We start from the raw sequence: 57,671 nt of genomic DNA, 5'->3' as shown, positions 1-57,671 counted from the left end.
TGGACAAGGAATTGAAGTTGCTGCTCAGTTGGGCCACTCATTTTTAGCAAATGAGTAGGTGACAATAAAAATAACACCACACACGGTTAACTTTTTCGCAGATTAAGTGTTTTAGTATTTTTAATTTCATTAAAAACGCCGTGTATGAGACTTTCAGTTAAGGAAATACCATGGCGCAAGCGCAATCTGGAATTTGTGCTGAAGCAAATTTGCACGGTTTACATTTGTTTTTTAATGTGTTTGATGGCCACGATGAGTCATTACGTAAAAAGTTAAAATTCGTTAGCGCTATTCAAGATGAATTTTCAGATCAGTTTTCTGAATCGATGCTCTCCAGTCTAGTTGCGATGGGAGCGCAGTACTGGCCGCACATCCTGCCTGAATTTCTGCCTAGTGAATTACAGAGCTTTCCTAATATTACTCATAATGATCATATTATGGGGGCTCAGCCTTTTGATTTATTTGTCCAAATTCGTTCCGATAGGGAAGATGTAAACCATTTATTTGCTTTGCAAATTCTCAAATTATTTGCCCCTGATGTAGAATTGGTTGAGCAAGTGCGAAACTTCCGATTTTTAGATGGTCGCGATTTTAATGGTTTTATACTCGGTGGTGACACTCCTCATGGCCGTCAAAAGCGCATCACAGCGTTAATTAATAAACCTAACCATTTTGAAGATCAAGGCAGTTACGTGCATATACAGCGTTATAAGCACGATTTAAGTGTGTGGCAAAATTTACCCTTGAGTGAGCAAGAACAAATAATGGGGCGTACGCGTTTAGATAATACCTTGATTATACCCGCGCCTGAAAATAGTCATGCAGTTCGCACTGAGTTAAAAGATGAACAAGGGCAGCCACTGCAATTAAATCAAAACATGCCTTATGGTGACGTTTACGAACAGGGAATATTAGCGGTAAGTTATGCGGCACAGGGAAATGCATTTGAGCGAGTATTACGAAGTCGATTAGGTGATGTTGATTGCTACGATCACTGGCTTGATTTTACTCAAGCTGATATGGGGTCTGCATTTTTTGCCCCATCAATTAACTTCTTAAAGCAATTGTAAAGGTTTGAACTGGTAGATTTATACTGTATCAAATAAAATACGCACGCGTTCAAGAGTTACATCAATTTCAGATACTTTAGCTGGAGCGATAAAAATAGTATCGTCGCCGGCAATGGTGCCTAGTACGCCATCTGCTTTACCTAATGAGTCCAATAGTCGAGCAATTAATTGTGCAGCCCCAGGACTGGTTCGAATAATGATCATCATTTCGTTATGCATAATATCTATCACTAACTGACGTAATGGGCTTTTCGCTGTAGGTACGCCCATTTCAGCAGGCAAACAATAGACCATTTCTTGTTTAGCATTACGAGTACGTACCGCGCCAAACTTACTTAACATCCGTGACACTTTACTTTGACTAATATTATCAAAGCCTTGCTCTTTTAGGGCGTCAACAATCTCACCTTGTGAACCAAAGTTTTCTTCTTTTAAAAGTGCTTTAAAGGCCTTTACTAATGCTTCTTGTTTATCTTGAGGTTGCATATTATAGGTTCTTATTCATAAGTGATGCGTTAATTGTACACAATATTGCATACTTATGCAGTAGTTGTTTGCTTTAGTGATAAGTTTTAGCGCTGTAAACCAGCAAGTTTACAACTATGGTCTAAATTATACGTGAAATAAGCAGGATAAATTTGTTTTTAGTCGTTAATTTCATTATCTTTAGAGCCACAAATATTTCCTACCTCAAATTACGGAGAATTCCAATGAAAGTTGCTGTATTAGGTGCTGCTGGCGGTATCGGCCAAGCGTTGTCTTTATTATTAAAAACAGGCTTACCAGCTGGTTCTGAATTATCACTTTATGATGTTGCTCCAGTTGTTCCTGGTGTTGCTGTTGATCTTTCTCATATCCCAACAGATGTTAAAGTAGCAGGTTTTGGTGCTGATGCACTAGATAAAGCGTTAACTGGTTGTGATATCGTTCTTATCCCAGCCGGTATGCCGCGTAAGCCTGGTATGGACCGCGCGGATTTATTTAATGTTAATGCTGGTATTATCAAAACATTAGCAGAAGGTATTGTTGCTAACTGTCCAAAAGCATTAGTGGGTATAATCACTAACCCAGTAAATGGCACTGTACCAATTGTTGCGGAAGTATTCAAAAAAGCAGGTACTTACGATGCGAAACGTGTTTTCGGTATCACCACTCTTGATGTGATCCGTTCAGAAGCATTTGTAGCTGAGCTTAAAGGTGTTGACGTTGCAACTGTGAAAGTACCTGTAATAGGTGGTCACTCAGGAACAACAATTCTTCCACTTCTTTCTCAAGTTGAAGGTGTTACTTTCACTGAAGAAGAAGTTGCTGCGCTTACTCCACGTATCCAAAATGCGGGTACTGAAGTAGTAAATGCAAAAGCGGGCGGTGGTTCTGCAACATTATCAATGGGTGCAGCAGCAGCACGTTTTTGTATGTCTTTAGTTAAAGGCTTACAAGGTGAAGATGTTGTAGATTATGCTTATGTGGCTGTTGAAAATGGCGATGCTGCATACTTTGCACACCCAGTACGTTTAGGTAAAAACGGCGTAGAAGAAATTCTCTCTTACGGTGAACTCAGCGCTTTTGAAGAGCAAGCTAAAAACGATATGCTTGATACGCTGAAAAAAGACATCCAAGAAGGTGTTGATTTCATCAACGCTTAATTGCTAAGTCGATTGATACAAAAAAGCCTGCATTTGCAGGCTTTTTTATGCTCGAAGGATTTTTATACATTAGGTATTTATTAGTGATTACGATCAACGGCAATACGAGCCAAGCTAACGAGTGCTTCTTTATACGGTGATTCATCTAATACAGATAAACACGCAATCGCTTTATCAGCTTCTTCGTTGGCTTTATTCATCGTAAACTCAAGTGCTTTGGTTTCATTGAGGGCACTTAGAATAGCTTCTAAGTGGTCCATACCATTGCTGTGCTCAATGGCATCACGGATCAACTGCACTTGTTCAGCATTACCGTGACGCATAGCATACAGAAGTGGCAGGGTAGGTTTGCCTTCGGCTAGATCATCACCGATATTTTTACCTAACTGCTCAGCATCAGCATTGTAATCAAGGACGTCATCTACCAATTGAAAAGCGGTTCCTAAGTGCATACCGTAAAGATTAAGCGCTTGCAGTGTCGAGTCGTCCTTTTCGGTGATAATCGCAGCAAGCCCTGTTGCAGCTTCAAATAATTTAGCTGTTTTAGAGTAAATTACCTGCATGTAGCTATCTTCGGTGGTATCAGGGTCGTTACAGTTCATTAATTGCAGCACTTCACCTTCGGCAATCACGTTGGTTGCATCAGCGAGTATTTGCATAACCTGCATTTTGCCAATACCGACCATCAACTGAAATGAGCGGGTGTAGATAAAGTCACCAACAAGTACGCTTGCTGCATTACCAAACTCAGCATTTGCCGTCGGTGTCCCTCTACGTAAATTTGATTCATCAACGACATCATCATGCAATAATGTAGCTGTGTGAATAAATTCAACGATAGTCGCTAAAGTAACATGATCTTTGCCTTCATAGCCAAGTGCTTTCGCTGCTAAAATAGCCAACATTGGGCGAACACGCTTGCCGCCGCTGTTTACTATATATAAGCCTAGTTGATTGACTAGTGCTACATCTGAGCGCATTTGCGCGTAAATTAGTTGATTGACGTCATTCATATCATTTTCGATTAACGTCTGGATAGCTTTTATATCCATTGATCTCCGAGCCAATTTTAATGGGTATACGCAGCTGATTGTACAACAAAAAACAGTTTTGCTCGACAGTTTGTGACGATTCGCTGAAAAAACACGGTTAAGTAGCTTAATTTAGCCTTAATTAGCAAAGATAACTGTTTTATTTTAGAAAATTTACGGTAATTCAACATGGTTGTTTTTTATTCTTAGTGTGTGTTTATACGCAGTGTAATTTATTTGCCATCAAGCGCTAAAAAGGCTTGGCATAACGCCAATTTAATATAAAATAGGTGAAAATATTGAATCGCTCTCAATGCAGCTATTTTTTATTCATTTAATTAATAAACAGGCTTGCTAGTTTTTGCACATTAGCGTAAACTTCGCGCCCTATTGAATAATATTTTAGTTGCGTCGATTTGAGGGCGCACAGACGGAGTTAATTATGTACGCGGTTTTCCAAAGTGGTGGTAAACAGCACCGTGTGACTGAAGGTCAAACAATTCGTCTTGAGAAATTAGACGTTGAGACTGGTGCAGCAGTTGAATTTGATTCAGTACTTTTAGTTGCTGATGGTGAGAAAATCGAGATCGGTGTACCGTTCGTAAACGGTGGTAAAATAACAGCTGAGGTTGTTTCACATGGTCGCGGTGAGAAGATTAAGGTTGTTAAATTTAGACGCCGTAAGCATTCTCGTAAGCAAATGGGCCATCGTCAATGGTTCACAGAAGTTAAAATCACTGGCATTAGCGCTTAATTAGAGGTACTTAGAAATGGCACATAAAAAAGCAGCTGGTAGTACTCGTAACGGTCGCGATTCAGAAAGCAAACGCCTTGGTGTTAAGCGTTTTGGTGGCGAATCAGTTCTAGCGGGTAGCATCATTGTTCGTCAACGTGGAACTAAATTCCATGCTGGCACAAACGTAGGTATCGGTAAAGACCACACTATCTTCGCAAAAGCAGATGGTAAAGTTCAATTTGAACAAAAAGGTCCTTTAAACCGTAAATACGTAAGCATCGTATCTGAGTAATCAGAATCGGTTCTTAAAAAACCCCGCCTTTGCGGGGTTTTTTGTTTTGAAAATAAATATATACCTAAGCCAAGCCTGCAATCAGCTTGGCTTAGGTATATAATAGTGAAATTAACAAGCCAATCCCTAAAGTGAGTAATCATGAAGTTTGTAGATGAAGTAGAAATTCGCGCAGAAGCTGGAGACGGTGGCAGCGGCATCGTATCTTTCCGTCGTGAAAAATATGTCCCAGATGGTGGACCAGACGGCGGTGACGGTGGAGATGGTGGTAGTGTTTATCTACAAGCTGATGAAAACTTAAATACCCTTATCGATTATCAGTTTGAGCGTTTTCATAGAGCTGAACGTGGTACTAATGGCCGCAGTCGTAACTGTACAGGTAAAAAGGCTGATGACTTATATGTGATGGTGCCTGTAGGTACTCGGATCATGGATGTTGATACCCAAGAAGGTCTTGGTGATTTAACTCAACATGGTCAAAGAATTTTGGTTGCAAAAGGCGGTTTCCACGGCTTGGGGAATGCGCGTTTTAAATCAAGTACTAACCGAGCGCCTCGTCAAAAAACATTGGGCACACCAGGTGAAGTACGTAACCTTAAACTAGAGCTATTATTATTAGCTGATGTTGGTTTATTAGGTTTGCCAAATGCAGGTAAGTCTACTTTTATTCGTAGTGTATCGGCAGCGAAACCAAAAGTAGCTGATTACCCATTTACTACGTTGATTCCAAATTTAGGTGTGGTACGTCCAGAAGCAAATAAATCATTTGTTATTGCAGATATCCCAGGGTTAATCGAAGGTGCCTCTGATGGTGCTGGTTTGGGTATTCGCTTCTTGAAACATTTAGAGCGTTGCCGTGTATTATTGCATATTATCGATGTAATGCCTGTCGATGGTTCAAACCCAGTAGATAATGCATTTGCAATCATCAATGAGTTGCACCAGTACAGCCCTAAGCTGGCAGAAAAGCCACGTTGGTTAGTCTTTAATAAAATAGACTTATTACCTGAAGATGAAGCTCAGGCACTATGTGAGCAAATTGCTGAAGAGTTAGGCGAGACTGAAAATATTTATCATATTTCTGCAATTAATAAGCTAAATACTCAACCATTAATTCATAACATCATGACGCTACTTGATAGCATGCCAAAAGAAAAGTTTGTGCCAATTGAAGATGAAGAAGTTGAATTCAAATGGGATACTTATCATAAAGATGCCACTAAGAAGAATGATGACGACGACTGGGATAGTTGGGATGATGACGATTATGACGTTGAAGTTGTTTATGAGCGCTAGACTAAGGTAAATTATTTTAAAAGGAGCTGATGCTCCTTTTTATTTTGCAATGAAAAAGTATTAGGTTTCGATATGAGAATTTCAATGGTTGCAGCGATGGCTAAAAATCGTGTGATTGGTCAAGATAATAATATGCCATGGCATTTACCTGCTGATTTACAGCACTTTAAAGCGGTTACTATGAATAAGCCTGTGATAATGGGGCGCAAAACATTTGAGTCAATTGGTCGCCCCTTACCAGGACGGCGCAACATAGTTATTAGCCGAAACACTGACTATACCGCTGCTGGAATTGATGTAGTAACATCCCCAAAGGATGCTATTTCATTGGTGTGTGAGTCTGATGAAGTGATGGTAATTGGTGGCGGAAATGTCTATCAGCAGTTTTTAAAAAGTGCTGATAGACTTTATTTAACGTTTATTGATCTTGATGTCGCAGGGGATACTCAGTTTCCTGATTACGAACAATCAGCAAACTGGCAAGTTGTAGAAGAGCTGTATAATCAACCTGATGATAAAAATATTTATAGTTATAAATTCGTTACATTGGATAAAGTTAAGTAACATTATTGCGGTTAGGCCTATTGGTTGATACAATATTAAACAACTAAGGTAGTTATAAAGTATTACACAAGGGTCTACAATGATAAAATTATCAACACTCGTTATTGCTGCAGCTGTTATTTCTGGTTCTGTTGCTTTTAGCGCGCCAGTTAAAGCGGATGATCAGTTAGCTGTTTCAATCTGTGAATACATAGCTGCGGACGATAAAAACCGTTTACGTGATAAGTTAAAAAGCTCACGTGTAAAAATTCGTAATATTTATGATGCAGTACAATGTAATGGTCTTAACTTGCTACGTCATGCAGTTGCCAGTAATGCAGTAGATACCGGTGAATATATTGTGAAAAACTTATCTAAAAGTTCTTTAAAAGATGGAGCTGATATAGCATGGGCCGAAGCAAATGGCCATGGTGGATCAGCATTAATACCAGCAATCAAAGAACGTGCAGGTTTATAAATTATCATAAATTACTAAAAAAGCCGCGATAGTGCGGTTTTTTTGTATTTTAAACAAAAGTTTAACAGATTCGACCTCTATTGTAATTTTATCTGGTAGAATAGATAAGTTATAAGCAGTTTAAGCAGTGAACAACTATGTTAAGTCCTTTTTATCAGCAATATGCTGATTATGTCTCTATTTCACGTGAGCAAGGGTGTCGTTTCGCAAAATGCGTTGCCGACGATTACAATACACTACATGATAAAGATGCAAAACGTTTTTGTGTGCCTGGAGATTTATTATTTTCATTGGTATTAAGTCGTTACGGAATCAGTGAAAAAATGGAATTTACCTTTGCCGGCATGGTTGATGAGCATAGTAAACTCAACTTTCCTGAGGGCGCAGAAGAGTTTGATATTACCAGTGGTGATAAAGTCATGCTGAAGGTTAAGCGTGAAGGCAAAACTAGCCAATGCCAAACACTCACCGATAGCCTAATAAAAAATTACGTTGAGTTTTCTGGTACAACTTTCCCGCATGTAATTATTCCCCTTATGGGCAAACAAAATGTGATGATTAATCCTGCTCGCCCTATGGTTATCTATGAGTCAATGTTAATTAACCTTAATACCTTAGATATTCATGCACCTACATTAGAGTTTGCTGAGCCGAGTTTTGAATATACAGGCAAACGTGGCAAAATTACCTTACGCTTCAATTTACTAGAAGATGGTAAAAAAGTAGGGAGTGGTGAAAAACACATGCTAGTGTCTGGTATCCGTGAATATAGTCAAGATACCGTTGATGATCTTATTACGTTTTATAATCAACGCAAAGAAACGCTTAAGCCTGTAGCCTAATTAATAAGGGCTACAGGCCCTCCATTAACGGCTTGTATTTTTATAAATACAAACGACATCACATAATTTTAAAAATTGAATACTTTGAGTCACAGATTGGACTATTGCTCCATCAGCATTTTTGTTTTGGTTGCTATGAGATCTTAAAAACCAATATCCGGCTTTTTCCTTTTTAAACAGTTTGTAGTTTATCACATTAATTCTTTCAGAATTATTGATACAATTACTTATCGCTTGATTTGGAGAGCAAGGTAGTACAAAGCTCATGCTATTATCTTGTTCAAACTGCCAACGACCATTAGGGCCAAAAATACCACCGCTATAAACAATGGCTGTACCGTTATCGTGAGGCTCTATAACGGCATGTTTGTTGTTATTTAACAAGTTTAAATCGTTAACATAGAAGGTTTTCATATAATCTTCTTGAGTCGCATTATAGGTAGTATCTGCTTGGGCTAGATTAGCGTAAGAGTAGCTTGATTGTTTTTTGCTGGAGTAAAAATCGTCTACAGTAGCAATGCGATTATCGTAGAGTTTTACATAGCGTACATTTCTAGTTTCAATACCTATGGTGAATTCTAAAGTATCGCCCAAGTTGCTGAACGTAATATCATAAGTAGACTCTTCACCACTTAGAGGGTTCTTTATTGAGAAATGTCCTGAAGTTTCTGAATCAACCGTGATAGGTGCATTGATTATTTTAAAGGAACTGCCATCAGCTAATTGCACACTTGAATACAATGGAGATAAGCCGAATAACACATCACCCGCTGAAAATTCAGGAACTGGCGCCTCTGCAACACCTCTAAATACTTTATAGGTTTTGCGATCAACAAGCTCTTTTTCAAGCTCAGGCCAATTAGCCGTATCTTGAGATGTTTGAGGGATAAAATGATAGGTGACTTCAAAAACAGCAAAATCATCTAAGCTTGCAATGAGTTCGGCTTGTTTTAATTGAACAGAAAAACTGATTTGTTGATATGAGCCATCAGTATTTTGAAACGTTTTTGTATAGTCTTGCCCAAATATACTATTACCTTTCTCTTCAGGCTCAATAAATTGATATATACCGTCAGTTAGAGTTGCATTCTCGTGAAATCCAGCCAACTGAGTGTAACCTTCTGCTTTAATCGCTACATTGGCAAAGAAAGTATATTTGACGCCTTCTTCATTACCTAGTTGGCTTAGCTGTAATGTTTGCTCCTGACGCTGATCGCTATATGTATCGAAATTAAGCGATTTCTGCTCCCCCTTATTTAGAGTAAGCCAAGTGAACTCAGTTTCACTTGTGTACTTTTTAGCTCGGATAGAATTTTCTTTTTTAGCTAAAACTTCAAGAGGGATAAACTCTGAGCGCATACAATTTGCAATACATTCAAACTCTTGAGTATGCAGTTCAACATCATCAGGGTTATTCCAGTTAAACAGAAAATTGTCATTCTCAATTTTTGCAAAACCTGTTTGGTCAGCTGAAAAATGAAATAGTGAGCTAGAGTCATCTGTAGTCCACGTGCCGATTAATTCTTCATCTGCAAGTGTAATTGCTTCGCCTGGGAAATTTGTGGCATCGTATTGAACATCAATATTAAGAGTAAACTGTTCTGACTCTTTACCATCACTAATCGAGAGGTCAATTTGATGTTCAGCGATGTCAAAAAGAGTAGGCGAAGCACTGAGCGTTAGTGTATTTTTACTTAGTTCATAGCTTAGCCAATCAGGCTTATTTATTACAGAGACAGTTACAGTGTCATTATCTTTATCGCTTACAGTAAGTGCATGTTCTAAACTAGATCCCGCAGCGAGTTCAAAATTGAACTCACCCGCTATAGTAGGTTTTTTATTTGGTGCTTTTTGTTGCTCTTCAGAACTACTTCCCCCCCACAGGCAGAAAGTAGTAAGGTTAAAAGACAGATAGCTGTTGTTTTTAGTTTCATCACTAATTTTCCTAATATTTTATGCTATTATATCAGATTGTTAACTTGAATAGACGAAACGTAGGGAAAAGTTAAGAGGGAAATGCTTTAAGTCATTAAGCGCTTTGTTGCAGATTTTTCTATTGAAGTTTTGCTACTAAACCTCGCAAAGCAAATCGACACTGTTTTTCAACGTTTTTATAAACGTGAAGCGGACCAAATTGGTCGGGGTTTTTTATGCCTGAAATAAAGTTCTAAGGCATAAGCTCTGGCGAGAGCTTGAAGAAGGGTAGTAATGACGCTGCTTGGTGAATTATTAAATGACATTCAACTGGATTGAATGCCATTTAATCGAAAAACTATTTTTAATCAGCTTAGTCGATTAGACTCACTTTACATTGGTAAGTATTCTCACCCACAGAAAAGCTGCCTTTGCCATTCCATTGATTATCAACGCCAAAGCTTGCCGTAAATGGTGACTGGTAACTACCTATTGCAGGTGGTGGAAAAGACACCACGGCTTGACCTGTTAGCGCGCCAACTTTAGTTACATCATTATAGCCAGTTGCATGCATATGGCCCGATGCGCTAGCGGTGAAATGAGGTGAATGCTGCGTTCCTTCTTGGATGCTGCCATTCGCTCTACCATTTAATGAACCTGTTTTTGGATCGACAGCAAACTGAATTTCCATAGAGCCACCACCAACAACACCAGATTGAAATTGTAATTTAACGAGATATAAGCTTTCATCAGACATTTTCTTGTTCCTTTTGTAGATTGCATTGACACTGTTATATGGTTACTCAGTAACCGAGTGAAAGTGTAGAATGACCACCACAAAAGACATATTACAGCGTATTACAGCTAGGTCATGTAAATTAGTTTACGGCATAGTCGCTCTATTCTTGCAGTTCAAATATCTGCTGTAATGTGTTGGATTAGTCGTTTTTGCGATAGATTAGGAATGCAGGTGAATTGTGAGCTATTTAAAAGCAGAGTAGCTTGCTCTATTTACAAGTGATGCAAATAAACAGCATTTATCAATATATTCCAAATAAATCAACCGTACCACTAATAGGTACGTTTAATTCTCTTTGTTTATCTTGTAAAGTTAATAATATAAAAAACTCAACAACACTTTTTATGGTTGTAAAAACATGGCTGTGTGTTGAGTTTAGAAAATAGACAATTAACCACTTGTATCTACATTGCAAAGCTAGCAATGTGTATAAAAAACCTAATATTAAGCCTTAATAGTAAAAATGGAGAAAGTTAATGGAATTTAATTCAATGATGTTATTTGTTATTGCTTGTCTGACTATCAATTTAATACCGGGGCCTGATGTTATCTACATCGTATCAAATACCATGAAAGGTAAGATGGTCAGTGGCATGAAAGCTGCGCTTGGCTTGGGGGTTGGTTACTTTTTTCATACATTAGCGGCCTGTGTGGGATTATCAGCCATTATTTTAAGTTCAGCTTTAGCTTTTAGTATCGTTAAATGGCTTGGTGCCCTTTATTTAGTTTATTTAGGTGTTCAAGCACTTATTTCCATGTACAAAGGGAATAGTCGGGTAGTCGTTAGTGAAAGTAAGGATACGAAAGGAAATATTTTTATGCAGGGGGTTGTGGTCAGTGTTTTGAACCCTAAAGTTGCTTTGTTCTTTCTCTCATTTCTTCCGCAATTTATAAATACATCCACTGGCTCAGCAGCCTCGCAATTACTGATTTTAGGATTAGTTTTTAGTGTGTTAGCAACACTCTGCAACGTGCTGTATGCAACTGTTGGAAGTTGGTTGTTTAATCGACCTAACGCAGGTAGATACACGCGAATATTGGAAGGAGTGTCAGGAGTATTACTAATTGGTTTAGCTGGTAAAATTGCATTGAGCGAACGTTAGGGAGAAGTTGATTCTACAAAGAGCGTATTACATGAAGTTGAGTTTGAGGGCGTTTAGGTTTTTTTATCGTTGTTTTTTAGAATAGGGGCTGCTTTTACAAAGTATTCGCTGATTAAACTAAATGTTCTTTTTAGTATTTCTTTTCGAAGCTAGCTACACTGGCAATAGTATTGTTGCGACAGCACCTTGGTGTTTATCTTTATTCGCTAAGCTCAAACTACCATGATGCTGCTCTATCACGTTGCGACAAAAGCTTAGACCAATCCCTTGACCTTGTTGTTTAGTGGTGTAAAACGGCACGAATATGTTATCGGGGTTGGCAAGGCCTTGGCCGTTATCATCAATGGTGATGCAGCTTACTTTTCCTTGCTTATGCACACCTAATGTTATTTTAACGGGCGGGGTGCTTGCTTCGATGGCATTTTTTATTAGATTGATCATGACTTGATGAATAAACGTGCGGTCGGCCTTAAAAGTTGCGGCGTCTGTTACGCAGCTAAATGCAACGTCAGGGTATATTGCGCACACTTGTTTTAAAAATGTGTCGGTGTCTATTGCTACTATATTAAGTGCCAGTGGTTTATTTATATCGCCATAGCGCGTGACAAATTCATTAAGATAATTACAGCGCTCACTTATAACATTAAGTGCTTGAATTTGTCGTGGCTCGGTGAGCTTCACGGCGAGATTTTCAGCCATTGCAGTAACTGGTGTGAGTGAGTTGCGAATTTCGTGACCGAGTACGCGAATAATTTGCTGCCATGCTTGCAGTTGGCTTTCGCGAAGGGCTGAGGTGATGTCGATCATAACAATAAGTTGATGACAGCTGCCTTGCTCTATAAATTCACTGTGGCGTATTTGCCATTGCTGGGCTGTAATAACATCGCTAAATTGCCAATGTGCGTCTTGCTTTGTAAGCCCTAATTGTTCAGCGCTTGCATAGCGTAAGGTTTGCCATTGAGTCTGTTTAAATTCGCTAAACGCATTATTGGCATAACTGAGCTTATTATGTTGATCGAGCACCATGATCGGCACATTAAAATGCTCAATTAATTGGTACACCAAAAAAACATGCTGATCGTATCGCGACTTCTTTTTAAATAACTCTTCACTTAACTCAATCAAGCTTTGTTGTAATTGGTGAATACTCCCCGCCTGATAGCTGGGCTTAACGAGCTGGTTATAATCTTCGTTTAAAATGGCATCTAGGTGGGCGTAATTGCGGTTAAAGCTGTTGAACACTTTTTTATAGGTACGAATAAACAGCTTAAGATAAATAGCTAAAAATAGGATTGAGATAACGGCAGAAGTAACAACAGAGAAAGCAAAATATTGGCCAATAAAATAGCACCCCAACGCCGCTAAAGTGCTACTAAAAAATGCAAAGCCAATTAAACTGCGTTCCAGCGATGAGTGATAAAGGCAACTAAGTTTCATACTGCTTTTCATACGGTAATACCGTATTTTTCAAGGCGACGATACATAGAAGATTTACCTAAACCTAATAATTTAGCGGCGTTAGGAATATGGCCTTGGGTCTGCTTGAGGGCTAAATCAATTAATTGGCGCTCTGCGTGCTCTAGTGTCATTAGTGGTAATGTGTTATTGATTTGACTGCTGTGCAGGTTTAAGTCATCGGCGGTCAATGTGTCGGTTGTTGCTAACAATATTGCCCGTTCAATCACATGGCTTAGCTCGCGTACATTGCCCGGCCAAGTATAGTGGTTTAATTCCTGTTTAGCGCATTCACTCAATGTAAGTAGGGTGCTTGAGTATTTTTTAGCATGTAAATTTATAAAGTGCTCGCACAAAGGCACTATATCTTCAATGCGTTCGCGTAGTGGCGGTATTACAAACTCCAAAGTGTTTACCCGATAGTATAAATCTTCTCTAAACTGGCCTTGTTTTATCAGTGTGGCAATATCGCCATTGGTGGCACTGATCAAGCGTACATTGGTTTTTTTAGTGTGACTCGCGCCAACCATCTCAAACTCTTGGCTTTCGAGTACCCGTAATAATTTTGCTTGTTGTGGTAGTGGTATATTGGCTATTTCGTCTAAAAATAAACTGCCGTTATCGGCCAGTTCAAAGCGGCCAATGCGCTCATTTTTAGCATCAGTAAACGCGCCTTTTTTATGACCAAACATTTCGCTTTCAAATAACGATTCAACAATAGCCCCCATATTCACTGCAATAAACGGTTGTGTATGGCGCGTAGACTGCTGATGAAGCCATTGTGCTAATTGGCTCTTACCCGTACCATTTTCACCGGTTAGTAAAATGTTGGCATCGGTTTTAGCCACCTTAGCTAACTGACTTATCAGTTGTTGCATAGCGTGTGACTGATACACAAATGCAGGCGAGGCATGATCGTTAAGCTGTTGTAGCAACTTTTGATTTTGTTTGTTTAACTTTTTAAGTGTGAGTTGCTGATTGAGCAATTTTAATAAGCGCTGGTTTTGCCATGGCTTTTCAATAAAGTCACACGCACCGTGTTGCATAGCGCGAACCGCTAGATCTACGCTCGACCACGCAGTCATTGCGATGACAGGGATATCTAACTGTTGTTTATGTAAGTGCTGTAAAAACGCCAAACCTTCGTCACCTGATGTGGTGTCGCGGGTAAAATTCATATCGAGCAAAATAAGGTCAATCACTTGGCTTTCTTTAACTACTGCTTGCGCGTTAAAAGGTGAGTCGCATTCGAGCACTTGGTAGCCGTTATCTTCTAAAATAAAGCGCGCGCTTAGGCGGATTTCGGGGCTATCTTCAATGATCAAAATAGTGGCAGGCATAAACTTCCAAATAGGTGAATAAGCACAGGTTGATTGTAGCGTATAGCGATTTCTATGCCAGTGATTTTATTTTTGTATTTCAGCTTGTTAGCTATTTAAAGGTGATTTCAGTAGGTGTTCCAGTCCGATTACGGACTGCTTGCGTCCGATTTTGGTTAGCGTGTCTGTCGAAGTGAAAGCCTTTATCTAGGGCCAGTCTCAAACTGATACTGAGGAGTCCGGTATCGCCGCTCAATAAGAATTCTTGAATAGTACATACTTGTAATTACTTGTATCTATTGATTTTTAATGTTGGCACGTGTTTCGCTATAGCTTAGATATACAAAGCATAATGCGGTGCAATATGGACATAGTAAAAACAAATGTAGTCAAGCAGTTATCGCTTTGGCATAAGCTAATTTTATTACTGGCTGTTATTTTAATTGTGGCAGTGATTTATCAGCGCAGCAGTCAAGTAGGTGTGTCAGTATCGCGCAGTAATATTATTATTAGTGATGTACGCCAAGGCGCGCTTGCGATTACGGTTACAGGTTATGGTGAACTTAAATCTGCGCAGCAGCAATTGCTTACGGCAAAAACGTTGGCCACTGTGCAGGCTATTTTATTAAAACCAGGCGCAATAGTGACCAGTGACTCAGTGATTGTGCAGTTAGCCAATCCTGCGCTTGAGCAACAGCTCGACAATGCGCAGCAAGAACTTAATAAACTCAATGCTAACTTACGCCAGTTAAGATTAAACAATACTCGCGAGTTATTAAACGAGCGCTCTCATGTGGCGCAAAGCCATGCCGCTTACGAAAATGCAAAACTAAAATTAAAAGCTGAAACCAGTTTGGTTGAACAGGGCATAGTCTCAACGCTTAATTATCAGCGTAGCGTGTTAGACGAGCAACAACTTCGCCAGCAATTAGCAATAGCTAAGCAACGTTCAGAGCAACTAAAAGCCGTACACATAGAATCTGAAAACATTCAGCTTGAGCAAATTAAACAGCAACAAGGGTTAGTAGTTATGGCACAAACACAATTGGCCAACCTATCTGTAGTAGCGGGAATGGATGGGGTATTACAGCGTTTACCGATTGAGCTTGGGCAAAGCGTAAATGCAGGGCAAGAAATTGCGCTTATCGGCTCGGTTGATTCGTTAATTGCAATTATTCAAGTACCACAAAATCAAGTAGATGATATTCGGTTAGGGCAGCTCGCAGAAGTAGATACACGCCGCGGTGTTGTTATGGCAAAGGTGTCACGCATCAGCCCTGTTGTGAGTAATAATACAGTAGAGGTAGAGTTATCGTTGCCTAAAGAGCTCCCTGAAAATGTTCGGCCGCAATTAACCGTCGATGCCAATATTAAGGTCGCACAGCTAAAAGATGTTACTTATATCGAGCGCCCAGCAAACGTAAAACCGCACAGTGTAAGAGATCTGTATCAGGTAAACTCACAGCAGCAAAGCGCACGCTTGGTTGATATCAAATTTGGTCGCGAGGCTGGGCGCTTTATCGAAATACTAAGCGGCGCACAGTTAGATCAGCAATTGATTATTTCAGATTTAACCAACCTTACTCGCAGCAATAGCGAAATTCTAATTAACTAATGAACAGGACAAAAATAATGACAGAGCAAAAAATAACGAACACCCAAGCCGATGTCGTATTAGCAATGAAAGGAATTAGTAAGGTATTTGAAACCCAAGAGTTACAAACCTATGCACTGCGTAGTATTGATTTGTGTATTTATCGCGGTGAATACTTGTCGATATCGGGGCCATCTGGCTGTGGTAAATCAACATTACTTTCATTATTGGGTTTACTTGATATGCCAACCAGCGGTGAATATTTAATTGACGGTAAAGACGTCTCTGCACTTTCGCTGAATCAGGCTGCTGAATTTCGCAATGCAAAAATAGGATTTATTTTTCAATCATTTAATTTAATTGATGAGTTAAGTGTGTTCGACAACGTGGCATTGCCACTGCGTTACCATCACACTAAACCGAGCAAGCAAGTCATTGCTGAAAAAGTAAAGGTGTGCCTAGAAAGAGTAGGGCTTGAGCATCGTATGAGTCATAAACCTAACCAATTATCAGGTGGACAGCAACAACGCGTGGCGATAGCCCGAGCGCTGGTGACTGAACCGGCAATATTATTAGTTGATGAGCCAACGGGTAATTTAGACTCAAAATCGGGAGATCAAGTTATGCACGTATTAAGTGAGCTACATGCAGCCGGCACCACTATTTGCATGGTGACACATGATCCGCGTTACTGTGATATGGCTACAAGGCAACTAAAGTTATTGGATGGTGAGATGCTAGGGGCTGTGGGTATAAAAGATCAGCTAAGTGCTTAAATAACCTGTTTAGTGAGAGTAAAATGGAATATCCAAAAATAATAAAACGTCAATGGCTATTAAGGGATAACTTAACGGAGTGCCATAATGACTTATAATTTAAAAAATGCATTACTTAATATAACTAATCATAAAGTTTACAGTTTAAGTGTTTTAGCGACGTTAAGTATTGTTTTAGCTGCATTAATTACTGTATTAACACTTGCCTATATTATGCTGTTAAAACCATTGCCATACCCTGAGCAAATGCGGTTAGTAAAAGCTGAATATGCTCAAATAGACCAAACCGGGGCGCTTAATACCCGCGCTTTTAATTACCCTGCACTGATTGATTTATATAAAAATCATAACTTATTTGAGCAAGCTGCGTTGGTGTATTACGCTGAACAACGCCTTGATGATGTAGCGGGCTTACCCATAGTAAACACCTCATTTGTTACCCCTCAGTGGTTTGAAATGTTTGCAATTAAGCTACATTTAGGACGAGGTTTTACGCAAACCGAAGCTCTTGATAGTTTTAACCCCGTTGCCGTTATAAGTTATCAAACATGGCAAAATGACTTTGCCAGTAAAGAAAACATAATAGGTCAAACACTTAGTGTGGGCGCTCAGCAATTCAAAATTATAGGTGTGGCTGCGGCTAACTTTAAATCGCCTGCACTTATCAAAACAGGCCAAATCACTGATGTGTGGTTGCCGTGGGATTATAATTTAACCTCTGCAGAGGCTAAACCATTTTGGTGGAACCGTTACTCGCGCAGCCATTTTGTGGCTAAATTACCAAGCGATGTAAGCATTGAGCAGGCGAGTAAAAGGTTATCGCAGTATGTGGATGATGTATGGCAACAGCATATTACGACCGAAGCATTCTTTGCAGGTTGGCATATCGAACTTGAGCTAAACACCTTGCAAACAGTAATATTAAAAGAGACACCGCAGAATATTTATTGGCTCATTTTAGCTGTAACGGGTTTGGTTATTATTGCCTGTGTAAACATTAGTAACGTGTTTATTGTAAGAACTGCAGCGCGTAAACACACATTAGCACTGAGTGCGGCGCTGGGCGCAACACGGTTTACTTTGTTTAAACAGTTTTGGCTGGAGATTGCCTTGATAATAGGCTTAGCAAGTATAATTGGCCTTGCGTTAGCGGCGATTTTTTTAGCAACCTTAAGCGATTTTGCCATGGCAATATTACCGCGCGCCAATGAGCTTTCTATTAATGCAGTATCATTTCTTATCACACTGGTTAGCGGCTTAATATTAACGACGCTGTTCGCTTTTTTATGTACGCGAATAGTAAATTACCAACAACTGATAAGTAGTTTAAAGTCAGCAGGAAAAGGGACGACAGTGCAGGTGGACAAGCGCGTATGGCAAGGCTTGGTCGCTTTTCAAGTAGCTGTAGCGTGTACATTATTGTTTATTAACTTTTTAGTTTTTAGCGTTAATAAAAGTAATATTGACGAGGCTTTCACACTGCCACTTGAGCAATTAACGAGTTTAAAGGTTAATGTAGCAAGTCATGTAGCGGCTGATAGAGACAAAGCAAATCAGCTATTAGAGCAAGTAGCTAACGAGCTTGCTTTACTCCCAGAGGTTAGGCAAGTAAGTCGTTCATCATCACCTATAAACGATAATTTAATTACTTGGTCATTGGTTGAGGTAGCAAGCAATCAAAACGTATTACCTTATGGTAAGTCAGTTGATGAGCTGTATTTTTCAATACTTAAACAACCCGTATTACAAGGACGTGGTTTTACAAACGAGGATACTAAAAGTAATGCGAATGTTATTATTATTAATGATGTACTAGCAGAAAAATTATCAAATGATGGTAATGCATTGGGCATGCATTTGAGTTTTGATATAACTTCAGGGCGCGAAAATGATTTAGTAATAATAGGCATAGTTAAAGCGATGCCGATACCGGGGAAAACGTCGCTTGAGCCTAAAGCTTATTTGACTCGTGCTGGTTATAATTCATTTATTATCGAATTTAAAAATGCTCAGCACTTAACAAAAAATACGCTTAACACCTTATTACAATCTATTGATTCAGGCTTATCAGTTCATCAATTAGCGCCATTAAATGCACAGCGCGATACAGCACTGTTTCGTCAATATGTGGTATCGGTGACAACGCTGATGATCATTGCTGCCACTATTGCCTTAACCAGTATTGGTTTGATAGGTATTATGCGCTACTCAGTGTTATTAAGGCGTGCTGAAATTGGTATTCATTTGTGTGTTGGCGCAAAGCCACTGGCATTGTTTTTGTTAGTATTTAAGCAAAATGGCAGCGCAATCGTAACAGGTATAATGCTCAGTCTTGCGTTATTGCTGGCTTTACAACAACCACTACAACTGATTGCGGATGCAGTACCGCAAATTATGCAGCTTGGTATGTTATTCATGACTTTATTGTTTGTAATTAGCCTTGGTGCACTGGCGTGTTATTTACCTTTAAGTGCCCAGCTAAAACGCCCAGCAATTTACGGTGTACAAGGATCAAAACAGTAAAGTGTGTAGTTTAGGAGGGACTGATTGAGTAAAAGGCTTAAATCAGCTCCTTCAACTAGCTCTTTTATGGGTTTTTGTAAGTCCAATTGCTGTTGTCTACATTAGGCTGTTTTGAACTGTTTATTGAAACGAATAACCCTAGTTAATATAAATATACATATTTTATTTTTTATTCATCTTGATGGAGCAAGCTTATTTTAGATATCTAGTTTTACTAATGCATTAAACACAGATAGACCAACTTTTTCAGCTAACTTTGCAGGTACTGCGTTACCTAACTGTCTCATTATCTCTCCCCAAGAACCTTCAAAATAAAAGTTATCTGGAAAGGTTTGTATTCTTGCACTTTCACGAATAGTAAAATATCTAACGCTACCGTCTTCAAAACGGATCATATTTTCTCCTCCAGGAACTCCGTGTGCACCAGCTTTAAGAGCCTTAGATGGTTCGTCAATATAGCTACCTGTATGACCGGAATAAATTTTAGCTCCTTCTTTAAATATATGCTGATTGTACTTTTTGGCTGTTTCATGATTGGGATCTGGTAAGTCTGATAGGGCATCGCGAACTGTTACCCAAGGCAAGTTATCAGGTTTAAATAAGCCATACTTTTTACGAATTTTTTCTACTTTTTTTAACATTTTTTCTTCGGCAACTGGCATAGGTAAATTATGCTTCCTCCAATATTCACCTGAAACCCATTTATCCCAAATTAATGATTCTTCTGAGTGAGTTGGTTCAGGAAAAGTCCAGTTTGCATCAATATCTGAACGAAAACCAATAAAAAAAATGCGTTCTCGTTTCTGCGGAACACCATAGTCAGCTGCATTTACAAGTTGATAAATTACTTTATATTCTAACTCGGTATGTCCATTCTGGGTGTGATATTGCTCAAGCCTTTCTCTATGTTGCTCCCATGATTCATCTGTACTTGTCTCAACAGATGGGTATTGAAGTTGTAAAATAATATACTCAAAGTAATCCACAAATGATTTTCTCATTAAACCTTTTACATTTTCAAATACAAAAGCTTTAGGTCGTTTTTCGCGAATTGCTCGAACTGCTTGAGGAAACATGTCTCTAGAGTCTTCATGTCCTTTTGCTTTGCCACCCAAAGAAAAAGGTTGACATGGGGGCCCCCCTGATACTAGATCTATCTTGTCATAAATACTCATATAGTCAAAATTAACTACACTGCCTTCATATAGACTTTTGCCAAAATCAAATACATTATTGGCTCTAATAGTTTTACAAGCATCTTTGTTCAACTCAATAACCGCTTTGTGATGAAAACCACAATTCGCTAAACCAAGTGCTAGCCCTCCACCACCAGCAAAAAGCTCGATTGAATTCATATAACATCCTAAACTGTATGGTTCATATCATTGTGAGTAGTTTACTATTTCTTTTGGAATAAAGCTCTTTTCTCTGTGTAATTGAGTAAGCCTTTTTAGTTTATCTGCCTAACTTTTTTATTTTCGTAATCTATCAGACCCATGGTCTTCCTGGATGTATTTTGTCCCATTCAGACCTGGCCTGTTCATAACGACCTTTGCCTGGATCATGGTTTCCAAAACCATCAATTTTGGTATTCCAAATTGGTTTGTATTTATTAATAAGCATTGATTCGACCACTGAAATAATTGCACTCATTTCTAAAGGTATTATTATGAACTGGCATTTGAAGTCAGCAATGTTAAGATTGGTTGTATGTTGTATACTTCTTACATGCTCATTCAGTCTATTTTTTAGTTTAGGCTCCTCACGTGTGATATATGTGCCAGTTCTAGAACCTGTTGGAACTGCTTTACCAACATAAATAGGTTTACCTCCAAGCGCTAAATAGTTAGGGTTTTTACCGTTGTAATAGAGAGCATAAACACCAGAACCATTAAATTGACTATTTATGGGTAATGGATGCTTGGGAGTTAATTCTAAAAATCGTGTAGCTTCGTTCGCAAGTTGCATAAGTTGGTGAGATTGAAATGTTTGAGACAAGACGTTGATAGTCATCATATTATCCTTAATTTGATTGAAATTTATATGGACTCTATAGTAACCGAGGTATTTTCACAAGTGTTTGAAGATACATAAGGTGCAGGGGGAAGGCTAAATTCAAACAAAATTTTGAGAAATTTAAATCATCTAAGCAGTGTGAGTTCTTGGCGCTCTGTTGTCATAATAATTTTTACAGGTTAAAAGACTACGGTTTATATTTGCTTTAATATTGCTAGTTTACTCCCACTATAACCTAAGCGATTAAATATCGAATACAGAGGCGTTAAAAGATGATTGCAAAGTTAGATAATGCAAATGAGGCAGTGGCAAAGCAAATTTACACCACCTTTCAACGTTCTTATAAAATTGAGGCTGAGTTAATAGGTACGCAGAATTTTCCGCCTTTATCGCGCACTGTTAATGATATACACAATTCGCAAACGCTTTTTTATGGATTTTATGACGATACTCAGCTTGCGGGGGTTATTGAACTGGCAATCATCAATGAGCGATTAGAAATTAATAGCTTAACGGTTGGCCCTGAGCATTTTAGAAAAGGCATCGCCGATAAGTTAATCCGCTATGCGTTAATTAACTTTATTGAAACAGCATCAACAGCGATAGTTGAAACCGCAGTAGTTAACGAGCCCGCTATAAAATTATATAAAAAGCATGACTTTGTTGAGTTTAAAAGATGGACGCCCGATCACGGTATTGAAAAACTGGCCATGATTCGAACTGGGATGGTTTAACTTAATAATTACACTGAAAGAATCTCGTATATTCACTGCCTTTCAAATTATAAGCTTAACTTGAAAATACGTTTCAAAAGGTGAACAGCGGTGGCTAATTGCTTAGGGTAATCAGTTAAGTTTATTTTAAGTTTTACTGTTTACGTTTAACCAACCATATTTAAACATGATTTTTTGAAATACAAATTTTATGTTTTAGATCACTAAATACTTAGTAACGATAGGTTACTGTATGTGGAGTATTTAATACGTACAAGGGTAGAGGTTACCTCTTCAAGCTCTCAAAACATAAGAGCTAGGTTGAGACGTTTCATTTTTCGAGGGGCACTATGAATTTAAAAAATACAACAACTCATTACAATACACTCTCCATTGCTTTGCATTGGCTTATGTTCATATTGATTGTAGCTGTTTACGCAAGCATTGAACTGCGCGAATTATTCGACAAAGGGACTACAACCCGAGATGCCTTTAAAATGTGGCATTTTATGCTTGGTTTATCGGTTTTAGCTTTAGTAAGCGTTAGGCTAATTGCTCGCGTTGTGGGTGGTTCGGCTCCTGATATAAAACCAGAACCAGCTAAATGGCAAAATAACCTGGCCAAACTCGTGCATGTTATTTTGTATGGGTTCATGTTTGCTATGCCTATTGCTGGATGGTTAATTTTGAGCATGGCGGGCAAACCAATTCCGTTTTTTGGTCTAGAGCTGCCGCCACTGGCCAGTAAAGATTTAGACTTGGCTAAAACCATCAAAGAGCTGCATGAAACCGCAGGGGAAGTTGGTTATTACTTGATTGGATTACATGCAGCCGCCGCCTTATTCCACCATTATGTTTTATCTGATAATACGGTTGCACGAATGCGTTTGCCGAAAAAATAACAGCTAATTAAGTGGTCAAACTGTTGTTTGCTCACATATTCAAGGATATGAGCGACGCGCGTATATTGTTCCATTTAGATCTACTTAAAAATAATAGAAAACTTAGTGATAGTAATACCTTAGGTTATTTGTTAAAACTATATAAAGTAGATAAATGAGCGTTAAGTCGGCAGAAATATGCGCGATGAGCGCACTATTAAATTGTTAAGCGTACACATCGGAAACGATGTCTAAAGGAAACTATGAAAATAACAACATTAGTGGATAACACTCGGCTGGACGATAGGCAAGATTTGGCTGTTGAGCGTGGGTTATCATTACATATTGAAACTGAATCATTGAATATACTGTTTGATATGGGTGGAGGAGATACGTTTTGTCAAAATGCGCCTCTACTAGGTGTTGATATCGAACGCGTTGATATTGCGGTTATATCGCATCGGCACCATGATCACTGTAATGGTGCTGTAGATTTTGTCTCTCGCAATTCTAAAGCCAATGTGTTTTTGAAAGATTGCGAAGAAAAAAACTACTATTTTCGTGCTTATGGTTTCAAAAATGATGTTGGTATCAATACAGATTTACTAAAAGACAGCTATGAGCGGCTTGTATTCGTTAACCAAACGACTGAAATTGCGCCGAATGTATATGCTATTACTGATATAAGTATCAAACACGAAAAGCCAAAAGGAAACCGATATCTATATACGCAATCTAAAAATGGATGGGAATCCGATAGATTTGACCATGAATTACTACTAGTGATAAAAGAGCACGATGGTTTAGTTATATTTACTGGTTGTGCTCATAGTGGAGTTCTCAATATGGTTGACACTGCTGTTAGCTATTTTCCGAGTGAGAGAATTAAAGCAGTCGTTGGGGGCTTTCACCTTGTTGGGCTGCCACTATTCGATAGTATCGGTGGGACTAAGCAAGACATCAAAGACCTTGGTCTTGCGTTGTTACAATACCCCATTGATAAACTGTATACAGGACATTGCACAGGTAAGAAGGCTTATGGTCTGCTAAAAGAAGTGCTCGGCGAACGTTTAGAGGCAATCCCCACAGGAAGGTGTATTAGTGTATAGCGAAAAGTACGCTTAACAAAGCATTTAAGAGGGATTCACAACGCTTGGCAGTTTTGGTTTGAGTTAACTTTAGTGTTTACGGCACAATGGATTAGGTTGGGTGGTAGCGTTGTTCACCCCTTAATGCGGCGTTCTTTCAAGGATGGGTGCATGTTTCCAAGAATTTTATTATCTATTAGCCTTTCTATTTTTTGTACTCTCGTTTCTGCAAAATCAATCTTGGTCAATCAAGCTGAGTTAGAATATGAAATTAAAGGTGTTGGGGAAAACATAGTACTTTTTGAAGCGGGTGCTATATCTGGAATGTCAGGCTGGGATGCCATTTGGGATAAACTGCCAGAAAATACCACTGCAATAAGATACTCAAGAAGAGGTGAAGGGAAATCTTCTTCTTGCATTGGTGATTTAACATCAAAGGATTATGTTAGGGATGCTGAAGAATTAATTCACTTGCTTAAAATAAATAAGCCCATCATTTATGTTTCTCACTCATACGGTGGGAAAATAGCGAGAGAGTTCGGAGTTAGAAATCAAGATAGAGTTACAGCTATGTTGTTTGTAGATCCTATCAATCCAAGAGATGTTGAAATTATTGAGAAGCTAGATCCTTCAGGTGGGAAAAAGGCTAATGATAAGATGAAACAAGATGATATTAAAATGGGAAAAGAGAATAACTGGTGCCTAATAAATGATATCTGGGATAAAAAGCCTTCCTTAGGTTATGGTGATATAAAAAATATTCCGATAACATTAATTGCTGGTGTGAAAAAGTTTGAGAATCCAGAACGCCTTTTTGATACAGATAAAGCTCGTGAATTATGGGGGGAGTTTCAATCAGAGTGGGTTCTTAAATTTCCAAAGGGAAAAGCTGTTATGGCCAATAAAAGTGGCCACTTCGTTCAAGACGATGAACCGGAATTAGTTATTAGTGAATTAAAAGAACTAATAAAGAGAGCAAGCGAAAGCTAACAAGGCAATTAGGATCGGCAACGTCCGTTCATGGCACTCTGTCGCCATAGTAATTCTTACAGGTCAAAAGACTGCTATTTTAATTTAAGTCGATTTAGCTACGGCTAACTTAACCAATTGTAGTTATATTAAAAAAACATGCTTGACTTAAATTAACGGCACTTTTATTTTTTCGTTGCTCGTTGCTCGTTGCTCGTTGCTCGTTGCTCGTTGCTCGTTGCTCGTTGCTCGTTGCTCGTTGCTCGTTGCTCGTTGCTCGTTGCTCGTTGCTCGTTGCTCTCGCTATGGTAGCTTTTTATTTATTCGGGTATGATCTGCGCAACTTTGATTTTCAGTTGCTATTTATGAACACGTTAAGTGCCAAAGAAAATATTCAAGCCATTGTTAAGGCTATTAAAGCTGAAGAAGCTAAACTTCGTCAAAAGCATCCGTTATTAGCCCATCAAAATACACTCGGAATGGCGATATTACTGCTGTCGCTTGGGGCGTTTATTGGTGTAGGTACGCTTTATTATTTTGCTATTATCCCCGCTTGGTTGTGTATTATTTTAGCGGCCATTGCAGCGTCAATTTCCCACGAGCTTGAACACGACCTGATCCATAAACAGTACTTTAGTAACCAGCCTTTTCTACATAACTTTATGATGCTAACAGTGTGGCTAATGCGCCCAAATACTATTAGCCCTTGGTATCGCCGTAAAATGCATTTACATCACCATAAAACCTCGGGCACCGAGCAAGACCTTGAAGAGCGCTTAGTCGGTAACGGCATTAAAAACCCATTTTTACGTGTGTTAGTCATTGTTGATGGCTTGCTTGGTTTATTAATTAACGCAAAGCGTTTTAGCAAAGAAATTAAAGGCTTTAGCTTTTTTAAGGTATTTAATGCAGGATTCCCAGTAACTACCGCTTACTTTGCAATTTTATACAGCGTTATTGTATTTCATTTAGTGAACTTATTTATGCCACTTGAAGTTAACTCACCGGTTTTATTGTTAGATGTTATGGCGGTGTTTGAGTTTTTAATGGTGGTGTTAATTGTGCCTAATATTGTGCGTTCAAGTTCATTAAATTTTGTGACTTCATCAATGCATTACTATGGCGGCGTTAATAACATGCTTGAGCAAACCCATGTTTTAACCAGCCGCTTATTCGCACCGTTTAACTTATTTTGTTTTAACTTTGGCCATACCCATACAATTCACCATTTTGTGCCAAATCAGCCGTTTTATTTGCGCCAGATGATCAGTAAGAAAGTGCTTGAGGTAATGAAAAAACACGGTGTTCGCTTTAACGACTTTGCTAGCATCAAACAAGCAAATCGCTATCAAGCTTCTTAATATCAAGATACAAATCACTAATTGACCTCAAGTTAGGTTAAGGTTCTAAAGTCGTTATCTAACTCAATATTTAGGTAACGACTATGAACCTTAATCAAATCACTTTACCTGTCTCTGACATCGAAAAAGCAAATCAATTTTACCTGGCCATGGGCTTTACACAAATTGTAAAAACGGATCATTACTCACGCTTTGAGTGCTCTAATAAAGCTACATTTTCTTTATTATTAACCGATGATGTGTTTAGTAATGGCGCGGTTATATATTTTGAAAGCGCAGAACTAGAAAAGTGGGTCGCCTCCTTAAAAGCTAAGGGCTTTGAGTTTGAATCAGCGATCACCGAGCAGCGTTATTTATGGCGAGAAGCGGTGTTAAAAGACCCATCAGGCAATAAAATTAAACTTTATTGGGCGGGGGGAAATCGGCTGAATCCACCTTGGCGAGTTGAAATTACAGATTGATCGCCCAGTATAAAAACCGTTAATGAGCTAAATGTTTGTTGAAAATACAAGGGAAGTTGGCGTAAAGTGATACCACTTTAGTTAGTTAAAATTCTATGTAGGGATCTTAAATGCAAATTACCGGACGTTGTCATTGTGGTGAGGTTACTTACCATGCTGAAGTTGATGAAAATAAAGTAATAAATTGTCATTGTACTGATTGCCAAATTATCGCAAGTTCCCCATTTCGCACTGTGGTTATATCACATCCTAACGCGGTTACGTTTACTGCAGCTGCGCCGAAAGAATATATAAAAACAGCCGAAAGTGGTAATAAGCGTGCACAGGGATTTTGTGGCAATTGCGGCACCTCTTTGTATGCAACGTCAGTCGGTGATGGCGATAAAATTTATGGCCTACGTATTGGAGCTATTGAGCAGCGTGAGCAACTTATTCCTAAAGCACAAATTTGGTGTCGTTCAAGCCCATTTTGGTTAAAAGAGCTAAACACTATAACTGGCTTTGATACTGTGCCTTAAGCGTCTAGTTTCGTAATGTATATTACTACTATGCGCGCTCTAACAATTTTGCAAAAGATAAATTAGCGCGCATTGCTACGTTTATATCTGCTTTAATAGCCAGTGAATTGATCACGGCATTTATGTGTGCTGCTTCAAATTGCGAATCAAGACATGTAACTAAATGGGCTTGAAGCAGAGCTTGAAAATTATCTTCCACCGCCAATGCCCCCAGCTTTATTGCCAAGTAACAGTGATGAGAAAGCCTGCTTTGGGCGCTGTTTATTTTAGTCATGGATAGGTGTTCAATTTCTTGCTCAACCAATGCTGTACGATTTGGCTGTCTTTGCAAACATATTTGTTTTAGCACGTTTAGGCTATTTAATGCCCGAGGGGCACCAATGTAGGTAACCATATAAGAAAATGCACTATTAAGCTCATCAATGGTATGTCCTTTATCTAAGGCTTCGTTCAACAAGTTTTTTAGACGATATAACTCCCCCATTGCTGCAAGTGCGGCAATAGCTGCAACAAACGGGTATTTTGTGTGATTATTTACTTTAAGCATAATGTCTCTTTAAAAGTTAAATTGTTAAAAAGCAAAAATATCGCAGTAGCTAAGCTTTACCTTAGGCTGCTTAATTTGCTGTTTAAAGTAGTGCGTAGAGAAGTGAATTATTTGGGTTTTTATAGTGATAACCTGTCAGCGCATTGATATGCCTGAGCGAATATTTATTATTACTGATAATGGCTAAATGTGTTTGTTAAAACCAATGTGTTTTTTGCCTAAAACAACAGATCGTGATTGTTTTTAATATTTATGAGTGTGCTTAGTGCTAAGCTTTGATTAAAGTATGATGAGATCAAATTAAAACACGATGACTAGTAAACAAATCTTAACCGAATCCGTGTTAGCAATTGCTACACACGATGGTATTTTTAACACTCAGATAGATGCGCTTAAATTAGTACGTCGCAGCAATGTGTCTGAACCTATGCCATGTGTTTATGGGCTTGGCTTAGGCGTTACTGTGCAAGGTGGCAAGCGTGTTACCTTGGGCGAAGATATTTATGATTATGCAGAAGGACAAACATTAGTTGCCTCTGTTGATGTGCCAGTTGTAAGCCATATTACTTCAGCGTCTATACAACGACCTTTTTTAGGATTGCACTTATGTATCGACAGTAAAGTTTTAGGTCAAGCAGTTGCTAATATGGATTTTTCATCTCAAAGTCTGGCTGCTCGTCAATGTGCTATGTCGGTAGTCGATGCTGATGAGGGTCTTTTAGATGCTATAAATAGGCTGATTAAATTATTAAACGAGCCTAAGCTGCTTTTACAACTCGCCCCTTTAATCCAGGAGGAGATTGTTTTTCGGTTATTACAAAGCCCACATAGTTATCAATTAAGGCAAATAGTAACCGCAGGATCCGCTAGTCAAAAAATAGCTAAAATTTTATATTGGTTAAAACAAAATTATAAAGATGATTTTTCGATAGTTGACTTAGCTGTTGAAGCGCATATGAGTGAATCAACGTTTCGCCAGCACTTTCGAGAAGTGACTAAACTCAGTCCTTTGCAATATATTAAAAACTTACGTTTACAAGAGGCGAGGCAATTAATGCTGAATCAGCGCCTTGATGCGAATACGGCTGCTTTGCAAGTGGGCTATGAAAGCGCCTCACAATTTAGCCGCGAGTACACCCGGTTTTTTGGCCGCCCACCGCTCAAAGATATAAATGCACTGCGTTTAAGCAATGCATTTATTTAGGCGTGTAGTTAGGTATTGCTGTTATTTCTCATGGTGATATTACGGCCCCCTAAATAACCAAATACGGCGCACAATGCACTGGCAAAAGCACATAACCATAAGGTGGTTGTCCAATTGCCAAAGTAGCTATGTAATGAGCCTGCGATAATCGGCCCAGAGGCGGCAAGTAAATAGCCCAAGCACTGTGCCATGCCTGAAAGTGATGTAGCCTGACGGGTGTCATGAGTACGTAAGCTAATAAACGATAAACCTAAAATAAAGCAGGCGCCTGAGCAAAATCCTAAGGTGACCGCCCACAAAGAGGCAAACTCAGGTAAATAGAGCAGCCCAAGTGAGCATGTTGCGGCTATTAGTGCTAACAAGCTGGTTAAAATACGTTGATCTTTAAGTTTTGCCAGCAGTGGTATTAAGATAATGCCAGGCAGGGCAGACGCTACCTGAAAGGCACCTTGTAGCGCACCCGCATGCTGAGCTGTATGGCCACCTTCAAGCAAAATGCTCGGCAACCAACTAATCATAATATAGGTAAAAAATGAATTTAATCCCAGCAGTAAGGTAATCTGCCACGCAAGCGGCTCGTGCCATACTTTGTTGGTGTTGACACTCGCCAGTAGATCTTTTGTTGGCTTAGTATGAAGTTTTAACTGTGGTAGCCAAATAACAATACTCACTAGGGTAAGTAAGCCATAACACGCAAGGGCTAATTGCCAACCCATACTTTTATATTCAGCCAGTGGGATAATAAGCGCGGCATAACTGCCACCAAAAATGCCCATCGCTAGTACGTAAGTAGAGGTCATCACGGCCACTTTATGCGGAAAGTCGCGTTTAATTAAGCTCGGTAATAGTACGTTACCAATTGCGATACCTATACCAATGACTGCAGTGCCTAAGTAAAGCATTGGCATAGAGTCAATTAGCCGCGAAGCCAAGCCTAAACCAATCAGAATAAGCGCAATAAACAGTGATATTTCTAAGCCTTGTTTTTTAGCAAGATTTGCCGCCATCGGACTGGCTAAAGCAAAGGCAATTAATGGCAAAGTAGTGAGCATACCGGCTTGAGATGGAGTTAAAGCAAAGCTTAAGATTATTTGCTCAAGCACAGGCGCAAGCCCTGTAACCGGTGCGCGTAAGTTAGCGGCAATAAAGATAATGCCTAAAATTAAAATAGCAGAAGAAAAAGCAGTTCTTTTAATGGCAGTCGAGTTCAAAACAAAAATCATCAATAACAAAGAGGGAGCGCAATTATAACTCAGTCCTGGTGACGTAGATATTAAATGGGATGAATATAATACCCAAGCCACCTCAAGATGCAGAATTCAGCGTTTCACAGGGGCTTAATATCAAGGCGTTACTTTGCAAGAATGGCAGTCCCTTTTAAGAAGTAACAACGATGAGAGTAAGTGTCTGTGAAACGCCCAAGGGGTTGGTTTAAAAGTGATTTATACTGTGTTATTGATTTTAACAATAGAACCACTATTACTTACAATCAATGCCTTGCCTAAATCGCTTTTAATTCCAACGACGCTCGCATCTTGAGGTGGTTTGGGTATAGGCAAAAATAATTAACCCCACTTTTTATAGTCATCCGTTAATAACCTTACTAATTACGAATTTAATAGATAACAAGGTGACTTTATGAATAACAAGATTACTAATGCCCAGCAGGTTAATTTACGTTTAACTATGTTGAGCCTTGCGGTGATAGTTAGCTTAACTGGCTGTGAGCAAAGTGCGCCACATGAGGTTGATAAACAACAAAGCCAAGTAAACAACGCGGCGCCAATTAATCAAACCGATGAGCAGCAATTGGAGCTGCAAGCTCAAAAAATACAGATGCAACATGCCGTAAGATATACGGCAATGCCACAAGGAATGATGCATGAAAGCGTTGCTATGCCGCGCTCTGAATTACAGCTACAGCCGATGCCACGGACTCCAATTGATGATGTAGTCGTAGTGTCAGAGCAAGATCGTGAAAACTATTTGAAATCTCAGCAAAATCCAGTGAAACAAGTTGGTACTGAACCGATTTCAACCTTTTCAATTGATGTGGATAGCGGCAGTTACAGTAATACGCGGCGCATATTAAATATGGGGAAGTTGCCGCCAAATGATGCGGTGCGCGAAGAAGCCTTTATTAACTATTTTGATTATGACTACAGTGCGCCTAACACTATTAGCACACCGTTTAAGGTGCATACAGAGGTTGCAACGGCGCCTTGGAATGAGCATCGGCAATTACTAAAAATTGGCATCAAAGGTTTTGAGGTAGAAAAAGCTGATTTAAAAGCGGCCAATTTAGTGTTTTTATTGGATGTATCAGGTTCTATGAATGCGCCCAATAAATTACCTTTATTAAAAACCAGCTTAACCATGTTAACTAAACAATTAGATGAAAATGACTCAGTCGCTATTGTTGTGTATGCCGGTGCCGCAGGCGTGGTTTTGCCTGCAACGAAAGGCAATGAGCAACAAACTATCAGCGCCGCGTTAGATAAACTGGCAGCAGGCGGCTCAACTAATGGCGAGCAAGGTATTGAACTGGCTTATCAAATTGCGGCCGAAAATTTTAAAAAAGGAGGTATTAATCGGGTGATTTTAGCCACTGATGGCGACTTTAATGTGGGCACCCAATCAATCGATAAACTCAAAGAGCTGGTGGCATCTAAGCGCAAAACGGGGATTGCCTTAACTACTTTGGGGTTTGGCCAAGGTAATTATAATGATGGCCTAATGGAGCAACTGGCAAATATAGGTAACGGCCAACATGCTTACATAGATAACATAAACGAAGCACGCAAAGTACTGGTCGATGAACTCAGCAGTACCATGCAAATTATTGCCAAAGACGTAAAAATTCAAGTGGAATTCAATCCACAGCAGGTGGCTGAATATCGTTTAATTGGTTATCAAAATCGCGTACTCGCTAATGAAGATTTTAATAACGATAAGGTCGATGCCGCAGAGTTAGGGGCCGGGCATAGCGTGACTGCGCTGTATGAAATAACCTTAGCCAACTCCGATCATAAACAAATTGATGAGCTGCGTTACCAATCTAAAGAAGACAAAGAACTGGCTACCAGCAATGAACTCGCCTTTGTAAAAGTGCGTTATAAACAGCCTGACGCTGAGCAAAGTAAGCTGCTCACTCAAGCTGTTGCAACACCTAAAGGTGAGCTGCCTTTATCGCAAGCCAGCCAAGACTTTAAATTTGCCGCCGCAGTGGCTGGTTTTGCACAGTTATTAAAAGGTGCAAAATATACCGGAGACTGGCAGTATGAAGATTGTGCTAAATTGGCAATCGCTAACAAAGGCATAGACACATTTGGCTATCGTAGTGAGTTTGTGCAACTCGTTAATAATGCTGCAGCACTTAATTAATATTGCTGTGGCACTGTGCTTTAAACAAAGGACGTTATGATAGAACTAGCTGATGAGCAATTAATGTTGAGTTATGGACAAGGTGATGTACAGGCTTTTACCCAGCTGTACCTGCGCCATAAAAATAGCTTATATCGTTATTTTTTACGCCAGTGCGCAAGCCCGCAAGTAGCTGAAGAGCTCTATCAAGAAGTCTGGAATAAGCTGATAAAAGCGCGCTCACAGTATCAAGTGAGCGCTAAATTTACCACTTGGTTGTATCGTATTGCGCACAATGAATTGATTGATCATTACCGCCGTACTGGTACGCAAAACAAATGGTTAGACTACGATAATCAAGACATTGAAATTGCCGAATTTGCTGATCATAACAGTCGAGCAGATGCTGAAAAGCTCGAGCAGACTCAGCAAGCAGCGCAGTTAAAAGTGTGCCTAGCGCAATTGCCACGTGAGCAAAAAGAGGCGTTTTTACTTAAACACGAAGCTGATTTTACCCTCAAAGAAATTGCCGAATTAGTGGCAGAAACTACTGAAAATATCAAAAGCCGCATCCGTTACGCGCAAGCCAAGCTAAAGCAATGTATCAAGTATAAAATGGAGACTAACAATGAGCGATAAGTTAACCAGCCATGATATTGCTTCACTTTATAAACGTGGTGCAAGGGAGCAACCAAGCTTACAACTTGATGAGCAAATATTAAAACGCGCAGCTGATGAGGTTGCAGATAATAACGTAACCCCGATTCACAAACCTAAGCGCTTTTACCAAACTTGGTATGGGCAATTATCGACTGCGGCATCACTGGTGTTAGTCGCCGTATTATATGTGCAAAATACCGAGCAGTATCTTAGTCCTCCAGAGACAATGAAAGAGCTACAAATTTTAAGTGATGAGCAAAACGCTACTGCACCAGAAGCTGCGTTTGAAATAATGCCAAGAGAAGCGCAAGAGCAAACTCAAACTCAAACAATGCAATTAACACAACCCCAGCAGCGTCAACGTAGTGAAAAAATGGCAGGAAGGCAATTTGAAGCACAAAGCATGACCGCTAAAAGCGAAGTATTATTAGAGCTTGAAATTATCACCGCAGAGGTAGCAAATAAATTTAAGCGTATAGATACACTTATTGCTGATGGTGAAACAACCGCCGCTAAAGCTCAGCTTGCTGAGTTATTAGTAGCGCACCCTGAACTCAAGGTGCACTTAACGCAGCAGTATAAACAGCTATTACAGTAAAAGGTAATCTAGTTATGTTCGCTATAATGGCGAACTCAAGCTAGGTAGCTACCAAGCGTAACTTGCTGAGAACATGATATTACGTGGTCGCCCAGGAAAATAACGGTCGCCAGTAAAGCTGGTGTAATCAGCACGCTCGGCATAAGCGGTATCAAGGAGGTTATTAATGCGGGCCGTTAACTTAAGTTGCTCTGTGATTTGCCAAGCGCCACGTAAGTTAATCAAATCATGGCCGTCGTAGCTGTGTAGGTTTTCAGGGTCGGTAAAGTAGTCGCTGACATGGTGCCACTCAAGTGCAACTATTGTAGCATCTGTTGCTTGGTAGTTAATTTGCACATTCGCAATGTTACGCGGTGCGGTGTCTATCTCGTTACCGTTAATGTTTACTTCAGATAAAACTTGGTCATAGTCGTATGTGTGTATTGCATGGCTTGCTGCTAGGGCAAGTTGAATCGACTGAGTAAGTTGATAATCAAGCTCCAGCTCAATGCCACGATGATGAGTTTGGCCATCATTAATGGTAAAAAAATCGCTGTCGCGAAAAATCACGTTTTGTTTATTCATCGCATACGCAGAGACTACATAGTGCAGTTGTAGGTATTGCCCTTTGAGGCCCACTTCTAGATTGTCTGCTGTTTCTGATTTGAGATCAGCCACTTGCTGATCGCGTTGCAACTGATACAACTCGGCTGCTTGCGGTGCACGGTAACCGCGAGATAGGTTTGCATATAAATAATTATCACCACTGATTTGATAACTCAGGCCAAGCTTTGGCGAGGTGTTGGTAAATTTATTTTCGCCACTTGGCGGGCGCGAGTAACGACAACCGCCAAATCCACATTCGTTGCCATTCTCGTCAGTGCGACCAGCCAGCATATTATTGCTGTAGTCGTAATCAAGCTGCTCAAAGCGTGCGCCTAAACTGATAGCGAGTTGCTGCCATTGCCAATCAAGGCTAATAAAAGGGGCGAGTAGGGTGCTGGTTACATCGTAATCGTAATGCTTACCTTGTGGCACAGTTGCTACTAAAAATGGTGAGCCTTGAGTTAGCTCGTCTTGATATTGCAAAAAATCTGCACGGGTGTATTCGCTGTCTAAGCCTAAGTTAAGAGTAAGTGAGCTTGAGTAAGTATGTTGCCAAAGTGATTGTACGCCAACACCATTTTGGCTGTTCTCTTCAAGTGGTGTGCCGGGTAAAAAGTGTTTAAAAAAGGTCATACTCTGATTACGCACATAAGGCGTAATGGTAAAAATATCTTGCTCTGTTTGCCACTGTGCTTTTGACCATAATCTAAATGAACGCGCCTCTCTAAAGGCATCGGGGTCAAAGTTTTGTTGGGCTATCGCTTTATCTTTATAAGTTTCAAAGCCTTCGATAAAGCCTGCGGTTTCTTGATCAAGATTGGTATAACTCAGCCCTGTTGTTATTGCGATGTCGTCGCTAGTATAGCGATGACGTAGGTTTAATTTCTCTTGGTCGACGCTTTCGTCATCACGATAACCCGTATCACGCGTCACGCTGGCATTAACTCCAATGCCTTGATTGCCTAAATCTTTACCGCTGCGTAATTTAAACCGGCTATACCCATATGAGCCAAAATCAAGGCCGAGTAAATGCTCATCATAGGTGGTATCCGGGGTGATCACATTAATCACGCCATGTACGGCGTTGGAGCCGTAAAGGGCTGAGCCTGGGCCTTTTAATACTTCAATACGCTCTGCCATTTCAGTATGCGCTTCAAATAGCTCGTTAATATTACAAAAACCTGCCGCACGCAGTGGAATGCCATCTTCAGCGGTAAGTAACCCACCACAGGCGCCCGCACCGGAAAGCACTGGAGATCGCAGTGCAGGTAGATATTCTTGGCCATTACCGTGTTGTAGATTTGCCCCAGCAACTTGTTTTAAAACTTGTTCAATATGGGTCGGGGCGATTAAATCTAACTGCGCTTTAGTGATACTGCTGATCACTAAAGGCAGTGGATCTGCACTTACCTCTGCACGCGAGGCTGTGGTGGTAATGCGTTCAATTTCGGTTTGCTCGCCAGCGATACTTAAAGTTGAAGTAAGTAAGGCTGTGGTGACAATAAATAAACGCATTGTTTTCCTTAAAGGTTTTAGTTGCTAATTCAAAGCTAAAATAACAACTTAAGTAGTAACTAGCAATTACGATAAGATGAATGTATCAGTAATCTGGCTTTGCTTGATAAACGCTTCATCGTGGCTGACTAAAATAAAGCTGCCAGTAAAGTCAGCCAAATTTTGCGCAAGATGTTGTTTGTTTGCCAAGTCTAAGTGGTTATCGGGTTCATCGAGTAACAGTAAATAGTCTGCGGCATTTTGCGCGGCGATAAGCATGGCTAGTTGCATTTTCTCGCCGCCGCTTAATTGGCTAATTAGCCGATAAATATTCTCTCCCTTAAAGCCAATATTCGCAAGCAAATGGCGTACTGTTTGTTGTTTTAGCTGACAGTGTTTTTCTAATGCATTGCATAAAGTGTCTGTTGCTCCTAAAAAAGAGCTGTGTTGATCGATATAAAGCACTTTACTATTTAATTGAAGCGCTGTTGATACTGGTGAATTTACCGAGTCATTAATCATCCTGAGTAATGTTGATTTACCGCTGCCATTGGCTCCTTTTAGGTGTAACTTATCACCACTAAAAATTTGCAGGGTGATCGCTTTATTAGCGCTTGAAAATGGCAAAGTAAGTTTTTCAATAAATAGTAGGCGTTTATTGCTAGTCGGTTGCGTAAACTTTACTGTTTTAGCTTTACTATTTGGTAACTGCTGTTGAAGTGTTTGGCGTTTTTCGGTTAGGGCTTCGCGTTTGGCTGAGGCTAGCCGCTCAGAAGCGCCTTTACTTGCTTGGGCACTGTTTTTCTTAAAGTCTAACATCACTTTTGGTTGGCTGGTGGTGTTACGTTTTTTATTACCTTGTGCTGCTCTTTGTTGGGCTTTTTCACGATTAAGCTGGGTTTGCTGAAGGTGTTTTTGTCGCTCCTTGTCAAGATTATTAATTTGTTTTGTAAGCGCAGTTTGTTGTCGTGTTTTTTGCTCATTAAAATGCTCATAATTCCCCGTTTCATAATGAACACCTTGACTGCTGAGCTCAATAATAGCATCGCATTGATTAAGTAATTGGCGGTCATGACTTACTACAATTACTTGCCCTTTAAACGCATGTAATTGGTTAATTAGCCATTGCTTTGCTGATTGGTCTAAATGGTTACTTGGCTCATCTAAAATCAGTAAATCAGGCTTTGTTTGCAACGCGCAAAATAGCATTAAACGCCGCTGTTGACCGCCGCTTAAATGCTTAATTGGCTGGTTTAATGAGGTATCAATAGCAAGGGCTAAAAGTTGTTGTTTGTAATATTGCTCGCATAACCAATCATCATTGATTAGGTTAAAGTCAGCCTCATGGCAGCTTCCTTGTTCAATACGATTAAGGGCGGCTAACTTTTTATCAACTCCTAATAGTTGTGCAATCGTGGATGACGATGTTTGAAGGTGCTGCTCACTTAATTGTTGCTGTGAGATAAGCACGCGAGTACCACTAAATTCAACATGTCCCGAACTAGGTTGTTGTTGGTTTGCCAATATACTCAACAATATTGATTTACCACTGCCATTAGCACCAATAATGGCAGTTAGCTTTTCGCTCACTGAAAAGTTGAGATTTTTAAATTGTAATTGGCCATCAGGGTGTTGATAGCTTAAATTGTGGATGTGTAATGACTGCATAATGCCTCTGGAGTCAGCAGGGCATGGCGCGCAAAGCAGTTAAAATTAACTAGATATCGGTAAGTCGATCACGATAGATATGACGAATTTTGCGCCCACTAACCCTGTAAATTCAAAAAATAAAACGAATTTCAACAGGTGTTAGTTATTCATTAATGCGCAAACTCTAATAAGGTAAGTGAGTTAATAATATACGAATATGTTGTGAGCTGTCAGCCAGTTTTTATTATTTATTGTTTTACAGCATTTTATTTATTCTCTTTAATATAGCTAACTAAATGTTTGTTAAAACACAAAACTGTAAGCACTCACTACCTTTACAAAGTTTACAATTCCTTTCATCTTTCATTCAGGCTGACTTGTTAGGCTTTAGTTATCCACACAGATTATGCTAGGAAGTAGCTATGAATAAATTAATCCCCCTGTCTTTGGCTGTACTTGGTTTGAGCCTATTACCGTTTGCAGCAAATGCTAAGCACGAGCGCGAACATGATCGTTATGAACATCGCCATGAGCATCATCATGAGCATAAAAAGTACCATAAAAAATATTATAAAAAACACCATAAGTCAGCAGATTATAAAAAGTTGCCGCCGGGTTTATACAAGAAAGTAGGCTACGGGCATGGCTTACCGCCGGGTTGGTATAAAAAATATCATCGCGGCGATCGCCTTGATAGAGATATTTACCGCCGTGGTCGAGTTGTTGAGAGTCATGACCGTAAGGGGATAATTTTATTGGAAGTTGATGATCAGCTAATTCATTTAGTGCATGACACTCGAGAGATTCTCTCTATTGTTACTCGTCACTAAATTTTTACCAAGTCACAACTTGATGTCGGTTATTTAATTTACTTCATAACGAGTTCATGAATTATTGCTATTCTTTAAATGAACTAAATAGGGAGTAAAATATGAAAGCACTTCTATCTACTGCTTTGCTTGGCTTAGTACTGTGCAGCGGCGCAGCTTTTGCAAAAAATGATAACCATGACAAAGACAAAAATAAAGGTAAAGGGAGTTTACCGCCAGGATTACAAAAAAAAGTTGATAATGGTGGTCAATTGCCTCCTGGTTGGCAAAAAAAGTACCACAAAGGTGACAGATTAGATTACGATATCTATCGCCATGGTCGAGTAGTAAAACCGATAGACCGTGATGGTCGTATTACGATTGAAATAGACGATACCATCATTCATATGGTGCATGATACTCGCGAAATTTTGTCAATTTTAAGTCGTTATTAATAAAGGATTATTGAATGCTAATTGTGCTGGTAAGTATATTAAGTGTGTTATTAGTTGTGACACTTTTACCTATGTCTTTCAGCCAGCATTATTTAATTCGTAGTTGCGACTTTGTTCGTTTACAGGTTTTTTATCTTGCATTGGCTGGGTTGCTTTTAGGTGTTTATTTTGCATTAAGTGGACTATCGCCTTTGGTTGTATCGTCGCTAATCATGGCAACTGTAATTTTGCTTATTCAAGGTAAATGGATATATCCTTATACTTGGCTTGCTAAAAAAGAAGTGGCGCAAAGTCCCGCAGGCAGTGGGCATAGTATTCGTATTATGTCGGCTAATGTGTTGATGTCGAACACTCGCTACCAAGACTTAATAGATTTAGTCCATGAACACCAGCCAGATTTACTTATTACGCTTGAGTCAGATACTAAATGGCAACAGCAACTTGCAGCCATTGAAGAAGATTATCCATACAAAATATTTTGCCCGAAAGATAATCGCTACGGCATGCATTTATACAGTAAATATAAGATAAAAAAACAACAAGTATGTGAGCTTGTAGAAAACGATATTCCCTCAATTCACGTTCTATTTGAAAATACAGAAGGTCTTGAAGTACAAGGTCATTTTATTCATCCTGCTCCTCCAAGTCCTACTGAAGAAGATACCTCTAGGCCACGAGATACCGAACTTATTTTGCTTGCTAAGGCTTTAAAGAACAACAAACGTCCAACAATTGTTGCCGGCGATTTAAATGACGTTGCTTGGTCAAGAAGTACCCGTTTATTTATGGAAATCAGTGACTTTTTAGATCCACGCAAAGGCCGAGGTTTTTTTAATACCTTTCATGCTGGGTATTTATTTATGCGCTGGCCGCTCGATCATTTATTCCATAGCCATGGCTTTACTGTTAAACGCATTAAACGGTTAGAGAAATATGGCTCGGATCATTTTGCTCTTTTAACCGAGTTAGTGCACAAACCTAGTAACAGCAATCAGCAACTAGATGATGACATGGATATTCAAAAGGCGGTTAATGAATTGCAAATGCAGAATACTTCTAGCCGAGAAGTGCTTACCTTTAATGATGAAGTAAAATATAGTGAATAACAGTTATTGTACACTTAATTTATTTAGTCATAAAAAAAGGGCCAATTAAGGCCCTTTAGAGTATTTTTTATTGAGAGTTATTAGCTATTGATCATAATGGTTTTGATATTAACAAACTCTCTCATACCAAAACCGCCATGCTCACGACCATAACCACTGTCTTTAACACCACCAAATGGTAAGTTTGGTTGAGCCAGCCCATAACCATTTATGTTAACCATACCAGTATCAAAATGCTTGTTAGCAAGCTCAATGGCTTTCTTTTCATTTTTAGAAAAAATACCGCCACCTAAGCCATAACGTGAGTCATTAGCGATACGCATGGCATCTTCGTTATCTTTGGCTTTGATAAGAGAAGCGACTGGGCCAAATAATTCATCATCATAAGCAGGCATATCTGGTGATAAGTTTTCGAGTAAAGTGGCTGGATAGAAATAACCCGTTTGCTTAGGTATTTCGCCACCAGTCACAATTGACGCACCAGCTTCAACTGATTGCATTACTTGTTTATGAATTTTGTCTCTTAAATCCTCGCGTGCCATTGGGCCAAGATCGGTGTTTTCGTCCATAGGGTCACCAAGCTTCATCGCTTTGAACTGCTCAACAATGCCTGCTTTAAATTCATCATATAATGAGTCAACTACCACAAAACGTTTTGCTGATACGCAGGTTTGCCCGTTATTGATCATACGCCCTTGGACACAGGTTTTAATTGCCAACTCTAAATCTGCATCATCAAGTACCAAGTAAGCGTCGTTACTGCCAAGTTCTAGCACAGTCTTTTTAACGTGTTTGCCAGCTTCTTCGGCCACTTTTTTACCCGTGCCATCACTGCCGGTAAATGTAACCCCACGAATTGCAGAGTGACTGATAAGCTCACTGGCTGTTTTGCCATCAATTAGTAGGTTTTTAAATACATAACTAGGGAAACCTGCATCAGTGAACATTTCTTCGATTTTTTCAGCCATACCAAACACGTTACCAGCATGTTTTAGTACTGCGGTATTGCCCGCCATAATGTTCGTCACCGCATAACGAATTACCTGATAAAGTGGGAAATTCCACGGTTGAATACCCAGTAATACACCGGTTGGTTGATAGCTAATGATAGCGCGGCCATTTTGCATCGGGCGTTCTTCATCCGCTAATACTGTTTGGCCATGTTCGGCGCTGTAGCGACATATAGCTGCGCAAAGCTCCACCTCTTGTAACCCTTGCTCGTATAGTTTACCCATTTCTTGGGTCATCAGCGTTGCGAGTGACTGTTTTTGTTGCTCAAATACATGCGCTAATTTGTTTAGGTGTTTGGCTCGTTCAGTTAGCGAAGTATGGCGCCATTGTAAAAAGGCATCATGACTTTTATCTATTTCATTTTTTGCTTGTGCTAAGTCAAGCAAGGTATAGTCTGCAATAGTTTGTTCAGTGGCAGGATTAATTGTCGATACTGTGTTAGTCATTTTCATCTCCTTACAAATAATATTGAGTAAAGAAGTGCAAAGCTAACACCAACTCTGCGCTAAACTATTTAATTATTTTAAGTTGTTGCTATAAAACAGCTTTTAATTTTTTCATTATTATTTTTACTCAGCTATTATTTTTGTATCGGTAAAAAGTTCTGGTGGCTGAAAAAGTTACAAGGAGAAAGTGATGGCGTTATCTTTATTTAATACTCAACGACCCCTCATTCAGGCGCCAATGGCGGGTGTGCAAGATTTTCGTTTAGCGGCTGCGGTGAGTAACGCCGGTGGCTTAGGTTCATTACCCTGTGCGATGCTCTCTAAAGAGCAATTATTGAGTGAGCTCAGCTGTTTGACTCAAGCAACTGATAAACCCTACAACCTCAACTTCTTTTGCCATACGCCTGCCAGCTATACACAGTTGCAAAAGCAACAGTGGCACCAATTACTGTCGCCTTATTTTACAGAACTGGATATTGATGACACAACGTTAGGGATGGCGGCTTCCCGTCAGCCAATTGATGCAGATACAGTCGCGCTGATAGCGCCTTTTAAACCCCCAGTAGTCAGTTTTCATTTTGGCTTACCAGCGGCGGCAATTGTGCAACAAATTAAAAGCTGGGGTGGCAAAGTGATTTCTACGGCGACCACTGTTGATGAAGCTAAGTGGCTAGAAGCTAATGGGGTCGATGCTGTTATAGCACAAGGTTTAGAAGCGGGTGGTCATAGAGGGCACTTTTTATCAATGGACTTAAGTTTACAGCAGCCTAGCGCGGTATTGGTCGAGCAATGCGTGGCTGAACTAAATGTACCCATCATTGCAGCAGGTGGTATTGCAACCACAGAAGATGTAATGCAGATGTATGCGCTAGGCGCTGAGTTGGTGCAAGTAGGAAGTGCGTATTTGTTGTGCCAAGAGGCAACTACTTCAGCGCTACATCGAGAGGTTATTTTACAACAGGGAACTGATAAAACGGCTTTAACTACGGTTTTTTCTGGGCGTGCTGCCAGAGGGATTGAAAACCGTGTTATGCGCGAGCTTGGCACTATGCCACAGCAAGCCCCTGCATTTCCGTTTGCTAGTCTTGCGCTAAGTGCATTGCGAGCTAAATCCGAAGCACAAGGCAAAAGTGATTTTTCGCCGTTATGGTGCGGGCAAAAATACATTATTAGAGATGCTTTAAGCGCTGCAGAAATCACTGAACTGTTAGCGCCAGCCAATGCATAATTTAGCGATGTTACCGTTAGGTGATAGTTATCATGCATTGGCTAATGATTTGCTTGTTAAATGTCAGCCGCAATTTGCGGTGAAAACATTTTCTCGCGGTGAGGTGCTGTTACAGCAGGGCGAAAAGCAGCAATATGGCTATTTAATATTAGAAGGGGTACTGGCTGCATTACACATTTCAGCAGAGGGCGGGCAAAAATGCAAAGAGTTTTATTTTCAAGATGAATTAGCGCTTTTATATGGTAACTGGCTTACAGATTCTCAAGCGCTTTATCAGATACAAGTGGTTAAGACCGCGCAGTTAATTGCAGTGCCTCTCGCTGCGTTAGATCAACCTGATTGGCAACCACTAAAGCAACAGTTAGTAGCCCAGCAATTAGTATTTAAAGAAGCCAAAGAAGCTTTTTTATTGCTTAATACTCCAGAGCAACGCTATCGTTATTTATTGGCGAAAAAATCACATTGGCTGGCACAATTAACGTTAACCGAAGTGGCGATGTATATTGGCATCTCTGCGATTTCTTTATCTCGAATTCGCCAGCGCCTTAACTTAAGTTAAGGCGCTGTAAGGCTAAATTAAATTAGACTGCTGTTTTTTCAGGAGTCAGTATGTTTTTAGTTTCACAATGTTTAGTCGTTATCGCTACTTTTTTAGATTTAGCATCATTTCAATTTAAATCTCGGAAATTAATATTGCTGTGTTTATTCAGCTCTGTGTTATTGACTGCAGCGCACTTTTTTTTGTTGGATAAAATAAGTGCAGGTTTATTAATGTTAATTGCCGCAGTTCGTTATTTTTATTGTATTTTTAATCGTAGTCAGTGGGCAATGCTGGGGTTTATGTTGTTAAGCACTGTGGCTGTTATATTGAGTTGGCAGGATTGGTTAAGTGGTTTGGCATTACTTGCAACATTAATACAGACGTTTGCTTCTTTCCAATCGCGAGATGTGTTGTTGCGACTATTTATGGTATTCGGCACTGCATTGTGGATAAGCCATAACATACTGGTGGGCTCACCGATGGCAGTGTTGATGGAATGCTTGTTTTTGCTCAGTAATTTAGTTGGGTTATGGCGCTTTTATTGTTGGCCTAAAGAAGCTAAAGCGGTAGATTAGCTTCTTTAGAGTGCGGCACTCACTTAAGTTGTTTGGCAATCTCTTTTAGTAAATAGGTTTCGCGCAGGATTGATAGGCCTTGTTTATCACTGGTTGCCAGCGTTCGCTCATTATGAGTAATAGCATCATGAATGTTAACCCATTTAGCGATCATGCCATTTTGTTGCTCATAATGCTCTAGTTGGGCTTGCCCTAATTGCGTATCAAGACTACAAAAATAGCAATAAGACTTTATATGGATCACTGCAAAATCGTCTTTATACCAAGGGCGGTATTCTTCATAAAGCCCAAATTCACGCAGTATTTTGATGTTTTGCGCGCCAGTTTCTTCTTGTAGCTCGCGGATTAATCCTTGCTGTATGCTTTCACCTTTATCGACGCCGCCGCCAGGCAAGCTAAAGTCCTCATAGCGGGCAGTGAACATTAGTAAAATATTACTGCCTTTTAAGGCAATAGCACGGCTCGTTAGGCGAGTAAATTGACGTGGTTCGCTGGCACTCACACTGGGATGAACGGTGCTTTTAAGTAAGCGCATCAGAATGTTCCTTAAAATTTAGTTTAAAAATTATATCTTAAAAAAGATCTAAATCTATTGAGGTAACGTAAATTTCCAGTTAAGCATCGATTTTGTAGAATAAGGCAGTTAAGATGTGAGGCTGGGCAATGATAATAAGCATAGGGATTTATCATGTTAAACATACTGTTAGTTGATGATGATAGCGAGTTTAGTGATGTCGTTTGTCATATCGTAGAGTTTTTAGGACATAACATTAATACTGCAGCTAATTTAGCAGAAGCTGAGCAGTGGTTTGTAAATAATACTTTTGACCATGTATTGTTAGACTTTATGCTGCCTGATGGAAGCGGTTTACATTTGGTAGATCACCTTAAAAGTATTGGTCAAAAACCCAAAATAACCCTTATTTCAGGTCATCCTTCAGTCAAAGGTAAGTTGGCTGAAATGTGTGAGCCTAACGTTGGTCATCTAGTTAAGCCCTTACAGCGTGAAGATATTGAGCGCCTTCTCAACCCTAAAAAAACCACGGCTAAGAAAAAAGCCGAACCAAGTATTAAAAAGCATTTTGGCACCTTAATAGGCGAATCGCCGCAAATGCAACACTTGTATACCATGATTGAGCGCGTTGCTAACACCAACGCCAATGTAATGTTAATGGGTGAAAGTGGTGCTGGAAAAGAAGTTGTCGCGCAAGCGATTCATAATGCTAGCGCATGTACAGGACCTTTGGTGGCTACTAACTGCGGCGCGTTATCGAAAGAGCTTATTGGTAGCGAATTATTTGGCCATGAAAAAGGCGCTTTTACTGGCGCAATAGCCCGTAAAGAAGGGGTGTTTGAACAAGCAACCGGCGGAACCTTATTTCTAGACGAAGTGACTGAAATGCCGATAGATATGCAACCTAATTTACTGCGTGTGCTCGAAACTAAAAAAGTCACTCGAGTAGGGGGTAGTCGCGAAAGCGCGGTAGATTGCCGAGTTATTTCTGCTACGAATCGTTCATTGGTTGATTTGGCACAAAATAATGTTATTCGTGAAGATATCTACTTTCGGTTAGCGGTATTTCCTATTGATATTCCACCCCTGCGTGAAAGAAAAGAAGATATTGCCTTATTAGCCAATGCTTTTTTAAATCAATTAAATGAAGAAAATAACACCGATTTTCAATGGCAATCGGCACAATTAAAGTTACTTGAAAGTTATGATTGGCCAGGTAATGTGCGTGAACTGCGCCACGGTATTCACCGTGCTTTTATTATGAGTGATCCTAAAGGTAAAGCGATTACTTTGCCTGATAACCTAGAGTCACCGTTTTCACGGGTGAATAAGCAAACTCAAACAAATCAAGTGACTGCAGGGCAAACTATTGAAGAAGTTGAAAAAGAGCTGATCCACGCTACGTTAGATAAAGTACAAGGTAATAAAACGCTTGCAGCGCAAATGCTAGGTATAAGCACTAAAACTCTATACAACCGTCTAAATGCCTATGGTGGCATTGGCGAGTATAGCTAAATTAAACCCACGTAAATCAGCAAAGGGGTAGCATGGCTAATAACGATAAAATTAATAAGTTGATTCATGATGCACGCGGACCACTGAATCGTATATCGATGAATGCAGAATTGATCAAATTAGTGCTAGAAAATGATATGCCAAAAGAAAAAGCCTTGGCAGCACTTGATAAGATAATAAGTAATTGTCAGCAATGCAGTGACAGCTTGGAACAAATATCGAATCTAGATGTTGTTGAATAAGATAATATCAAAGGATTATAAATGAAGCTGCAAAAGCAACAAGGTAAGGTTAAGGTAACCTGGGCCAGTTTTATCGCGGTGCTGCTGTGCATAGTGGTGGGAAATGCGATTTTGGCAATGAATACCATTCAAAGCCTGACTCAAACCCAACAGCGTTTAGATGATACTAATATGTTAAACACCGCAATTGAGAAGCTTCATCTTTCAATTGTGCAGGCAGAATCAGGACAACGTGGTTACTTATTAACGGGCGATAAAGATTATTTAGCCCCCTACAACGACGCTATAATGCAGCTCAATTCACAAGCTACACTGGTTAAAAATTTACGTACTGAGATTGCAGGTCAAGCAGAAAAAGTAGCACGCTTACTCTTTTTGGTTGACGATAAAGTTGCGGTATTAACCAGAACCGTTGATTTAGCGTTAGCAGATAGAGAGCGCCGTGCTCATTATTTATTAGAAACGCATCAAGGTCGTAAGCTTTATGAACAAATTAGAGTGTTAGCTGATGAAATTCAAGATGCGGAGTCTGCTTTCAAAACAGTACAGTTTAGAAAGTTAGGGCAAATTAAAAAAGAAGCCAAACTTACTTTTGCAATTACTGCCGTGACCAGTGCTTTATTGATCCTTGGCATGTTTATGCTTACGCGTATTAATTTACGTACGGCGGCAAAATACCAGCAAGAACTTGAATATCAAAACGAAACACTGGCTAGTAAAGTGACCGAACGCACTCAAGAGCTCACCTTGTACTCCGATGAACTAAGTCGCAGTAACCGTGAACTGGAAGAGTTTGCCTTTGTGGCGAGTCATGACTTGCAAGAGCCACTGCGTAAAATTCAGGCCTTTAGTGATCGCTTAGAAAGCATGTTTAAAGATGAGCTGGGTGAAAAAGGCGTTGATTACATTGCGCGTATGAAAAATGCAGCGCAAAGAATGTCTAATTTAATTAATGACTTGTTAGAGTTTTCGCGGGTGACAACGCGTGGTAAAGACTTTGCCGATACGGATTTAAAGCAAGTGCTTGATGATGTACTAAGCGATTTAGAAATTGCGATTAAAGAGTCAAATGCGCAGGTCAAGGTGGGCGAAATGCCAGTAATACAAGCTGATCTGAGCCAAATACAGCAGCTGTTTCTGAACTTAATTTCAAATGCGGTGAAATTTAGGCGCCCAGATGTAGCACCAATTATCACTATTGAGTATAAGCATCATAAAGAATTTAGTGATGATTATAATACTGAGCTGGAATGGCAAATCATTACAGTGAAAGATAACGGTATTGGTTTTTCACCAGAATATAGCGACAAAATTTTTGTTCCGTTTCAGCGCTTACACGGGCGTTCGCAATATAAAGGCACGGGGATTGGTTTATCCGTGTGCCGACGTATTGTAGAGCGTCACGGTGGTACGATAACGGCACAAAGTGAAACCGGTGAGGGAGCAACCTTCATCATAAAACTACCTGTGGAAAGCGAACTTTTCACATTGCAAGGAGAGGCTTAAATGCCATTTTCTAAAGTAAAGCCAATCACCATTTTAATGGCTGATGACGATGAAGATGATCGTTTATTAACGCAAGATGCACTCGCTGAAAGCCGCGTATTAAACGAGTTATACTTTGTTGAAGATGGTGTGGAGCTTTTGGAGTACCTAGAGCGCAAAGGTAAGTTTGAAGACAAAAGCTCATCGCCACGACCTGGATTGATTTTATTGGATTTGAATATGCCACGCATGGATGGACGCGAAGCGTTGCAAGCGATTAAAGGCAATCCAAACTTAAAAGGTATTCCGGTTGTTATTTTAACCACGTCTAAGCAAGAGGAAGACATGGTTAAGGGCTACGATTTAGGCGCGGCTTCATATATTACTAAACCAGTTACGTTTGATGGCTTGGTAGAACTAATGAAAACCTTGGGTAAGTACTGGGTGGAGTTTGTAGAGTTACCTAATACGTTTAATGATTAAATAAAAAACTGGAGACGCTATGTTAAATAAGGCAACCAGACTGTTACTTGTTGAAGACGATGAAGATGATTATATTTTAACCTGTGATTATCTAGAGCAGCTGAGTTCGCATACATTTGATATAGAGTGGATCAGTGATCCCAAGCAGGCAGTTAAGGTGCTGAGTAAAAATCAGCACGATATTTGCCTGCTTGATTACCGCTTAGGGGCTTCAGACGGCTTAGCAGTATTAAAGCAAGCTGTAGAAAATGGTTTTAATGGTCCTATCATTATGCTCACCGGGCAATCAAACGACGCCCTTGATTTAGCCGCTTTGGATGCTGGGGCTGTTGATTACCTCGTAAAAAGTGAAATGAGCTCAAGTCGCTTTGCCCGCTCTATTCGTTACGCATTAGCCCGACGCGATGTTGAAGATGAACGCCTTGAACGACTCAAAGCAGAAGCCGAAAATCGTTCTAAAGACCGCTTTTTAGCACATTTAAGCCATGAGCTACGTACTCCGTTATCGTCAATCTTGGGCTATACCGAGTTACTTATGCAAAGTGAATTTAACAATCATGCCAATAATGAGTTAGGGGTTATTTATCGTAATGGTAAGCATCTACTTAGCTTGTTAAATGATGTTCTCGATTTATCAAAAATAGCTGCTGATAAATTGGAACTCAGCTGCAGTGATGTCAACCTTGATAGTTTAATGGCTGATGTGTTTACCTTAATGCGAGTATCAGCGCTGGATAAAGGCTTGTCGCTGCATTTTGAGTCATTACAACCACTGCCTCTTGTTATTAGCATTGATGCGACACGGTTTAGGCAAATTTTAATTAATATCATCAATAATGCGATTAAGTTCACCGAGCAAGGCGATATCATTGTTCGCGCATGGACAAAAGTTATTGATGGCCGTGAAATGCTGTTTTTTAGTATTAAGGATTCTGGAATGGGCATTGCCCCTGAGAAACAAGCGCTCATATTTAAACCATTTGAACAAATAGCCGATGTAGAATCGCGCTCAGTTGGCGGCGCGGGGTTAGGTTTAGCTATTTGCTCTGAATTGTTGAATCGCATGCAGGGCGGGATCACATTGGAGTCTTCAATAGATTATGGCTCTAAATTTACTATTTCAGTATATCCAGGCAATATTCAATATGTAGAGCGCAGTGTATTAAAACTTGATTTAACGCCTAATATGCAGCAAAAAATGGCGCCCTGTAAAGTCAGTGGCCGAGTATTGGTGGTGGATGATTTACGAGATTTACGGGTGTTAGTCGGGCATATGATCTCTTCTGCTGGTGCACAGGTTGATTATGCGGAACACGGTAAGCAAGCACTTGATAAGGTAACTAAAGCACAACAGCAAGGTGAACCGTACGACATTATATTTTTAGATATTCATATGCCAGTGATGGGGGGGAAAGAAGCCACTATTGAACTTAGAAAAATGGGTTTTAAGGGCGCAATAATTGCCCTTACTGCTGCCACGATGAAAGGTATACAGAGCGAGTTATTGGCGCTGGGCTTTAACGATGTGATAGGCAAACCAGTTGATTCAAGCTTACTTTATCAGTGCCTAACCAATTACTCTATGGCGACTAAGAAGCCAGTTGATAAATTAGCGCAACCAGCGCAAGTGCAAAATTGTGCGCGCTTTTTATTGGTTGAAGATGATGCTGACGCGGCGCAAATTACCCAGTTATTACTGGAAAGTTTAGGTGTTGAAACCGTTGTTGCAACCAGCTATGAACATACTTTAGCAATTCTAAAAAATGACTCTCAATTTGATAAGGTGTTATTAGATATGCATTTGCCTGATGGCAGTGGCTTAGATTTAGCTCGTTATACAAAGCAGTATTACCCAGATTTAAAGCGAGTAATCGTCAGTGGTATACAGCCTGATCCGAAGCAAATTGAACTCCTTGAGATAGAGCAAGTATTACTCAAACCGATTAATTTAGCATTACTAACCCAGCTTATTGAGGGTTAGTAATAATTAATTGACGGACGATCAGTTCTGGCTCAAATAATGTTTGTAACGGTAATTCATTAAAATAATTATTAATACACGTCACAAAAAATAGTCTTGTCTGTATTTATGAAATAGGAAAGATCGAAATGAAACCAGTTAATCCCTCAAAAGTTATTTGTATTGGCCGTAACTACGCTGCGCATATTGCTGAGCTTGGTAATCAAGTGGCAGACGAAATGGTGGTATTTTTAAAACCCCCAAGTGCGATAACAGATACCTTGATGAGTACTCATAAGGATGAGCAATTACATTTTGAGACTGAAATTTGTTTTCAAGTTAAAAATGGCTGTTTAGCTGCTGTGGCGGTGGGATTGGATTTAACTAAGCGAGATTTACAGAGTAAATTAAAAGCCAGTGGTTTACCGTGGGAGCGCGCGAAAGCCTTTAATGGCTCGGTATTGTTCAGTGAGTTTGTACAAATAGACGAACAAGCTATCGAGGAATTAAGCTTAACCTTGATGATAGATAATAAGGTACGCCAACAAGGTGGCGTTGAGTTAATGCTTTATAAGCCTGCGGTTATTGCAGCTCAAGTTAGTGAGTTTATGACTTTAATTGATGGCGATATTATCATGACTGGCACACCTGCAGGGGTGGGAGCTGTGAACGCAGAAAGTAAATTTATTGCTCAGTTACACTTGGGCTCAAATTTGTTGCTTCAGCAAGAATGGGTGGCGGAGTAAGCTTTAATACTTGTTGTTGATATTGAGGACAGAATTCCACAAAGGTCTTTTCAAGTACTTCAACCCAATAGAAAGCTCAAGCATTGATAATGATTGAGCTGTATTGATTAAAATGGCATTGGGTATTGCTTAAATACATTACCAATATCAGTTAAAGCTTGTTCACTTAATTCGATATTGAACGCGGCAATGTCATCTTTTAGCTGCACCAAGCTGGTTGCACCAATAATTGAAGAAGTAACGCCATCAACTTGATCACACCATGCAAGTGCTAATTGTGCTGGGGTTATTTGGTATTGCTGGGCAATTTCAACATAGTGGCTGATTGCTTGTTGCGATTGCGCGGTGTCACGGAATAAACCATTACGCTGCACCAGTGTCCAGCGGCTACCACTGGGACGTGCGCCATTTAAATATTTACCACTTAACATACCGCCAGCTAAAGGTGACCAAGGTAAATAAGCAATATCTTCGTGAATACATTGCTCTATTAGATAAGGCCAGTCTTTAGCGTGCAATAAACTAAATTCATTTTGAATAGAGACTATGCGCGGTAAATTATGTTGTTCACTTAACCGTAAAAATTGGCTAATACCCCATGGCGTGTCGTCAGAGAGACCACAATGTTTAATTTTACCAGCTTTAACGCAGTCATTTAAACCTTCAAGGATATCGAGCATGCCCGCTGTATGCTGCTCTGTATTAGCGTCACTAAAACGGATCATACCTGGCCATTGTTTGCTAAAATGCGGAGATTGACGATTCGGCCAGTGCAGTTGGTATAAATCAATGACATCGGTTTGTAGACGTTTTAATGACTCCTCAACCGCATTAACGACTGCTTGACGAGTAATATCGCCACCATCACGGACCCAAGCAAGGCCATTGCCAGCAATTTTAGTGGCGAGCACAATATCGTCTCGTTTACTTGGATTACGTGCTAACCAATTACCGATAATTTGTTCTGTTTTTCCGTAGGTATCTGGAGTTGGCGGTACGGCATACATTTCAGCCGTATCGATAAAGTTAACGCCTTGCTCAAGAGCATAAGTAATTTGCTCATCAGCATCAGCCTGATTGTTTTGTACGCCCCACGTCATGCTTCCTAAGCATACGCGAGACACATTGAGACCACTACTACCAAGTGGGTTGTAACGCATAATGATTCCTTACTTTTATGATTATCGGCTGTACTTATGCAATGCAGCCAATAATGGCTCACTTAATTGTGCTTTCTTACCTGTTTTAAAATTAAACATCACCACTTGCGATGAGCCTAATGTAGTCAAGGTATTTTGTGCTTGGCTAAATACGCTGTAGTGCATCATAAAACGCTCTTTTTGAATATCACTGATGGTAACGCCTACTAACACTGTATCAGGAAATGTGACCGGGCGTTTATAACGGGCATTATTTTCACTGATCACAGGGCCAATACCTGTTGTTTGTAAATCTTCGAGTAAATTTATTTGATTAAAAAAATCAATTCGAGCAGTTTCAAAATAACGAAAATACACCACATTATTGACATGCTGTAAGGCATCCATTTCTCCCCAAGCAACATTAATTGCTGTATGGATAGGGTGTTGTTCTATAAATGATTGCATATTCGACAGTTCTTTAAAGTAAAAACGTAGATTAGCAATTGGTGCTGTTTAGCTCAAGAAAATTAGAAAAACAGTGAATATGTGCTATTTTTAGTAGCTCACGGTTACGTAAATGAATACTTTAATCTGATTTAAAGGAGCTAATTATGAATACAGTGACAGCAAAAATAACGAAACGCTTAACGCAACTAGTGGTGATCTGTTTAGCATTCGTTTGTTATGCGATGGGCAATGCTTCTGGGATGGTGATACTAATTGTAGTTGGTTTTATTTTAGAAGGTGCTGTTTGGTTATTCGGTGCGAGATTATTTAATCGTAAAAAATCTTCACAGCAAGAATCATCGAGCTGATGACTTGCTAATAAATCAAACTTAATGAATAATAGCTGTTCATTTATACAGTGTTTGGTTTGAGGAATGAAAAAGTTTATTCATATTGACATGGATTGCTTTTACGCAGCGGTCGAAATGCGCGATAACCCCGCGCTTGCTAATGTACCTTTGGCAATTGGTGGCAATAGTCGCCGTGGGGTGCTCTCTACTGCCAATTACCTTGCCCGCGAATACGGTGTGCGCTCTGCGATGTCTAACTACCGTGCCAAACAATTATGCCCTGACTTAGTGATTGTACCAGGGCGTATGCAAGTTTATAAACAAGCCTCTTCGCAAATTCGTGCTGTATTTAAGCGCTATACCGACCTTATCGAGCCTCTTTCGTTAGATGAAGCCTACCTTGATGTAACTGACAGTAATGCATGCCAGGGTAGTGCGACCTTAATGGCGGAGCAAATTCGCGCCGATATATTTGCCGCCACCGGTTTAACTGCTTCGGCTGGAATTGCACCGATAAAATTTATTGCCAAAATTGCCAGTGATGAAAATAAACCGAATGGTCAATTTGTAGTATTGCCTGAGCAAGTGGATGACTTTTTAGCGCAATTGCCGTTGGGTAAAATACCCGGGGTCGGTAAGGTTACCCTTGAAAAACTCAATTTAAAAGGCTTATACACCGGTGCTGATGTGCGTGCTAAAGGGGTTAATTGGATGCAGCAACACGTTGGTAACTTTGGGGTCTCGCTGTATCAAAAATGTGCCGGTTTACATATTGGTAAAGTATCCACAGAACGTACCCGTAAATCGCTCAGTGTTGAGCATACCTATGAATATAATAAAACCAGTTTACAAGCGTGTTTAGATCAATTGCCAATATTATTGGCTGAGCTTCAACGTCGATTAACAAAACAACAATTAGAGCAACGTATAAATAAACTCAGTGTCAAAGTGAAGTTTGCTAATTTTGTGGTGACATCGGCCGATCAAACTTGCCACCGACTTGATGAAACTATCTTAGTTGAGCTGCTGAGCAAAGCCTATCAACGAGGCTTGCAGCAGCCTGTACGGTTACTCGGTGTGGGGGTAGGAGTTAAAAATGAACCGCAACAACATGTACAATTGAGTATATTAGACTAAGATATTGAGCGCTACTTGGTTCAATCAATCATAAGTGGGCAGTGAGTAACTGTTTTATTTTACACTGTAACTCCAAGTTGCCAGTGGTATGTTAGCTCGTAGTACATTGCTGGCAATAGCTATTTAAATCAATGATAATAAGCTCCTATGTTTTTTGACAACAGGACCTTTTTTTATGGCATACCCTCACGCAGTTGCAGCCCCGCAATTAGATCACGCAAAACATGATGCGCTTATTATTATTGCCGATAATTTTTCTAAGTTAGACGATCCGAATTTAAGCCAAGCTATTAAAGCGCAAATGGCGGTTGATGCACGCATTGGTAAGCAAGTAACGCTGCTTGTTGTTGATTCTAAACGGGTAATTTTAGCGCCGACAGGTCCATTAAATCGTGATTATGATGATGTGCGTCGTTACTTTGATGCAGCTAAATTAGCTATCAATGAAGCTAAAGCATCAGGCAGTACAAAACCTGCTATTTACTTACCACAAGCAAGCCAAGATAGCCGTTATCAGTATGCCTTAGAAGTTGCTTATCTTGGTGCTTGCCAAGCGTTGTGGCAGCCGCTTGAGGCGCGCGAGTTTCATGGTGAAAGCATTGAACCGATCACTCAAATAGCCTTGTTTGGTGCTAATGAGCAAACAATTAAAGCAGTGAATGCCATTGCCGCAGGGCAGTATGCTGCTCGTGATTTATGTGGCACTGAGCCTGAGCGTATGGCGCCACCACGTTTTGCTGATTACTGCGTGGATTTATTTAAAGGCAGCAAGGTCAATGTTGCAGTGATTGCAGATATTGCCACGATTGATAAAGAGTACCCGATGATGAGTACCGTGGCTCGCGCTTCATATGCGGTTGAGCGTCATCACCCTCGGGTTGTAAAGCTTGAATATGTACCAGAGGGTGAAGTAACACGTACCTTAATGTTTGTCGGTAAAGGTTTAGTATATGACACCGGTGGTGCCGATTTGAAAGTGGGCGGGCATATGGCTGGTATGAGCCGTGATAAAGGCGGCGCAGCCTCTGTTGCAGGTTTTATGAAATCAGTGGCAGACTTTCAACCACAAGGGGTTAAAGTCATAGCTTACTTAGCGGTAGTTCGTAACTCAATTGGTTCTGATTGCTTTGTACCAGATGAAATTATTACTAGCCGTGAGGGCGTACGTGTTCGTATAGGTAATACGGATGCTGAAGGGCGCTTAGCTATGGGAGATTTACTCAGCGAGATGAAAGATTTAGCTAAAGGAGAAGTAAACCCTGAAATCTTTACGGTCGCAACCTTAACCGGACACGCAGCTCGTGCCATGGGGCCTTACAGTGCATACGTTGAAAATGGCCCTGCACGAGCGGCTAATATTTCTCGTAAGCTTGCTGACAGTGGCGATTTGTGGGCTGATGGCGCGGAAGTTTCTCGCAGTCGTCGCGAAGACTATGATTTTATTAAGCCCCGTACTTTAGCTGATGACGTATTATCAAGTAATAATGCAGCATCAGCAGTTACCGCACGAGGTCACCAGTTCCCTATGGCATTTTTAGCCATTGTTGGTGGTCTTGATAAACATGGTAGTGAGTCAGTACAGCCTTTACCTTATGTTCATATGGATATTGCTGGTAGTGGTGTTGAAGGTGGTGATTGGCAGCACGGTAAACCAACCGCAGCAGGCCTCAGCAGTTTATTTGCTCGTTACTGCTTATAATTAACAGCATTAAATACAACAGCTCCGCCATATAAAATGACGGGGCTTTTTTGTTAATTAATTTAATTTAAAGCGATTAACTACATCAGTTAGATCTTGGCTACTGTGTTTTAGATTATCACTTGCATCTGAAAGTTGTGATGTATTAGCCAGAGATTGTTCGGTTGATTGCGATAATTCACCAATGCGTAAATTCACCTCATCTGCAGCGCTTGATTGTTGCTCCGTCGCACGGGCTATTTGACCATTCATATCGGTGATCACCGACACTAGACGTTCAATTTCAGTTAATGAGGTATTGGCAGATCCGGCTTGTTGTACTGTGTTGGTTGATAATTGTTGGCTAGCTGTTACCGCCTCTACAGCCGCTTGTGCGCCTTTTTGTAACTTGGCTATCATCGCCTGAATTTCCTCTGTACTCTTACCTGTGCGACTTGCAAGAGTACGTACTTCATCAGCTACAACGGCAAATCCTCGGCCTTGTTCGCCAGCGCGTGCCGCTTCGATTGCAGCATTGAGCGCCAGTAAATTGGTTTGCTCTGCAATACCGCGGATCACGTCCAGTACTGATCCTATATTATTACTTTCTTGAGCTAAATCAGCGGTAACTTGACTCACAGTTTCAATATTTTTGGACAGTGTTTCTATGGCTTGAATTGTTTTAGCAACAACTTCTTTACCTTCAGATGCATTCACCGCAGCTTGGTTAGCGGCTTGTTCAGCCGCTTCGGCATTGCGACTTACATCATGAATTTGGTGGGTCATTTGCTCCATTGCAGCGACGACTTGCGTTGAGCTATCGTTTTGTAGTTCAATAAAAGAATGATTGGTTTTACTTGCATCATCCACTGTTTGGGCATGCTGGTTAACATTGTTGGCATTATTTGCCACTTGCTTAAGCGACTCACGCATTTTGGTGGTAAATAAGTTAAAGTGGCGAGATAACCTCGATACCTCATCATTACCATTTTCATCTAAGGTTTGGGTTAAATCTCCCTCACCTTGAGAGATACTTTTCATCATATTTGCAGCAAGCCGAGTAGGCAGTAAAATACTTCTGGCGATTAAGTAGCTTAAACTAATTAATAGCAAAATAATTACAGTAGCATTGAGAATAACTAAATTCCGTAAGTTGGCAAAAGCGTCATCAATTGTATCAATATAAACACCTGAACCAATTATCCACTGCCATGGGGTAAAACCCTTCACATAGGCTATTTTATCAACTGGCTGATCTTTACCTGGTTTAGGCCATTTGTAAGGGATAAAACCTTCACCACTTTGCTTAACTATTTTAACCATTTCAACAAATAACGGTACGCCATCAGGGTCTTTACTATTGCTGAGTGATTTACCGTTTAATTCGGGTTTAAATGGGTGCATAACCATGGCTGGCTGAAAATCATTGATCCAGAAGTAATTTTCGTTGTCATAGCGAATACTTGCAATTGTAGTTAGTGCACCTTGTTGGGCTTGTTGCTCTGTGAGTTCGCCGCTTTGTTGTAATGAATGATAATGGGTAATAACACTATAAGCAGCTTCAACCAGATTTTTTGTTTTCGTATATTGGCCTGCTTTGAGTGAACTATATTGCTGAGTTAAACTGGTAATACTTAAAAAAAGTAAACCAATAACGACCAAACTTACCAAGATAGCTAAGCGCTGAAAAATAGTAAAACGGCGTAGGTACGACATAAAAAATCCTTTAGAAGTGCTCGCAGTAGGCGCGCATATATTAAGCGTAGTAAATATTACTTTAAAATCTAGTTAACTGTCCCTTGTTTTAGTTTAAATTATTTTAAATAAATAGGATTGTCATTAAGTCAAAAAAAAGGCCAATCTTTCAATCAGCCTTTAGTCTAACTTGTACAGTAAATACAGACTTACTCTACATAAAAATGACGATTGAAGAAGTTAGTGATGGTTTGATGCAAATGAGTTTGCACTTGTTTACCTCGTAAGCTGTGCTTGGAACCAGGGTAAGTCATCATTTCAAATTGCTTTTCGTTATCTTGCAATTGTTTGAATAACTTAGTGGCATGGGTAAATAATACGTTATCGTCGGCCATACCATGGTAGATCATTAATGGCCCTTTTAAGCCATCTGCGTATGGAAATACCGCACTGTCTGTATAGCCTTTGGCATTTGTATCAGGGTGTCCTAAATAACGCTCGGTATAGTGAGTATCGTACAGTGCCCAATCGGTCACTGGCGCGCCAGATACGCCAGCTTGAAAATAATCACCAGCTTTAAA

56 protein-coding genes (1 of these 56 only partly in view) are annotated in these 57,671 nt (G+C 39.9%); 38 read left to right on the top strand and 18 right to left on the bottom strand.

Going from position 1 to position 57,671, the window contains the following annotated elements; genetic code table 11:
• Positions 1-170 precede the first annotated feature (170 nt).
• The gene (locus tag J7338_RS01750; protein WP_210795063.1) at positions 171-1,070 is read left to right on the top strand and encodes a Dyp-type peroxidase; all 900 of its coding nucleotides are present in this window, start codon (positions 171-173) and stop codon (positions 1,068-1,070) included.
• Positions 1,071-1,088: 18 nt separating this feature from the next.
• Here J7338_RS01750 and argR read toward each other — a convergent pair whose 3' ends face one another.
• On the bottom strand, positions 1,089-1,556 hold the full coding sequence (argR, locus tag J7338_RS01745) for a transcriptional regulator ArgR (RefSeq protein ID WP_145235470.1): 468 nt from the start codon (positions 1,554-1,556) through the stop codon (positions 1,089-1,091).
• Between the two features lie 224 nt (positions 1,557-1,780).
• Here argR and mdh point away from each other — a divergent pair, with 224 nt between their 5' ends.
• Positions 1,781-2,716, top strand: a complete 936-nt coding sequence (gene mdh / locus J7338_RS01740; RefSeq protein ID WP_210795061.1) for a malate dehydrogenase — start codon at positions 1,781-1,783, stop codon at positions 2,714-2,716.
• Between the two features lie 80 nt (positions 2,717-2,796).
• On the opposite strand, the gene ispB is transcribed toward mdh, so the two are convergent.
• Positions 2,797-3,768, bottom strand: coding sequence for an octaprenyl diphosphate synthase (gene ispB / locus J7338_RS01735; protein ID WP_210795059.1), 972 nt, complete (start codon positions 3,766-3,768; stop codon positions 2,797-2,799).
• Between the two features lie 421 nt (positions 3,769-4,189).
• Between ispB and rplU the strand changes: the two genes are divergently transcribed.
• The 6 genes from rplU to J7338_RS01705 all read left to right on the top strand — a co-directional run bounded on the left by rplU (position 4,190) and on the right by J7338_RS01705 (position 7,934).
• A complete protein-coding gene (gene rplU, locus J7338_RS01730; protein WP_006794538.1) occupies positions 4,190-4,501 on the top strand; it encodes a 50S ribosomal protein L21 in 312 nt (103 codons plus the stop codon).
• Between the two features lie 16 nt (positions 4,502-4,517).
• Positions 4,518-4,775 (top strand): 50S ribosomal protein L27, encoded by a 258-nt coding sequence (gene rpmA, locus J7338_RS01725; RefSeq protein WP_064665557.1) that lies wholly within the window; start codon positions 4,518-4,520, stop codon positions 4,773-4,775.
• Between the two features lie 141 nt (positions 4,776-4,916).
• A complete protein-coding gene (gene cgtA, locus J7338_RS01720) occupies positions 4,917-6,071 on the top strand; it encodes an Obg family GTPase CgtA (protein WP_149982083.1) in 1,155 nt (384 codons plus the stop codon).
• 72 nt (positions 6,072-6,143) lie between these two features.
• A complete protein-coding gene (gene folA, locus J7338_RS01715; protein WP_210795057.1) occupies positions 6,144-6,635 on the top strand; it encodes a type 3 dihydrofolate reductase in 492 nt (163 codons plus the stop codon).
• Between the two features lie 79 nt (positions 6,636-6,714).
• A complete protein-coding gene (locus J7338_RS01710) occupies positions 6,715-7,092 on the top strand; it encodes a DUF3718 domain-containing protein (protein ID WP_210795055.1) in 378 nt (125 codons plus the stop codon).
• A 137-nt stretch (positions 7,093-7,229) separates the two neighbouring features.
• The gene (locus J7338_RS01705; protein ID WP_210795054.1) at positions 7,230-7,934 is read left to right on the top strand and encodes a DUF3581 domain-containing protein; all 705 of its coding nucleotides are present in this window, start codon (positions 7,230-7,232) and stop codon (positions 7,932-7,934) included.
• Positions 7,935-7,958: 24 nt separating this feature from the next.
• Here J7338_RS01705 and J7338_RS01700 read toward each other — a convergent pair whose 3' ends face one another.
• Together J7338_RS01700 and J7338_RS01695 are read right to left on the bottom strand one after the other, a co-directional pair.
• Positions 7,959-9,293 carry a hypothetical protein gene (locus tag J7338_RS01700; RefSeq protein ID WP_210795052.1) on the bottom strand — a complete coding sequence of 445 codons (1,335 nt, stop codon included), beginning with the start codon at positions 9,291-9,293 and terminating at the stop codon, positions 7,959-7,961.
• A 928-nt stretch (positions 9,294-10,221) separates the two neighbouring features.
• The gene (locus J7338_RS01695) at positions 10,222-10,605 is read right to left on the bottom strand and encodes a DUF1842 domain-containing protein (RefSeq protein ID WP_149981252.1); all 384 of its coding nucleotides are present in this window, start codon (positions 10,603-10,605) and stop codon (positions 10,222-10,224) included.
• A 518-nt stretch (positions 10,606-11,123) separates the two neighbouring features.
• Here J7338_RS01695 and J7338_RS01690 point away from each other — a divergent pair.
• Complete coding sequence (locus J7338_RS01690) at positions 11,124-11,750, top strand: LysE family translocator (RefSeq protein WP_149981251.1); 627 nt, start codon at positions 11,124-11,126, stop codon at positions 11,748-11,750.
• Positions 11,751-11,903: 153 nt separating this feature from the next.
• Here J7338_RS01690 and J7338_RS01685 read toward each other — a convergent pair whose 3' ends face one another.
• The gene (locus J7338_RS01685) at positions 11,904-13,187 is read right to left on the bottom strand and encodes a sensor histidine kinase (RefSeq protein WP_210795050.1); all 1,284 of its coding nucleotides are present in this window, start codon (positions 13,185-13,187) and stop codon (positions 11,904-11,906) included.
• 8 nt (positions 13,188-13,195) lie between these two features.
• Positions 13,196-14,545 (bottom strand): sigma-54-dependent transcriptional regulator, encoded by a 1,350-nt coding sequence (locus J7338_RS01680; protein WP_210795048.1) that lies wholly within the window; start codon positions 14,543-14,545, stop codon positions 13,196-13,198.
• Positions 14,546-14,888: 343 nt separating this feature from the next.
• Between J7338_RS01680 and J7338_RS01675 the strand changes: the two genes are divergently transcribed.
• The 3 genes from J7338_RS01675 to J7338_RS01665 all read left to right on the top strand — a co-directional run bounded on the left by J7338_RS01675 (position 14,889) and on the right by J7338_RS01665 (position 19,417).
• On the top strand, positions 14,889-16,139 hold the full coding sequence (locus tag J7338_RS01675; protein WP_210795045.1) for an HlyD family secretion protein: 1,251 nt from the start codon (positions 14,889-14,891) through the stop codon (positions 16,137-16,139).
• Positions 16,140-16,156: 17 nt separating this feature from the next.
• Positions 16,157-16,894, top strand: a complete 738-nt coding sequence (locus J7338_RS01670; protein ID WP_210795043.1) for an ABC transporter ATP-binding protein — start codon at positions 16,157-16,159, stop codon at positions 16,892-16,894.
• An 87-nt stretch (positions 16,895-16,981) separates the two neighbouring features.
• On the top strand, positions 16,982-19,417 hold the full coding sequence (locus J7338_RS01665) for an ABC transporter permease (protein ID WP_210795041.1): 2,436 nt from the start codon (positions 16,982-16,984) through the stop codon (positions 19,415-19,417).
• A gap of 197 nt (positions 19,418-19,614) precedes the next feature.
• On the opposite strand, the gene J7338_RS01660 is transcribed toward J7338_RS01665, so the two are convergent.
• Positions 19,615-20,772, bottom strand: coding sequence for a DNA cytosine methyltransferase (locus J7338_RS01660; RefSeq protein WP_210795039.1), 1,158 nt, complete (start codon positions 20,770-20,772; stop codon positions 19,615-19,617).
• A 133-nt stretch (positions 20,773-20,905) separates the two neighbouring features.
• Positions 20,906-21,433, bottom strand: a complete 528-nt coding sequence (locus tag J7338_RS01655) for an Eco29kI family restriction endonuclease (RefSeq protein WP_210795037.1) — start codon at positions 21,431-21,433, stop codon at positions 20,906-20,908.
• Positions 21,434-21,705: 272 nt separating this feature from the next.
• Between J7338_RS01655 and J7338_RS01650 the strand changes: the two genes are divergently transcribed.
• The 7 genes from J7338_RS01650 to J7338_RS01620 all read left to right on the top strand — a co-directional run bounded on the left by J7338_RS01650 (position 21,706) and on the right by J7338_RS01620 (position 27,424).
• On the top strand, positions 21,706-22,167 hold the full coding sequence (locus tag J7338_RS01650) for a GNAT family N-acetyltransferase (RefSeq protein WP_210795035.1): 462 nt from the start codon (positions 21,706-21,708) through the stop codon (positions 22,165-22,167).
• Positions 22,168-22,496: 329 nt separating this feature from the next.
• Positions 22,497-23,048: a cytochrome b gene (locus tag J7338_RS01645; RefSeq protein WP_210795033.1), complete on the top strand. Its 552-nt coding sequence runs from the start codon at positions 22,497-22,499 to the stop codon at positions 23,046-23,048.
• 242 nt (positions 23,049-23,290) lie between these two features.
• Complete coding sequence (locus J7338_RS01640) at positions 23,291-24,136, top strand: MBL fold metallo-hydrolase (RefSeq protein WP_210795031.1); 846 nt, start codon at positions 23,291-23,293, stop codon at positions 24,134-24,136.
• Positions 24,137-24,286: 150 nt separating this feature from the next.
• Complete coding sequence (locus J7338_RS01635) at positions 24,287-25,105, top strand: alpha/beta fold hydrolase (RefSeq protein WP_210795028.1); 819 nt, start codon at positions 24,287-24,289, stop codon at positions 25,103-25,105.
• A gap of 344 nt (positions 25,106-25,449) precedes the next feature.
• Positions 25,450-26,445 carry a fatty acid desaturase gene (locus J7338_RS01630; protein WP_210795027.1) on the top strand — a complete coding sequence of 332 codons (996 nt, stop codon included), beginning with the start codon at positions 25,450-25,452 and terminating at the stop codon, positions 26,443-26,445.
• Between the two features lie 83 nt (positions 26,446-26,528).
• Positions 26,529-26,906, top strand: coding sequence for a VOC family protein (locus tag J7338_RS01625; protein WP_210795025.1), 378 nt, complete (start codon positions 26,529-26,531; stop codon positions 26,904-26,906).
• Positions 26,907-27,016: 110 nt separating this feature from the next.
• The gene (locus J7338_RS01620; protein ID WP_210795023.1) at positions 27,017-27,424 is read left to right on the top strand and encodes a GFA family protein; all 408 of its coding nucleotides are present in this window, start codon (positions 27,017-27,019) and stop codon (positions 27,422-27,424) included.
• 28 nt (positions 27,425-27,452) lie between these two features.
• Here J7338_RS01620 and J7338_RS01615 read toward each other — a convergent pair whose 3' ends face one another.
• On the bottom strand, positions 27,453-27,971 hold the full coding sequence (locus J7338_RS01615; RefSeq protein ID WP_210795021.1) for a carboxymuconolactone decarboxylase family protein: 519 nt from the start codon (positions 27,969-27,971) through the stop codon (positions 27,453-27,455).
• A gap of 310 nt (positions 27,972-28,281) precedes the next feature.
• On the opposite strand from J7338_RS01615, the gene J7338_RS01610 reads away from it, so the two are divergent.
• Complete coding sequence (locus tag J7338_RS01610; RefSeq protein WP_210795019.1) at positions 28,282-29,175, top strand: AraC family transcriptional regulator; 894 nt, start codon at positions 28,282-28,284, stop codon at positions 29,173-29,175.
• Positions 29,176-29,183: 8 nt separating this feature from the next.
• Here J7338_RS01610 and J7338_RS01605 read toward each other — a convergent pair whose 3' ends face one another.
• Positions 29,184-30,398, bottom strand: coding sequence for an MFS transporter (locus J7338_RS01605; protein ID WP_210795017.1), 1,215 nt, complete (start codon positions 30,396-30,398; stop codon positions 29,184-29,186).
• 415 nt (positions 30,399-30,813) lie between these two features.
• On the opposite strand from J7338_RS01605, the gene J7338_RS01600 reads away from it, so the two are divergent.
• From J7338_RS01600 to J7338_RS01590, 3 genes are read left to right on the top strand one after another with little or no spacing between them, the layout of a single operon-like run.
• Positions 30,814-32,559, top strand: a complete 1,746-nt coding sequence (locus J7338_RS01600) for a vWA domain-containing protein (RefSeq protein WP_228732895.1) — start codon at positions 30,814-30,816, stop codon at positions 32,557-32,559.
• A gap of 36 nt (positions 32,560-32,595) precedes the next feature.
• Positions 32,596-33,177 (top strand): sigma-70 family RNA polymerase sigma factor, encoded by a 582-nt coding sequence (locus J7338_RS01595; RefSeq protein WP_210795015.1) that lies wholly within the window; start codon positions 32,596-32,598, stop codon positions 33,175-33,177.
• On the top strand, positions 33,167-33,796 hold the full coding sequence (locus tag J7338_RS01590; RefSeq protein ID WP_210795013.1) for a hypothetical protein: 630 nt from the start codon (positions 33,167-33,169) through the stop codon (positions 33,794-33,796). Before J7338_RS01595 ends, J7338_RS01590 begins: the two co-directional genes overlap by 11 nt.
• 48 nt (positions 33,797-33,844) lie before the next feature.
• Here J7338_RS01590 and J7338_RS01585 read toward each other — a convergent pair whose 3' ends face one another.
• Both J7338_RS01585 and J7338_RS01580 read right to left on the bottom strand, forming a co-directional pair.
• Positions 33,845-35,896, bottom strand: coding sequence for a TonB-dependent receptor (locus J7338_RS01585; protein ID WP_210795011.1), 2,052 nt, complete (start codon positions 35,894-35,896; stop codon positions 33,845-33,847).
• A 66-nt stretch (positions 35,897-35,962) separates the two neighbouring features.
• Complete coding sequence (locus tag J7338_RS01580) at positions 35,963-37,543, bottom strand: ATP-binding cassette domain-containing protein (protein ID WP_210795009.1); 1,581 nt, start codon at positions 37,541-37,543, stop codon at positions 35,963-35,965.
• Positions 37,544-37,947: 404 nt separating this feature from the next.
• Between J7338_RS01580 and J7338_RS01575 the strand changes: the two genes are divergently transcribed.
• From J7338_RS01575 to J7338_RS01565, 3 genes are all read left to right on the top strand, one after another.
• Positions 37,948-38,355, top strand: a complete 408-nt coding sequence (locus tag J7338_RS01575; RefSeq protein ID WP_210795007.1) for a hypothetical protein — start codon at positions 37,948-37,950, stop codon at positions 38,353-38,355.
• Positions 38,356-38,456: 101 nt separating this feature from the next.
• On the top strand, positions 38,457-38,789 hold the full coding sequence (locus tag J7338_RS01570) for a hypothetical protein (RefSeq protein WP_145241208.1): 333 nt from the start codon (positions 38,457-38,459) through the stop codon (positions 38,787-38,789).
• A 14-nt stretch (positions 38,790-38,803) separates the two neighbouring features.
• A complete protein-coding gene (locus tag J7338_RS01565; protein WP_210795005.1) occupies positions 38,804-39,895 on the top strand; it encodes an endonuclease/exonuclease/phosphatase family protein in 1,092 nt (363 codons plus the stop codon).
• An 80-nt stretch (positions 39,896-39,975) separates the two neighbouring features.
• Here the strand turns inward: J7338_RS01565 and J7338_RS01560 are convergent, their stop codons facing one another.
• Positions 39,976-41,352, bottom strand: a complete 1,377-nt coding sequence (locus tag J7338_RS01560) for an NAD-dependent succinate-semialdehyde dehydrogenase (RefSeq protein WP_210795003.1) — start codon at positions 41,350-41,352, stop codon at positions 39,976-39,978.
• 190 nt (positions 41,353-41,542) lie between these two features.
• On the opposite strand from J7338_RS01560, the gene J7338_RS01555 reads away from it, so the two are divergent.
• The 3 genes from J7338_RS01555 to J7338_RS01545 are packed head-to-tail and all read left to right on the top strand — an operon-like array spanning position 41,543 to position 43,696.
• Entirely contained in the window at positions 41,543-42,580 is a 1,038-nt protein-coding gene (locus tag J7338_RS01555; RefSeq protein ID WP_210795001.1) for an NAD(P)H-dependent flavin oxidoreductase, read from the top strand.
• The gene (locus J7338_RS01550) at positions 42,573-43,139 is read left to right on the top strand and encodes a Crp/Fnr family transcriptional regulator (RefSeq protein ID WP_210794999.1); all 567 of its coding nucleotides are present in this window, start codon (positions 42,573-42,575) and stop codon (positions 43,137-43,139) included. Before J7338_RS01555 ends, J7338_RS01550 begins: the two co-directional genes overlap by 8 nt.
• 50 nt (positions 43,140-43,189) lie before the next feature.
• A complete protein-coding gene (locus J7338_RS01545) occupies positions 43,190-43,696 on the top strand; it encodes a YgjV family protein (RefSeq protein WP_210794997.1) in 507 nt (168 codons plus the stop codon).
• Positions 43,697-43,715: 19 nt separating this feature from the next.
• Here the strand turns inward: J7338_RS01545 and J7338_RS01540 are convergent, their stop codons facing one another.
• On the bottom strand, positions 43,716-44,231 hold the full coding sequence (locus tag J7338_RS01540) for an NUDIX hydrolase (protein ID WP_210794995.1): 516 nt from the start codon (positions 44,229-44,231) through the stop codon (positions 43,716-43,718).
• A 153-nt stretch (positions 44,232-44,384) separates the two neighbouring features.
• Between J7338_RS01540 and J7338_RS01535 the strand changes: the two genes are divergently transcribed.
• From J7338_RS01535 to J7338_RS01510, 6 genes are all read left to right on the top strand, one after another.
• Complete coding sequence (locus J7338_RS01535) at positions 44,385-45,725, top strand: sigma-54-dependent transcriptional regulator (RefSeq protein ID WP_210794993.1); 1,341 nt, start codon at positions 44,385-44,387, stop codon at positions 45,723-45,725.
• Between the two features lie 32 nt (positions 45,726-45,757).
• Positions 45,758-45,967 carry a histidine kinase gene (locus J7338_RS01530; protein ID WP_210794991.1) on the top strand — a complete coding sequence of 70 codons (210 nt, stop codon included), beginning with the start codon at positions 45,758-45,760 and terminating at the stop codon, positions 45,965-45,967.
• A gap of 21 nt (positions 45,968-45,988) precedes the next feature.
• Positions 45,989-47,473, top strand: a complete 1,485-nt coding sequence (locus tag J7338_RS01525; RefSeq protein WP_210794988.1) for a sensor histidine kinase — start codon at positions 45,989-45,991, stop codon at positions 47,471-47,473.
• Entirely contained in the window at positions 47,474-47,935 is a 462-nt protein-coding gene (locus J7338_RS01520) for a response regulator (protein ID WP_210794986.1), read from the top strand.
• A gap of 19 nt (positions 47,936-47,954) precedes the next feature.
• Entirely contained in the window at positions 47,955-49,916 is a 1,962-nt protein-coding gene (locus J7338_RS01515; protein WP_210794984.1) for a hybrid sensor histidine kinase/response regulator, read from the top strand.
• 128 nt (positions 49,917-50,044) lie between these two features.
• Complete coding sequence (locus tag J7338_RS01510) at positions 50,045-50,641, top strand: fumarylacetoacetate hydrolase family protein (RefSeq protein WP_210794982.1); 597 nt, start codon at positions 50,045-50,047, stop codon at positions 50,639-50,641.
• A 107-nt stretch (positions 50,642-50,748) separates the two neighbouring features.
• Here J7338_RS01510 and J7338_RS01505 read toward each other — a convergent pair whose 3' ends face one another.
• Both J7338_RS01505 and J7338_RS01500 read right to left on the bottom strand, forming a co-directional pair.
• On the bottom strand, positions 50,749-51,801 hold the full coding sequence (locus J7338_RS01505; RefSeq protein WP_210794980.1) for an aldo/keto reductase: 1,053 nt from the start codon (positions 51,799-51,801) through the stop codon (positions 50,749-50,751).
• Positions 51,802-51,822: 21 nt separating this feature from the next.
• Entirely contained in the window at positions 51,823-52,248 is a 426-nt protein-coding gene (locus J7338_RS01500) for an acyl-CoA thioesterase (RefSeq protein ID WP_210794978.1), read from the bottom strand.
• Between the two features lie 146 nt (positions 52,249-52,394).
• On the opposite strand from J7338_RS01500, the gene J7338_RS01495 reads away from it, so the two are divergent.
• The 3 genes from J7338_RS01495 (at position 52,395) to J7338_RS01485 (ending at position 55,416) form a co-directional block, all read left to right on the top strand.
• Positions 52,395-52,598: a hypothetical protein gene (locus J7338_RS01495; RefSeq protein WP_210794976.1), complete on the top strand. Its 204-nt coding sequence runs from the start codon at positions 52,395-52,397 to the stop codon at positions 52,596-52,598.
• Positions 52,599-52,664: 66 nt separating this feature from the next.
• Positions 52,665-53,717: a DNA polymerase IV gene (dinB, locus tag J7338_RS01490; RefSeq protein WP_210794974.1), complete on the top strand. Its 1,053-nt coding sequence runs from the start codon at positions 52,665-52,667 to the stop codon at positions 53,715-53,717.
• 175 nt (positions 53,718-53,892) lie between these two features.
• Entirely contained in the window at positions 53,893-55,416 is a 1,524-nt protein-coding gene (locus J7338_RS01485; protein WP_210794972.1) for a M17 family metallopeptidase, read from the top strand.
• A 57-nt stretch (positions 55,417-55,473) separates the two neighbouring features.
• Here the strand turns inward: J7338_RS01485 and J7338_RS01480 are convergent, their stop codons facing one another.
• Both J7338_RS01480 and J7338_RS01475 read right to left on the bottom strand, forming a co-directional pair.
• Positions 55,474-57,111: a methyl-accepting chemotaxis protein gene (locus J7338_RS01480; RefSeq protein ID WP_210794970.1), complete on the bottom strand. Its 1,638-nt coding sequence runs from the start codon at positions 57,109-57,111 to the stop codon at positions 55,474-55,476.
• A 188-nt stretch (positions 57,112-57,299) separates the two neighbouring features.
• Positions 57,300-57,671: the final stretch of a S9 family peptidase gene (locus J7338_RS01475; protein ID WP_210794968.1), read on the bottom strand. Its footprint extends 1,854 nt past the window's final position; 372 of the gene's 2,226 nt are visible here — the last part of the coding sequence; its start codon lies beyond the right edge, outside the window — the gene reads right to left on this strand; its stop codon occupies positions 57,300-57,302.

This window comes from Pseudoalteromonas ostreae, from assembly GCF_018069805.1.
Taxonomy (GTDB): Bacteria; Pseudomonadota; Gammaproteobacteria; order Enterobacterales; family Alteromonadaceae; genus Pseudoalteromonas; species Pseudoalteromonas ostreae.
Note: the sequence above shows the minus strand (reverse complement) of the source record. Positions and strands in the feature narration are given on the sequence as shown.

Coding starts and splice junctions, on each gene's coding strand:
- J7338_RS01750 (WP_210795063.1), top strand. CDS start 171: ATGGCGCAAGCGCAATCTGGAATTTGTGCTGAAGCAAATTTGCACGGT.
- argR (WP_145235470.1), bottom strand. CDS start 1,556: ATGCAACCTCAAGATAAACAAGAAGCATTAGTAAAGGCCTTTAAAGCA.
- mdh (WP_210795061.1), top strand. CDS start 1,781: ATGAAAGTTGCTGTATTAGGTGCTGCTGGCGGTATCGGCCAAGCGTTG.
- ispB (WP_210795059.1), bottom strand. CDS start 3,768: ATGGATATAAAAGCTATCCAGACGTTAATCGAAAATGATATGAATGAC.
- rplU (WP_006794538.1), top strand. CDS start 4,190: ATGTACGCGGTTTTCCAAAGTGGTGGTAAACAGCACCGTGTGACTGAA.
- rpmA (WP_064665557.1), top strand. CDS start 4,518: ATGGCACATAAAAAAGCAGCTGGTAGTACTCGTAACGGTCGCGATTCA.
- cgtA (WP_149982083.1), top strand. CDS start 4,917: ATGAAGTTTGTAGATGAAGTAGAAATTCGCGCAGAAGCTGGAGACGGT.
- folA (WP_210795057.1), top strand. CDS start 6,144: ATGAGAATTTCAATGGTTGCAGCGATGGCTAAAAATCGTGTGATTGGT.
- J7338_RS01710 (WP_210795055.1), top strand. CDS start 6,715: ATGATAAAATTATCAACACTCGTTATTGCTGCAGCTGTTATTTCTGGT.
- J7338_RS01705 (WP_210795054.1), top strand. CDS start 7,230: ATGTTAAGTCCTTTTTATCAGCAATATGCTGATTATGTCTCTATTTCA.
- J7338_RS01700 (WP_210795052.1), bottom strand. CDS start 9,293: ATGCGCTCAGAGTTTATCCCTCTTGAAGTTTTAGCTAAAAAAGAAAAT.
- J7338_RS01695 (WP_149981252.1), bottom strand. CDS start 10,605: ATGTCTGATGAAAGCTTATATCTCGTTAAATTACAATTTCAATCTGGT.
- J7338_RS01690 (WP_149981251.1), top strand. CDS start 11,124: ATGGAATTTAATTCAATGATGTTATTTGTTATTGCTTGTCTGACTATC.
- J7338_RS01685 (WP_210795050.1), bottom strand. CDS start 13,187: ATGAAACTTAGTTGCCTTTATCACTCATCGCTGGAACGCAGTTTAATT.
- J7338_RS01680 (WP_210795048.1), bottom strand. CDS start 14,545: ATGCCTGCCACTATTTTGATCATTGAAGATAGCCCCGAAATCCGCCTA.
- J7338_RS01675 (WP_210795045.1), top strand. CDS start 14,889: ATGGACATAGTAAAAACAAATGTAGTCAAGCAGTTATCGCTTTGGCAT.
- J7338_RS01670 (WP_210795043.1), top strand. CDS start 16,157: ATGACAGAGCAAAAAATAACGAACACCCAAGCCGATGTCGTATTAGCA.
- J7338_RS01665 (WP_210795041.1), top strand. CDS start 16,982: ATGACTTATAATTTAAAAAATGCATTACTTAATATAACTAATCATAAA.
- J7338_RS01660 (WP_210795039.1), bottom strand. CDS start 20,772: ATGAATTCAATCGAGCTTTTTGCTGGTGGTGGAGGGCTAGCACTTGGT.
- J7338_RS01655 (WP_210795037.1), bottom strand. CDS start 21,433: ATGATGACTATCAACGTCTTGTCTCAAACATTTCAATCTCACCAACTT.
- J7338_RS01650 (WP_210795035.1), top strand. CDS start 21,706: ATGATTGCAAAGTTAGATAATGCAAATGAGGCAGTGGCAAAGCAAATT.
- J7338_RS01645 (WP_210795033.1), top strand. CDS start 22,497: ATGAATTTAAAAAATACAACAACTCATTACAATACACTCTCCATTGCT.
- J7338_RS01640 (WP_210795031.1), top strand. CDS start 23,291: ATGAAAATAACAACATTAGTGGATAACACTCGGCTGGACGATAGGCAA.
- J7338_RS01635 (WP_210795028.1), top strand. CDS start 24,287: ATGTTTCCAAGAATTTTATTATCTATTAGCCTTTCTATTTTTTGTACT.
- J7338_RS01630 (WP_210795027.1), top strand. CDS start 25,450: ATGAACACGTTAAGTGCCAAAGAAAATATTCAAGCCATTGTTAAGGCT.
- J7338_RS01625 (WP_210795025.1), top strand. CDS start 26,529: ATGAACCTTAATCAAATCACTTTACCTGTCTCTGACATCGAAAAAGCA.
- J7338_RS01620 (WP_210795023.1), top strand. CDS start 27,017: ATGCAAATTACCGGACGTTGTCATTGTGGTGAGGTTACTTACCATGCT.
- J7338_RS01615 (WP_210795021.1), bottom strand. CDS start 27,971: ATGCTTAAAGTAAATAATCACACAAAATACCCGTTTGTTGCAGCTATT.
- J7338_RS01610 (WP_210795019.1), top strand. CDS start 28,282: ATGACTAGTAAACAAATCTTAACCGAATCCGTGTTAGCAATTGCTACA.
- J7338_RS01605 (WP_210795017.1), bottom strand. CDS start 30,398: ATGATTTTTGTTTTGAACTCGACTGCCATTAAAAGAACTGCTTTTTCT.
- J7338_RS01600 (WP_228732895.1), top strand. CDS start 30,814: ATGAATAACAAGATTACTAATGCCCAGCAGGTTAATTTACGTTTAACT.
- J7338_RS01595 (WP_210795015.1), top strand. CDS start 32,596: ATGATAGAACTAGCTGATGAGCAATTAATGTTGAGTTATGGACAAGGT.
- J7338_RS01590 (WP_210795013.1), top strand. CDS start 33,167: ATGAGCGATAAGTTAACCAGCCATGATATTGCTTCACTTTATAAACGT.
- J7338_RS01585 (WP_210795011.1), bottom strand. CDS start 35,896: ATGCGTTTATTTATTGTCACCACAGCCTTACTTACTTCAACTTTAAGT.
- J7338_RS01580 (WP_210795009.1), bottom strand. CDS start 37,543: ATGCAGTCATTACACATCCACAATTTAAGCTATCAACACCCTGATGGC.
- J7338_RS01575 (WP_210795007.1), top strand. CDS start 37,948: ATGAATAAATTAATCCCCCTGTCTTTGGCTGTACTTGGTTTGAGCCTA.
- J7338_RS01570 (WP_145241208.1), top strand. CDS start 38,457: ATGAAAGCACTTCTATCTACTGCTTTGCTTGGCTTAGTACTGTGCAGC.
- J7338_RS01565 (WP_210795005.1), top strand. CDS start 38,804: ATGCTAATTGTGCTGGTAAGTATATTAAGTGTGTTATTAGTTGTGACA.
- J7338_RS01560 (WP_210795003.1), bottom strand. CDS start 41,352: ATGACTAACACAGTATCGACAATTAATCCTGCCACTGAACAAACTATT.
- J7338_RS01555 (WP_210795001.1), top strand. CDS start 41,543: ATGGCGTTATCTTTATTTAATACTCAACGACCCCTCATTCAGGCGCCA.
- J7338_RS01550 (WP_210794999.1), top strand. CDS start 42,573: ATGCATAATTTAGCGATGTTACCGTTAGGTGATAGTTATCATGCATTG.
- J7338_RS01545 (WP_210794997.1), top strand. CDS start 43,190: ATGTTTTTAGTTTCACAATGTTTAGTCGTTATCGCTACTTTTTTAGAT.
- J7338_RS01540 (WP_210794995.1), bottom strand. CDS start 44,231: ATGCGCTTACTTAAAAGCACCGTTCATCCCAGTGTGAGTGCCAGCGAA.
- J7338_RS01535 (WP_210794993.1), top strand. CDS start 44,385: ATGTTAAACATACTGTTAGTTGATGATGATAGCGAGTTTAGTGATGTC.
- J7338_RS01530 (WP_210794991.1), top strand. CDS start 45,758: ATGGCTAATAACGATAAAATTAATAAGTTGATTCATGATGCACGCGGA.
- J7338_RS01525 (WP_210794988.1), top strand. CDS start 45,989: ATGAAGCTGCAAAAGCAACAAGGTAAGGTTAAGGTAACCTGGGCCAGT.
- J7338_RS01520 (WP_210794986.1), top strand. CDS start 47,474: ATGCCATTTTCTAAAGTAAAGCCAATCACCATTTTAATGGCTGATGAC.
- J7338_RS01515 (WP_210794984.1), top strand. CDS start 47,955: ATGTTAAATAAGGCAACCAGACTGTTACTTGTTGAAGACGATGAAGAT.
- J7338_RS01510 (WP_210794982.1), top strand. CDS start 50,045: ATGAAACCAGTTAATCCCTCAAAAGTTATTTGTATTGGCCGTAACTAC.
- J7338_RS01505 (WP_210794980.1), bottom strand. CDS start 51,801: ATGCGTTACAACCCACTTGGTAGTAGTGGTCTCAATGTGTCTCGCGTA.
- J7338_RS01500 (WP_210794978.1), bottom strand. CDS start 52,248: ATGCAATCATTTATAGAACAACACCCTATCCATACAGCAATTAATGTT.
- J7338_RS01495 (WP_210794976.1), top strand. CDS start 52,395: ATGAATACAGTGACAGCAAAAATAACGAAACGCTTAACGCAACTAGTG.
- dinB (WP_210794974.1), top strand. CDS start 52,665: ATGAAAAAGTTTATTCATATTGACATGGATTGCTTTTACGCAGCGGTC.
- J7338_RS01485 (WP_210794972.1), top strand. CDS start 53,893: ATGGCATACCCTCACGCAGTTGCAGCCCCGCAATTAGATCACGCAAAA.
- J7338_RS01480 (WP_210794970.1), bottom strand. CDS start 57,111: ATGTCGTACCTACGCCGTTTTACTATTTTTCAGCGCTTAGCTATCTTG.